General features: G+C 72.7%; 54 protein-coding genes and 2 tRNA genes. 26 read left to right on the top strand and 30 right to left on the bottom strand.

Going from position 1 to position 56228, the window contains the following annotated elements:
- Positions 1-144 precede the first annotated feature (144 nt).
- Positions 145-1410, top strand: a complete 1266-nt coding sequence (locus tag AB0M79_RS25225; protein ID WP_364217973.1) for an Ig-like domain-containing protein — start codon at positions 145-147, stop codon at positions 1408-1410.
- 50 nt (positions 1411-1460) lie between these two features.
- On the opposite strand, the gene AB0M79_RS25220 is transcribed toward AB0M79_RS25225, so the two are convergent.
- Together AB0M79_RS25220 and orn are read right to left on the bottom strand one after the other, a co-directional pair.
- Positions 1461-1536: transfer RNA gene (locus AB0M79_RS25220), tRNA-His, on the bottom strand.
- 238 nt (positions 1537-1774) lie between these two features.
- Positions 1775-2365, bottom strand: a complete 591-nt coding sequence (gene orn / locus AB0M79_RS25215; protein ID WP_357544229.1) for an oligoribonuclease — start codon at positions 2363-2365, stop codon at positions 1775-1777.
- Positions 2366-2525: 160 nt separating this feature from the next.
- Between orn and AB0M79_RS25210 the strand changes: the two genes are divergently transcribed.
- Positions 2526-3752, top strand: coding sequence for a glycosyltransferase 87 family protein (locus AB0M79_RS25210; protein ID WP_364218146.1), 1227 nt, complete (start codon positions 2526-2528; stop codon positions 3750-3752).
- A 173-nt stretch (positions 3753-3925) separates the two neighbouring features.
- Here the strand turns inward: AB0M79_RS25210 and AB0M79_RS25205 are convergent, their stop codons facing one another.
- Positions 3926-4678: a YcnI family protein gene (locus tag AB0M79_RS25205; RefSeq protein ID WP_364217970.1), complete on the bottom strand. Its 753-nt coding sequence runs from the start codon at positions 4676-4678 to the stop codon at positions 3926-3928.
- 13 nt (positions 4679-4691) lie between these two features.
- On the bottom strand, positions 4692-6395 hold the full coding sequence (locus AB0M79_RS25200) for a copper resistance protein CopC (protein WP_364217968.1): 1704 nt from the start codon (positions 6393-6395) through the stop codon (positions 4692-4694).
- A 297-nt stretch (positions 6396-6692) separates the two neighbouring features.
- On the opposite strand from AB0M79_RS25200, the gene AB0M79_RS25195 reads away from it, so the two are divergent.
- The 3 genes from AB0M79_RS25195 to AB0M79_RS25185 are packed head-to-tail and all read left to right on the top strand — an operon-like array spanning position 6693 to position 9120.
- Positions 6693-7208, top strand: coding sequence for a MauE/DoxX family redox-associated membrane protein (locus tag AB0M79_RS25195; RefSeq protein WP_364217966.1), 516 nt, complete (start codon positions 6693-6695; stop codon positions 7206-7208).
- Positions 7205-7918 carry a thioredoxin domain-containing protein gene (locus AB0M79_RS25190; RefSeq protein WP_364217964.1) on the top strand — a complete coding sequence of 238 codons (714 nt, stop codon included), beginning with the start codon at positions 7205-7207 and terminating at the stop codon, positions 7916-7918. Before AB0M79_RS25195 ends, AB0M79_RS25190 begins: the two co-directional genes overlap by 4 nt.
- Complete coding sequence (locus AB0M79_RS25185; protein WP_364217962.1) at positions 7915-9120, top strand: hypothetical protein; 1206 nt, start codon at positions 7915-7917, stop codon at positions 9118-9120. Before AB0M79_RS25190 ends, AB0M79_RS25185 begins: the two co-directional genes overlap by 4 nt.
- Here AB0M79_RS25185 and AB0M79_RS25180 read toward each other — a convergent pair.
- From AB0M79_RS25180 to AB0M79_RS25165, 4 genes are read right to left on the bottom strand one after another with little or no spacing between them, the layout of a single operon-like run.
- On the bottom strand, positions 9102-9917 hold the full coding sequence (locus AB0M79_RS25180) for an ABC transporter ATP-binding protein (RefSeq protein ID WP_364217960.1): 816 nt from the start codon (positions 9915-9917) through the stop codon (positions 9102-9104). The genes AB0M79_RS25185 and AB0M79_RS25180 overlap by 19 nt on opposite strands.
- Positions 9914-10678, bottom strand: coding sequence for a cobalt ECF transporter T component CbiQ (gene cbiQ, locus AB0M79_RS25175; RefSeq protein WP_364217958.1), 765 nt, complete (start codon positions 10676-10678; stop codon positions 9914-9916). Before cbiQ ends, AB0M79_RS25180 begins: the two co-directional genes overlap by 4 nt.
- 17 nt (positions 10679-10695) lie before the next feature.
- Positions 10696-11043: a PDGLE domain-containing protein gene (locus tag AB0M79_RS25170; RefSeq protein WP_364217956.1), complete on the bottom strand. Its 348-nt coding sequence runs from the start codon at positions 11041-11043 to the stop codon at positions 10696-10698.
- Positions 11040-11747 (bottom strand): energy-coupling factor ABC transporter permease, encoded by a 708-nt coding sequence (locus tag AB0M79_RS25165; protein ID WP_364217954.1) that lies wholly within the window; start codon positions 11745-11747, stop codon positions 11040-11042. The genes AB0M79_RS25170 and AB0M79_RS25165 overlap by 4 nt, the downstream gene beginning before the upstream one ends.
- 176 nt (positions 11748-11923) lie before the next feature.
- On the opposite strand from AB0M79_RS25165, the gene bcp reads away from it, so the two are divergent.
- The 4 genes from bcp (at position 11924) to AB0M79_RS25145 (ending at position 13999) form a co-directional block, all read left to right on the top strand.
- Positions 11924-12400 carry a thioredoxin-dependent thiol peroxidase gene (bcp, locus tag AB0M79_RS25160; RefSeq protein WP_364217952.1) on the top strand — a complete coding sequence of 159 codons (477 nt, stop codon included), beginning with the start codon at positions 11924-11926 and terminating at the stop codon, positions 12398-12400.
- Positions 12401-12666: 266 nt separating this feature from the next.
- Positions 12667-13347 carry a helix-turn-helix domain-containing protein gene (locus AB0M79_RS25155; RefSeq protein ID WP_364217950.1) on the top strand — a complete coding sequence of 227 codons (681 nt, stop codon included), beginning with the start codon at positions 12667-12669 and terminating at the stop codon, positions 13345-13347.
- Positions 13333-13418: transfer RNA gene (locus tag AB0M79_RS25150), tRNA-Leu, on the top strand. Before AB0M79_RS25155 ends, AB0M79_RS25150 begins: the two co-directional genes overlap by 15 nt.
- Positions 13419-13480: 62 nt before the next feature.
- Positions 13481-13999, top strand: coding sequence for a GNAT family N-acetyltransferase (locus AB0M79_RS25145; protein ID WP_364217948.1), 519 nt, complete (start codon positions 13481-13483; stop codon positions 13997-13999).
- A gap of 300 nt (positions 14000-14299) precedes the next feature.
- On the opposite strand, the gene AB0M79_RS25140 is transcribed toward AB0M79_RS25145, so the two are convergent.
- From AB0M79_RS25140 to AB0M79_RS25130, 3 genes are read right to left on the bottom strand one after another with little or no spacing between them, the layout of a single operon-like run.
- Positions 14300-15226, bottom strand: a complete 927-nt coding sequence (locus AB0M79_RS25140) for an expansin EXLX1 family cellulose-binding protein (RefSeq protein ID WP_364217946.1) — start codon at positions 15224-15226, stop codon at positions 14300-14302.
- 43 nt (positions 15227-15269) lie between these two features.
- The gene (locus tag AB0M79_RS25135) at positions 15270-16091 is read right to left on the bottom strand and encodes an MOSC N-terminal beta barrel domain-containing protein (RefSeq protein ID WP_364217944.1); all 822 of its coding nucleotides are present in this window, start codon (positions 16089-16091) and stop codon (positions 15270-15272) included.
- A gap of 45 nt (positions 16092-16136) precedes the next feature.
- Positions 16137-16970: a class I SAM-dependent methyltransferase gene (locus AB0M79_RS25130; RefSeq protein WP_364217942.1), complete on the bottom strand. Its 834-nt coding sequence runs from the start codon at positions 16968-16970 to the stop codon at positions 16137-16139.
- 68 nt (positions 16971-17038) lie between these two features.
- On the opposite strand from AB0M79_RS25130, the gene AB0M79_RS25125 reads away from it, so the two are divergent.
- From AB0M79_RS25125 to hutH, 6 genes are read left to right on the top strand one after another with little or no spacing between them, the layout of a single operon-like run.
- Positions 17039-17899 (top strand): MurR/RpiR family transcriptional regulator, encoded by an 861-nt coding sequence (locus AB0M79_RS25125; RefSeq protein WP_364217940.1) that lies wholly within the window; start codon positions 17039-17041, stop codon positions 17897-17899.
- A 55-nt stretch (positions 17900-17954) separates the two neighbouring features.
- Complete coding sequence (hutU, locus tag AB0M79_RS25120) at positions 17955-19604, top strand: urocanate hydratase (RefSeq protein WP_364217938.1); 1650 nt, start codon at positions 17955-17957, stop codon at positions 19602-19604.
- Positions 19601-20791 carry an allantoate amidohydrolase gene (locus AB0M79_RS25115; RefSeq protein ID WP_364217936.1) on the top strand — a complete coding sequence of 397 codons (1191 nt, stop codon included), beginning with the start codon at positions 19601-19603 and terminating at the stop codon, positions 20789-20791. The genes hutU and AB0M79_RS25115 overlap by 4 nt, the downstream gene beginning before the upstream one ends.
- Positions 20788-22125: a formimidoylglutamate deiminase gene (locus tag AB0M79_RS25110; protein ID WP_364218144.1), complete on the top strand. Its 1338-nt coding sequence runs from the start codon at positions 20788-20790 to the stop codon at positions 22123-22125. Before AB0M79_RS25115 ends, AB0M79_RS25110 begins: the two co-directional genes overlap by 4 nt.
- Positions 22122-23291, top strand: a complete 1170-nt coding sequence (hutI, locus tag AB0M79_RS25105; RefSeq protein WP_364217934.1) for an imidazolonepropionase — start codon at positions 22122-22124, stop codon at positions 23289-23291. The genes AB0M79_RS25110 and hutI overlap by 4 nt, the downstream gene beginning before the upstream one ends.
- A complete protein-coding gene (hutH, locus tag AB0M79_RS25100; protein WP_364217932.1) occupies positions 23279-24817 on the top strand; it encodes a histidine ammonia-lyase in 1539 nt (512 codons plus the stop codon). Before hutI ends, hutH begins: the two co-directional genes overlap by 13 nt.
- Before the next feature lie 692 nt (positions 24818-25509).
- Here hutH and rdgB read toward each other — a convergent pair.
- Genes rdgB through AB0M79_RS25085 form a run of 3 tightly spaced genes read right to left on the bottom strand, consistent with a single transcriptional unit; the run spans position 25510 to position 27639 of the window.
- The gene (rdgB, locus tag AB0M79_RS25095; RefSeq protein ID WP_364217930.1) at positions 25510-26124 is read right to left on the bottom strand and encodes an RdgB/HAM1 family non-canonical purine NTP pyrophosphatase; all 615 of its coding nucleotides are present in this window, start codon (positions 26122-26124) and stop codon (positions 25510-25512) included.
- Positions 26121-26849, bottom strand: coding sequence for a ribonuclease PH (gene rph / locus AB0M79_RS25090; protein WP_364217928.1), 729 nt, complete (start codon positions 26847-26849; stop codon positions 26121-26123). Before rph ends, rdgB begins: the two co-directional genes overlap by 4 nt.
- A 43-nt stretch (positions 26850-26892) precedes the next feature.
- On the bottom strand, positions 26893-27639 hold the full coding sequence (locus AB0M79_RS25085; protein WP_364217926.1) for an MBL fold metallo-hydrolase: 747 nt from the start codon (positions 27637-27639) through the stop codon (positions 26893-26895).
- Between the two features lie 276 nt (positions 27640-27915).
- Between AB0M79_RS25085 and AB0M79_RS25080 the strand changes: the two genes are divergently transcribed.
- Positions 27916-28548: a hypothetical protein gene (locus AB0M79_RS25080; RefSeq protein WP_364217924.1), complete on the top strand. Its 633-nt coding sequence runs from the start codon at positions 27916-27918 to the stop codon at positions 28546-28548.
- Positions 28549-28629: 81 nt separating this feature from the next.
- Here AB0M79_RS25080 and AB0M79_RS25075 read toward each other — a convergent pair whose 3' ends face one another.
- The 7 genes from AB0M79_RS25075 to AB0M79_RS25045 all read right to left on the bottom strand — a co-directional run bounded on the left by AB0M79_RS25075 (position 28630) and on the right by AB0M79_RS25045 (position 33223).
- Entirely contained in the window at positions 28630-29595 is a 966-nt protein-coding gene (locus AB0M79_RS25075) for a pyridoxal-phosphate dependent enzyme (protein WP_357533494.1), read from the bottom strand.
- 12 nt (positions 29596-29607) lie between these two features.
- Positions 29608-29943 carry a MoaD/ThiS family protein gene (locus tag AB0M79_RS25070; RefSeq protein WP_364217921.1) on the bottom strand — a complete coding sequence of 112 codons (336 nt, stop codon included), beginning with the start codon at positions 29941-29943 and terminating at the stop codon, positions 29608-29610.
- Between the two features lie 66 nt (positions 29944-30009).
- Complete coding sequence (locus AB0M79_RS25065) at positions 30010-30498, bottom strand: M67 family metallopeptidase (protein WP_357533498.1); 489 nt, start codon at positions 30496-30498, stop codon at positions 30010-30012.
- Between the two features lie 113 nt (positions 30499-30611).
- On the bottom strand, positions 30612-31106 hold the full coding sequence (locus AB0M79_RS25060) for a DUF2017 domain-containing protein (RefSeq protein WP_364218142.1): 495 nt from the start codon (positions 31104-31106) through the stop codon (positions 30612-30614).
- A 2-nt stretch (positions 31107-31108) separates the two neighbouring features.
- Positions 31109-31330 (bottom strand): hypothetical protein, encoded by a 222-nt coding sequence (locus AB0M79_RS25055; protein WP_364217919.1) that lies wholly within the window; start codon positions 31328-31330, stop codon positions 31109-31111.
- A complete protein-coding gene (clpS, locus tag AB0M79_RS25050; RefSeq protein WP_357533500.1) occupies positions 31327-31617 on the bottom strand; it encodes an ATP-dependent Clp protease adapter ClpS in 291 nt (96 codons plus the stop codon). Before clpS ends, AB0M79_RS25055 begins: the two co-directional genes overlap by 4 nt.
- Before the next feature lie 124 nt (positions 31618-31741).
- Entirely contained in the window at positions 31742-33223 is a 1482-nt protein-coding gene (locus tag AB0M79_RS25045; protein ID WP_364217916.1) for a hypothetical protein, read from the bottom strand.
- 425 nt (positions 33224-33648) lie between these two features.
- On the opposite strand from AB0M79_RS25045, the gene AB0M79_RS25040 reads away from it, so the two are divergent.
- From AB0M79_RS25040 to AB0M79_RS25030, 3 genes are all read left to right on the top strand, one after another.
- Complete coding sequence (locus AB0M79_RS25040; protein ID WP_364217914.1) at positions 33649-34935, top strand: nicotinate phosphoribosyltransferase; 1287 nt, start codon at positions 33649-33651, stop codon at positions 34933-34935.
- Between the two features lie 14 nt (positions 34936-34949).
- On the top strand, positions 34950-35525 hold the full coding sequence (locus AB0M79_RS25035; RefSeq protein ID WP_364217912.1) for an isochorismatase family protein: 576 nt from the start codon (positions 34950-34952) through the stop codon (positions 35523-35525).
- A 204-nt stretch (positions 35526-35729) separates the two neighbouring features.
- Positions 35730-36944: an MFS transporter gene (locus AB0M79_RS25030; protein ID WP_364217910.1), complete on the top strand. Its 1215-nt coding sequence runs from the start codon at positions 35730-35732 to the stop codon at positions 36942-36944.
- A gap of 287 nt (positions 36945-37231) precedes the next feature.
- Here AB0M79_RS25030 and ctaD read toward each other — a convergent pair whose 3' ends face one another.
- From ctaD to eda, 4 genes are all read right to left on the bottom strand, one after another.
- Positions 37232-38992, bottom strand: a complete 1761-nt coding sequence (gene ctaD / locus AB0M79_RS25025; protein WP_364217908.1) for a cytochrome c oxidase subunit I — start codon at positions 38990-38992, stop codon at positions 37232-37234.
- Between the two features lie 142 nt (positions 38993-39134).
- The gene (locus AB0M79_RS25020; RefSeq protein WP_364217906.1) at positions 39135-40241 is read right to left on the bottom strand and encodes an FAD-dependent monooxygenase; all 1107 of its coding nucleotides are present in this window, start codon (positions 40239-40241) and stop codon (positions 39135-39137) included.
- Between the two features lie 89 nt (positions 40242-40330).
- Positions 40331-41428 carry a sugar kinase gene (locus tag AB0M79_RS25015; RefSeq protein WP_364217904.1) on the bottom strand — a complete coding sequence of 366 codons (1098 nt, stop codon included), beginning with the start codon at positions 41426-41428 and terminating at the stop codon, positions 40331-40333.
- A gap of 2 nt (positions 41429-41430) precedes the next feature.
- Complete coding sequence (gene eda, locus AB0M79_RS25010; RefSeq protein ID WP_364217902.1) at positions 41431-42060, bottom strand: bifunctional 4-hydroxy-2-oxoglutarate aldolase/2-dehydro-3-deoxy-phosphogluconate aldolase; 630 nt, start codon at positions 42058-42060, stop codon at positions 41431-41433.
- Positions 42061-42153: 93 nt separating this feature from the next.
- Between eda and AB0M79_RS25005 the strand changes: the two genes are divergently transcribed.
- Together AB0M79_RS25005 and AB0M79_RS25000 are read left to right on the top strand one after the other, a co-directional pair.
- Positions 42154-42927 carry an IclR family transcriptional regulator gene (locus AB0M79_RS25005; RefSeq protein ID WP_364217900.1) on the top strand — a complete coding sequence of 258 codons (774 nt, stop codon included), beginning with the start codon at positions 42154-42156 and terminating at the stop codon, positions 42925-42927.
- 88 nt (positions 42928-43015) lie between these two features.
- On the top strand, positions 43016-43846 hold the full coding sequence (locus AB0M79_RS25000; RefSeq protein WP_364217898.1) for a MerR family transcriptional regulator: 831 nt from the start codon (positions 43016-43018) through the stop codon (positions 43844-43846).
- Between the two features lie 8 nt (positions 43847-43854).
- Here the strand turns inward: AB0M79_RS25000 and AB0M79_RS24995 are convergent, their stop codons facing one another.
- Together AB0M79_RS24995 and AB0M79_RS24990 are read right to left on the bottom strand one after the other, a co-directional pair.
- Entirely contained in the window at positions 43855-44628 is a 774-nt protein-coding gene (locus AB0M79_RS24995) for an aldo/keto reductase (RefSeq protein ID WP_364217896.1), read from the bottom strand.
- A gap of 62 nt (positions 44629-44690) precedes the next feature.
- Entirely contained in the window at positions 44691-45287 is a 597-nt protein-coding gene (locus tag AB0M79_RS24990) for an AAA family ATPase (RefSeq protein WP_364217894.1), read from the bottom strand.
- Between the two features lie 83 nt (positions 45288-45370).
- On the opposite strand from AB0M79_RS24990, the gene AB0M79_RS24985 reads away from it, so the two are divergent.
- A complete protein-coding gene (locus tag AB0M79_RS24985; RefSeq protein ID WP_364217892.1) occupies positions 45371-46564 on the top strand; it encodes a threonine synthase in 1194 nt (397 codons plus the stop codon).
- A 177-nt stretch (positions 46565-46741) separates the two neighbouring features.
- Positions 46742-48133 carry a hypothetical protein gene (locus AB0M79_RS24980; protein WP_364217890.1) on the top strand — a complete coding sequence of 464 codons (1392 nt, stop codon included), beginning with the start codon at positions 46742-46744 and terminating at the stop codon, positions 48131-48133.
- Between the two features lie 168 nt (positions 48134-48301).
- Here the strand turns inward: AB0M79_RS24980 and AB0M79_RS24975 are convergent, their stop codons facing one another.
- On the bottom strand, positions 48302-49516 hold the full coding sequence (locus AB0M79_RS24975) for a nucleotide disphospho-sugar-binding domain-containing protein (RefSeq protein WP_364217888.1): 1215 nt from the start codon (positions 49514-49516) through the stop codon (positions 48302-48304).
- Positions 49517-49520: 4 nt separating this feature from the next.
- Positions 49521-51680, bottom strand: a complete 2160-nt coding sequence (locus AB0M79_RS24970) for an HAD-IIIC family phosphatase (RefSeq protein ID WP_364217886.1) — start codon at positions 51678-51680, stop codon at positions 49521-49523.
- A gap of 102 nt (positions 51681-51782) precedes the next feature.
- Between AB0M79_RS24970 and AB0M79_RS24965 the strand changes: the two genes are divergently transcribed.
- Positions 51783-52571 carry an SDR family NAD(P)-dependent oxidoreductase gene (locus AB0M79_RS24965; RefSeq protein WP_364217884.1) on the top strand — a complete coding sequence of 263 codons (789 nt, stop codon included), beginning with the start codon at positions 51783-51785 and terminating at the stop codon, positions 52569-52571.
- A gap of 40 nt (positions 52572-52611) precedes the next feature.
- Here the strand turns inward: AB0M79_RS24965 and AB0M79_RS24960 are convergent, their stop codons facing one another.
- Positions 52612-53004, bottom strand: a complete 393-nt coding sequence (locus tag AB0M79_RS24960) for a cupin domain-containing protein (protein WP_357533539.1) — start codon at positions 53002-53004, stop codon at positions 52612-52614.
- A 612-nt stretch (positions 53005-53616) separates the two neighbouring features.
- On the opposite strand from AB0M79_RS24960, the gene AB0M79_RS24955 reads away from it, so the two are divergent.
- On the top strand, positions 53617-54243 hold the full coding sequence (locus AB0M79_RS24955; RefSeq protein WP_357533541.1) for a hypothetical protein: 627 nt from the start codon (positions 53617-53619) through the stop codon (positions 54241-54243).
- 146 nt (positions 54244-54389) lie between these two features.
- A partial coding sequence (locus AB0M79_RS24950; protein WP_364217881.1) for an Hsp70 family protein occupies positions 54390-56228 on the top strand: 1839 nt, incomplete at its 3' end.

The raw sequence follows: 56228 nt of genomic DNA, 5'->3' as shown, positions 1-56228 counted from the left end.
CAAAGCGATCGACCGGTAAATCGGGTTTTGTCCCGATTTGCCGGTCGACTTTTTGGTGCTTCTCGTCTCGGCATGAAACCGGGACTTGCCGCTTTCCGTCTCTGAGAGACGATGGTTGTCGAGAGCGACTTTTGTGAGGGAGCCATGCGACCGAACCGAATGCAGCGGACACAGCACGCCCGTCGGGCGCTGGCGGCGGCCGTACTCGTCGGGGCGGTGGCACTGACGTCGGCCTGCTCCGGCGGCGGCAACGGCCCCTCGTGGCAGGGCGGCGGGCAGCAGCAGGAGCAGGGACCCAAGGCGACCGCCGCGATCACCGTGCCGGCCGCCGACGCCACGGACGTGCCGGCGTCGACCGAGATCACCTTCACCACCGAGGGCGCCACCCAGAGCACGGTCGAGCTGAAGGACGCCGCCGGCGAGGTCGTGGAGGGCGCGCTGACCGCGGACGGCAAGAGCTGGCTGCCGTCGGGGCAACTGGAGTACGGGACCGCCTACACGGCGACGGTGACGGCCACCGGCGACGACGGCAGGCCGGTGACGGCCAGCCACTCGTTCACCACCATGGCCAAGCCGGCCAACCAGGTGCGGGTGACCAGCTTCATGGGTGACGACCAGGTGGTCGGGATCGCGATGCCACTGATCCTGCGGTTCAGCCGGGCGATCCCGGAGGACTACCGCGACGACGTGCAGCGGCGGCTGACGGTGCGCACCGAGCCGGCGCAGGAGGGCATCTGGAACTGGGCCAGCCCGACCGAGGTCCGGTTCCGCCCGAAGGAATACTGGCAGGCGAACACCAAGCTGTTCTACAAGGCGCAGACCGGTGGCCTGCCGATGGGCGACGGCTGGTACGGCCGGGCCGATCTGACCATCGACGCCAAGGTGGGTGCGGCGGTGGAGATGGTCGTCGACAACGCGTCGAAGAAGATGACGGTGACCAAGGACGGCGCCGTGATCAAGACGATCCCGATCAGTCTGGGCAAGCAGAGCACCCCGTCGTCGAGCGGCACGATGGTCGTGATGGAGAAGCTCAAGGAGACGGTCTTCGACACCTTCGACGAGCTGGGCCCGGAGGAGGGCTACCGCACCGACATCGAATACGCGCAGCGGCTGACGTGGGGTGGCGAGTTCATCCACGCGGCGCCGTGGTCGGTGGCCGACCAGGGTCGGCGCAACGTCTCGCACGGCTGCGTCAACATGTCGAACGAGAACGCGAGCTGGCTGTTCAACCAGACCCGGGTCGGTGACCCGGTGACGGTCAAGGGCACCGAGCGCAAGCTCCAGCTCGGCAACGGCTGGACCGACTGGAACGTTAGCTGGGACGAGTACGTCAAGGGCAGCGCGCTGCCGTACGAGCCGGCGACCGACACCCCGGCGACGCCGGACGCGAGCGCCACGCCGGGCAACTGAGCGAAGCGAAAGGGCCGGTCAGGAGATCCTGACCGGCCCTTTCGACCTACTGGGGTGACCGAGGGGACTTGAACCCCCGACATCCGGGACCACAACCCGGCGCTCTACCTGCTGAGCTACGGCCACCATGCAACCGGTTCCGTGAGCGGGGCTCGCGGGACGGTGCCGCACAATGATAGCCACACCGGTACCCCCGCCGTCGAGTGGGTTCCGGCGCGCCGCGCCGGCCCGTCCCCGCCGGGCAACCGGGACCCTGCCGGGCCGGGACCGGACCCCGCCAGTCCGGGACCGGACCCGGCCGAGCACGGCCGGACCGGGCCGAGAAACGCCCGGCCACGGCTGAGAAACGACCAGCCCGGACCCCTCAGAGCTCGGCGGCGATGGCCTTGGCGGTCTCGACGTCGGGGCCGGGCAGCGGAACGAACAGGGTACGGCGGTAGTACTCCAGCTCGCGGATGCTCTCCCGGATGTCGGCGAGCGCCCGGTGGGCGAGGCCCTTCGGCGGCTGCCCGAAATAGACCCGGGGATACCAGCGCCGGCACAGCTCCTTGATCGACGACACGTCGATCATCCGGTAGTGCAGGTAGCCGTCGAGGCGGGGCATGTCGCGGGCCAGGAAGCCGCGGTCGGTGGCGATGGAGTTGCCGCACAGCGGCGCGGTCCGGGGCTCCTTGACGTACGTGCGGACGTAGTCGAGCACCATGTCCTCGGCCTCGGTGAGGCTCACCGCGGAGCGGCGTACCTCCTCGGTCAGGCCGGACTTCTCGTGCATCGTCCGGACGATGTCCGGCATCGCGTCGAGCACCGCGTCGTCGGCGTGGATCACCACGTCGACACCCTCGCCGAGGACCGTGAGGTCGGGGTCGGTCACCAACGCGGCGACCTCGATCAAAGCGTCCCCACCGAGATCGAGCCCGGTCATCTCACAGTCGATCCAGACAAGAAGATCACGCACTGGAACAGCCTACGCCCCGGCGTGGCCGGTGTGCCTCGACGTGGCGCTCCGCGCGGGGCCCGGCGGCGGACGCGGCCGGGCGACTGCCGGCACCGCGCCGTCCGGGTGCCGTTGATGGCCTAGGGTTGCCGACGTGGCAGCCGCACCACCCACCGCACGGATCCCGGTCGACGACACCGCCGGCGGCGGCCGGACAGTCCGCCGGATCGCCGCCGTCACCGCCGTCACGACAGCGGCCGCCACCTTCCTCGCCTGGTACGGCAACCGCCACGACTTCTTCGATCTGCGGATCTACATGTCGGCGATGCGGTGGTGGAACGAGGGGAACCCGCTCTACGACTACCGGCAGCCGGATCCGGTGCAGGGCGAGTTGTACTTCACGTACCCGCCGTTCACGGCGCTGTTGCTGCGGCCGTTCGCGTGGCTGCCGCTCGGCGCGACCTTCGCGATCTTCTCGCTGCTGACGCTGGTCGCGGTCGCGGTCACCACCTGGTGGCTGGTCGGGCCGGCGGCGGACCGGCGGGACCTGCCGCGCTGGTTCGTCGCCGGGCTCGCGGTGCCGCTGGTGCTGGTGATCGAGCCGAGCCGGGAGACGCTGGCGTTCGGCCAGATCAACATGCTGCTGATCGTGCTGATCCTGGCCGACCTGCTGTTCGCCGTACCGCGCGGTTCGCGGTGGGCCGGGGTCGGCGTCGGGCTGGCGACGGCGCTGAAGCTGTTTCCGGGGATCTTCATCGTCTTCCTGCTGGTGACCCGGCGGTGGCGGGCGGCGCTGGTGGCCAGCGTCACGGCGGCCGTGGCGACCCTGCTGTCGGCCGCGGTCACGCCCGGCGACTCGTGGCGGTTCTGGACGCACGAACTGTGGGCCACCGACCGGGTCGGCCGGCTCGACTACACCGCCAACCAGTCCCTGCTGGGCATGCTCAGCAGGTTCACCGCCCCCGAGGCGGCCAACCGGGTGCTCTGGATCGTCCTGGTGCTGGCGGTGACCGGGTTCGGGCTGTGGCGGGCGGCGCGGGCGGTGTCGGCGGGGGTGGACCCGATCGCCGGCCTGACGCTGGCCGGGCTGGTCGGCGCGCTGATCAGCCCGATCTCCTGGTCGCACCACCTGTTCTGGCTGGTGCCGGCGATGATCGTGCTGGTCGACGCCGCGCTGCCGGTACCCGGCGGCGGGGGTTCGCGGTGGCGGCCGGGTTACCTGGTGGCGGCCGGCGTCGTCTTCGCCGCGTCGGTGTACGGCGTCGTGTCGTTTCCGGTGTGGGGCAACGATCCGGTGCCGACGAGTTCGGTCGGCGAGTTCCTGCTGCGGAACCTGTTCGTCCTGGTCTCGCTGCTGCTGCTGGTCGGCCTGCCGGTGCGCCGGCACGGCGGGACGCTCGGCTGGTAGTCGGGCAGGAGAGCCCGCCCCTACCACCCGCCAGGCAAAACGGACAGATCTAGCTAGTCACACCTTTCGCCCGTAATATGGCGCTCAGGGGACGAACTTCTCTGCACCGCTCCCCCGGTGAGGGCGGCCCCGCGCGTCGGCAGCGCGCGGGGCCGCCCGCCGTACGGGCGCCGTCAGGCGGCCGGCGGCGCACCGACGCGCCGGGTACGCGCGTACGCGAGCCCGCCGAGAACCAGACCGGCGAGACCGGCGACGAGACCGGCGATGCCCCACGCGTTCGACCCGCCGCCGTCGCTGGTGCCCGACGCCGGGACCGCCGCGGCACTGACACCGGCCGACGGGGCACCTCCCGCCGGGGCGCCGTCCGCCGGCGCGGCCGCCAGCCGCAGCACGGGAGCGGGGCTGGCCGGTTCCTCACCGCCGGCCGCCGCCGGCGGGTCGATCCAGCGGACCACGTTGCCGTCGGAGTAGGTCTGGAGCGCCCGGAACACCATCTGGTCGACCTCCGGCAGCGGGCCGGCCGAGACCGGGAACTCCTGGAACTCGCCCGGCTTGACACCCGTGTCGTCCGACGACGCCGTCCAGGTGATCTTCGCAACCGCCTCGGTCACCTGGCTGCCGTGCACCTCCAGCGGCGGGTTGACGGCCCGCTTCTCCACCGCGACCGTCCACCCCGGCACCGGCATCGTCGTCACCGACGCCACCGGCGCGTCCTCGGGGAAGAACACCTCCACCTTGGTGGTGGCCGCCTCGTCGCTCTCGTTCGGCACCCGGAACGCCAGCCGGGCGTACCCGCCCTGGTTGGCCTCGTTCGGGTTGACGGTGATGTGCGCCGCCGCGGGTGCGGCGAACCCGAGCACGGCGCCGACGACCGCCCCCAGGGTGAGGACCGCCGCGGCGGTCACGGAACGACGAAGACGGGTCATGAACGGGACCTCTCTACGTGACGGGCACGGTGACCGTCACCGTGTCCTGGTCGATCTCGGATATCCGGACCGTGACGCGCATCTGCCAGTCACCGGCGGCCGGCAGGCGGATCTCACCGAAGGCGTGGTTGTCGGTCAGCTTCAGCAGCGCGATGTCGATCGGCTCCACCCCCTGGTCGGGCAGCGCGATCGTGGCCCGCCACTCCACCACCGGCAGCGGCCGGTTGTCGAGGGTGTAGGCGTACATGTGCAGCGAGTTGTTGCCCCGGGCGGCCGGGTCCATCTCGATCTGCAACGAGTAGATCGAACTCGTCGCGGTGGTCGTGAAGTACTCCACGCCGCCGTCCGCGCCGCCGGCGACCGCCGTACGGGCCGGCGTCGTCTGGACCAGCACCGCGCTGACCGCCAGGATGACCGCGGCGATGCCGAGTTCGAGCCACACCGCCTTACGCATCCGGCCCGGTTCCTCCGGCGCGGTCCGGCGTTGAACCAGCCTGCGGGCGAACGCCGCCACCGCGAGCACCACGGCGAACAGGACCACCTTGGCGATGATCAACTGCCCGTACCTGGTGCTGATCAGCGCCTTCGGGGTGCCGACCTCCAGCAGCGCCTGCACCACACCGGCGAGCAGCAGCGCGCAGACCGCGAACGTCGCCCACCGCGACCACACCGGCAGGATCGCGCCGAGTTCCCGGCCGTCGGCCTGCCGCAGCAGGAACGCCACCAGCATCACCAGCCCGCCCAGCCACACCGCCATCGCGGCCAGGTGCACGGCGTCGACCACCACCGACACCGCCGGCACCAGGGCGGCCGCCGCGTGCCCCGACAGCGGCCAGGTCAACAGCGCGGCACCGCCGAGAATGCCGAGCAGCACCTGGTCGCTGCGGGTCGCCCGGCCGTCGCCGTGCAGCAGCGGCCACAACAGGAACGCCGCCGCGAGCAGGATGCCGAGCCGGACCAGGTGGACCGTGCCGTACAGGCTGCCGAGCACGTCGCCGAGCGCGGCACCGCTGCCGTCGAAGATCCCGCCACCGTTGGTGTACGGCACCTGCAGCCAGATCGCCGCCAGCGCCGACACGGTGATCAGGCCGGCGCCGGTCCAGACCAGCCGGGCCGGCCCCGCCCGCGACAGCCGCTGCGGCCACAGCAGCATCAGCACCAGCACCGGGCCGACGACCAGCAGCAGGCCGGTGTATCCGACGTACTTGGCGACCGGGATCGCGGCCGCGACGACCGGGTCGGCCCGGTCGCTGCCGTCGTCGGTCGGCGGCTCCGAGGGGTTGCCGACCGAGTAGGTGAAGGCGCCGCTGACCGGATGGCTGTCGGCGGAGATCACCCGGTAGCTGACCAGGTAGGTGCCGCGCGCGCCGCCCTGGTCGACCGGGATCGTCACCACCGAGCCGTTGAACGCCGGCTCGCCACGGTCGACCCGCGCCCCGTCCGGGCCGATCACCCGGATCTTGTCGGTGACCTTGCGGACCGACTCGCTGAAGGTGAGCACCACCTCGGCCGGGGCGGTCGGCACCACCGTCTCGGCGACCGGGCTGGTGCTGCTGAGTACGGCGTGCGCGTACGCCGGGGTGGCCGGGACGAGCAGCGTGGCGAGGGCGGCGACCAGCACCGCCAGCAGGGCCGCGCACCGCCTCGGGGTCGCCGGGCGCGCCGGGGCCGACGACGTCGTGGGCGGCGACGGCAATCGATGATCTGCGGCAGTCATGTCGGACATGCTCGCCGACCGGGCCCGTTCGACGCGAGTCCGGACACCCATCACCTCCGAAGATCGACTGATCCGCGACCGGCGGATCAACGCGACATCAGCAGGTAGTCGGACGGCCACCCGGAATAGTTCCCCCGCACGCGGGAAACTTGCCCGCGTTCTGGCCGGGCTGGTGACCTTTGGCCCTACGGCCGGTAGTAGCCGCGGCCATACCGTCTGACGCGGCGGACGGGCGCGACGGAGATCACGCCCGCGAGCCCCGCCGTGGCCACCGGCGGACGACCGTCAGGACGGCAGGTGAGCGTGACCGTGAACACCGTGGGCGAGACCCGCCGATCCGCCGTCCTGCCGTGGATCGGCACCGCCGTACGGCTCGGGCTGGCCGCCGTGTGGCTGCTGGCCGGCGCCAGCAAGGTCGGCGACCTGGCCGCCTCCGGCCGCGCCGTCGCCGCGTACGAGGTCATGCCGTACGACGTGGCGAAGATCGTCGGCGCCGCACTGCCGTTCGTCGAGATCACGCTCGGCGTACTGCTGCTCCTCGGGGTGGCGACCCGGCTCGCCGCCGCGGTCTCCGCGGCCCTGCTGGTCGTCTTCGTCGCCGGCATCACCTCGGCCTGGGTCCGCGGCCTGACCATCGACTGCGGCTGCTTCGGCACCGGCGGCCAACTCCCCGCCGGGCAGACCCCCAGCTACGGCCCCGAACTCCTGCGCGACCTCGGCTTCCTCGCCCTCGCCGGGTTCCTGCTGGTCAGGCCACACACCCGGATCTCAGTCGACGCCATGGGCGCACCCCGCCCCGAGGAGGAGCAGTGAGCAGCAGAGCCGGACAGAAACGGGCGGCCAAGGTGGTCCGCCAGCAGATGGCCCGGGAACGGCGCCGCCAGCGCACCCTGTGGACGTCGGTCCTCGCCGTCGCCGCGCTGGTGATCGCCGGAATGATCGGCTGGGGCGTGTTCGCCAGCCAGCGGGCCGACGAATACCACGCCCCGGCCGGCGCCACCGCCGACGGCAGCGGCATCGCCGTCGGCACCGGCCCGGTCACCGTCGACATCTACGAGGACTTCCTCTGCCCCGCCTGCCGGCAGTTCGAGACCCAGGTCGGGCCGGTACTCGACCAACTCGTCGCCGACGGCCGCATCCGCGTCGTCCACCACCCCGTCGCCTACCTCGACCGCGCCTCCACCACCGGCTACTCGAGCCGGGCGTCGGCCGCGGCCGGCTGCGCCGCCGACGGCGGCAGGTACGGCGAATACTCGTCGGCACTGTTCGAACGGCAACCGGCCGAAGGCGGCGCGGGCCTCAGCACCGACGAACTGATCCGCATCGGCGGCGGCGTCGGCCTCGACGAGGACACGTTCGGCACCTGCATCCGCGACGGTAGGTTCAGGTCGTGGACGGAACACGTCACCGACCTCGCCAGCGAGCGCGGCATCCGCGGCACCCCGACGGTCTTCGTCGACGGCCAGCCGGTGCAGAACAGCGCCGACGCGATCCGGGCGGCCATCGACGCCACCGGACGGTGACCCGCCCGGCCGCCGGAACCGTTCCGGCGGCCGGCCACCGGCCCCGGGCGGCGGCCCTGCTGATCGCCGCCGTCACCGGACTGCTCGCGGCACTCGCCCTGGCCGGCCCGGCCCGCGCCCACGGCGCCGACACCCCCGACGGCACCGACTACCGGGTCCGGATCACCGGCGTCACCCCGGCCGTGCCGGGCCTGACCGTACGCACCATCGAGGCCGGCGCCCGGCTGGAACTGACCAACCACACCGGCCGCGTCGTCGAGATCCCCGGCTACGCCGACGAGCCGTACCTCGAGATACGGCCCGACGGGACGTACGAGAACCTCAACTCCCCCACCACCTACCGCACCCGCACCCTCGCCGGCGACACCCCGGTCCCGGCCGGCGTCGACCCGACCGCGCCACCCCGCTGGCAGCGCACCGGCACCGACCCGGTCGCCCGCTGGCACGACCAGCGCACCACCTGGCTCGCCGCCGACCCGCCCCCCGGCGTACGCGCCGACCCCACCCGCGAGCAGCGGGTCCGCGACTGGACGGTGCCGGTACGCCTCGCCGGCACCACCGTCACCGTCACCGGCACCCTCGACTGGGTGCCGCCACCCGACCCCTGGGCGTGGTGGGCCTGGATCCTGCTCGGCACCGTCACCATCGGCGCGCTCGGCATCCTGCCCGGCCGCCACGCCCCCGCCGCCACCGGCGTACTCGGCGCCCTCTGTGTCGTCGGCGGCGGCTGCGCCGTCGCCTTCGCCGTCGCCCGCGAACTCGACGCCGGCACGACCGGTGCCGGCGCGATCCTGATCGGCCTGCTCGCCAGGCACGGGCTGCCCCTCGCGGTCGGCCTGTTCGCCGTCGCCGTCGGCGGCCGCGTCCTGATCCGCCGGTCCGCCACCGACTTCGCACTCGTGCTCGCCGGCCTCTTCCTGGCGATCTTCCACGGGGCGGTCAACGCCGGCGTACTCGCCCGCGCCGTCGCCCCCGCCCCCTGGCCGGCGACCTGGGCCCGGCTCGTCATCGCCGTAGCGGTCGCCGTCGGCGCCGGGGTCGCCGCCGCCGGCCTGCTGCGGATGCACTCGGCGGCCCGCCGGGCGCCGCGCCGGGCCACCGAACCCGACGACGCCGGCAGCCCGTCGACCGGTGGGCCGACCGGCGGCGACACCCCGGCACCGGACATCCCCGCCGACGCCGGCTACGCCAACGCCTCCTGAGCCGACGCCGGCCCCGCGGGCGGCCGATCCCGGGCGGCGAGCTGCGCCGCCGCGAGCGCCGGATCGAAGCCGTACGGCAGCTCCAGCCGGTGCCGCGCCAGCAGCTCGGCATCGGCCAGCAGGTCCACAGTCGCCCCGTCGGCCACCACCCGCCCCGCGTCCAGGATCACCGACCGGGCGCACAACTCCATCGCGTACGGCAGATCATGGGTCACCATCAGCAGCGTCACCGGCAGCGCCCGCAGGATCACGGCCAGCTCCCGCCGGGACGCCGGATCAAGATTCGACGACGGCTCGTCCAGCACCAGGATCTCCGGCCGCATCGCCAGCACCGTCGCCACCGCCACCCGCCGCCGCTGCCCGTACGACAGATGGTGCGGGACGCGGTCCCGGTACGCCGACATCCCGACGGCGGCCAGCGCCTCGTCGACCCGGGCCGACAGCTCCGCCCCCCGCAGCCCCAGATTGGCCGGGCCGAACGCGACATCCTCGGCGACCGTCGGCAGGAACAACTGGTCGTCCGGATCCTGGAAGACGATGCCGACCCGGCGGCGGATCTCCGCCAGCGTGGCCCGGTCACGCCCGACGGCCAGGCCACCGACCGTGACCGTGCCCGCCCCGCCGTGCAGCACCCCGTTGAGATGCAGCACCAGGGTCGTCTTGCCGGCACCGTTCGGCCCCAGCAGCGCGACCCGCGCCCCACGCGGCACCCGCAGGTCGACGCCACGCAGGGCGACCTGCCCGTCCGGGTACGTGTAGTCGAGGCCACGCACCTCCAACGAAACCGGCCCGGTCATGACAGCAGCACCGCCGTGACACCGACACCCGCCGCGACGGCCGGCACCGTCGCCGCCAACAGCCACTGCCCCGCCGACGCCACACCCGCACCCGCCGGCGGCATCCGACCGGAGTAGCCGCGCGACAGCATCGCCAGATACACCCGCTCCCCGCGCTCCAAGGCCCGCAGGAACAGCGCGCCGATCCCGGCCGCGAAGCCCCGCAACTGCCACAGGAACCTCGGATCGTCGCCGCGCGAGATCCGGGCCACCCGCATCCGGCGGGCCTCGCCGACCAGCACGTCCAGGTAGCGGACCATGAACATCGCGATCTGGGTCACGATCCGCGGACACCGCAGCCGGTCCAGGCCGACGATCAGGTCCCGGCTCGTCGTGGTCGCCGCCAGAAGCAACGACACGAGTACGCCGAGCGTCCCCTTGACCAGGATGTTCCACCCGCCGAGCAGCCCCTCCACCGACAACCCCAGCCCCAGCCAGGTGACCCGCTCGCCGGCCCCGACGAACGGCAACACCAGCGCCAGCACCACGAACGGCGTCTCGACCAGGGCCCGGCGGCCCAGCCAACCGGCCGGCACCCGGCCCACCACCGCCAGCGCCGCGACCAGCACGGCGTATCCGCCGAAGGCCCAGAACACCTCGCGGGGCGTGGCCACCATGACCAGCGTCACCGCCACCGCCGCCGCGATCTTCACCTCGGGCGGGAGCCGGTGGAGCGGGCTGTCCCGGTCGAGGTGCAGGACGTCCGCGGACCCGCCGGCCATCCCCGCTCCCGCCCCGGCTACGCGCGATCCGCCGGACGCCGGCCGCGGACCAGCCAGAACAGCCCGCCGCCGACGACGAAGGTGAGCAACACCCCGGTCGCCCCGGCCACCGCCGTTGCCAGGAAGGGGTTGTCGACGCCCCGCAGCCCGTAGTCGGCCAGCGGGCTGCCGGCCCACTCGTGGTCCTTCGCGTTGGACGCCATGCAACTGCCGCCGGTGATCTCCTCGTCGGCGTTCAGGGTGCAGCCCTTCGTCGACGCCGAGTCCAGGCCGTCGGGCGAGCCCGAGGCGAAGTTGCTGACCACCCCGGCCAGCAGGAGGGCGACCAGCAGGCCACCGAGGACGAACCAGCTTCCCCGCCTCACGCCGCGCCTCCCACCGTCGAAGTCGTCGCCAGCCGGCCGCCGCGCAGGGCGTACACCAGATCCGGCCGGGTCTTCGCGACCGTGACCACCGTCGTCGCCGCGATGATCCCCTCACCGACACCGATCAGCAGATGGGTGCCGGTCATCGTCGCCGCGATCGCCCCGAGCCCGTAGTCCACCAGCTGCGTCGTGCCGCCGAGCGCGTACTGGAGCACGAAACTCGACGCCGCCGCGACCACGCTGACCACCGACGCCAGCAACGCCGTCGCCGCCAGCCCCGCCGCCGTACGCGGCAGCACCCGCAACAGCAGGACGATCAGCCCGTACGCCGCCGCCGTACCGACCAGCGCCATGTTGAAGATGTTCGGCCCCAGCGCGGTGATCCCGCCGTCGGCGAAGACGAGCGCCTGCACGACCAGCACCACGGCGACGCACAACGCACCCACCCACGGGCCGACCAGCAACGCTGCCAGCGCCCCGCCGAGCAGGTGCCCGCTCACCCCCGGCAACACCGGGAAGTTGAGCATCTGGACCGCGAAGATGAACGCCGCCACCAGGCCGGCCATCGGTGCCAGCCGGTCGTCGAGATCCTGCCGCCCCCGCATCACGCAGAAGACCAGTGCCACCACCGTGAGCACGGCGTAGGCGATCGAAACCGGTGCGTCGAGCACCCCGTTGCCGATGTGCAGAGCCAGACCGTCCATGGGCTCCTCCCGACCAGCGCGAAAGCCCGGTACGCGGTGCCGGTGCGCCGCGCGTACAGGCATCTCCCAGAGTATTTCGGAACATAGGCAGTTGCCAATACCTTGCAACTAGCCCGTTCGTGGATGCCCGGCCCGGCACCGCCAACCGGAACCGGACGGGCGATAGGGTTCGGGCCATGACCGCAACGGCACGCCTCGCTCCCGGCGATCCCGCACCCGAGTTCGAACTGCCGACCGACACCGGCGAGACGCTGTCCCTGAACGAGCTGCGCGGCCGCAAGGTGGTGCTCTACGTCTACCCTGCCGCGATGACCCCCGGCTGCACCAAGCAGGCCTGCGACTTCCGCGACTCGCTCGCGTCGCTCCAGGCCGCCGGCTACGAGGTCGTCGGCATCTCCCCCGACAAGCCGGCCAAGCTCGCCAAGTTCCGCGAGCGCGACGCGCTCACCTTCCCGCTAATGTCCGACCCCGACAAGGCGGTGCTGACCGCGTACGGCGCGTTCGGCGAGAAGCAGCTCTACGGCAAGACGGTCACCGGGGTGATCCGATCCACTTTCGTCATCGACGAGGACGGAAAGATCATCAAGGCGCTCTACAACGTCAAGGCCACCGGCCACGTCGCCAAGCTGCGCCGGGATCTCGGCCTCGACTGAACCTGCCGATTGGCGCTCGTGTTCCACTTCACCCTGCCGTCTAGCGTCGGGGACGTGGTGAAGTACACGAAGCAGGTACTCGCGGAGGCGGTGGCGGCGAGCCACAGCATGGCCGAGGTGCTGCGGCACCTCGGCCTCCCGCTCAACGGCGCTCCCACGCACATCTACGGCGTCGCATCGACGTCCTGGGCATCGACACCTCGCACTTCCTGGGCCGGGCGCACAACCGGGGCCGGCGGTCCCCGCGCCGACTGCGTCCCGAGGAGGTGCTGGTCCTGCGGGCCACCGACCGGCGACGGGCGCATCCCGAGGTCCTGCGGCGGGCACTCGTCGAATCCGGTGTCCCGCTCAAGTGCCAGGCGTGTGGCATCGGATCGGTGTGGAACGACCGCCCGCTGACCCTGCACGTCGACCACGTCAACGGCGAGTTCTGGGACTGCCGGCCGGACAATCTGCGGTTCCTGTGCCCCAACCGCCACAGCCAGACATCGACGTACGCCGGCCGAAACCGCCGGCCGTCCACCAGATCGGCCGCCTTCGCGACCCCGGACAGCGGCACCAGCGGCGATCGACCGGACGACGACGCCGTCCGGGACATCATCGACCGGGTAGATCACGGTGATCTGACGGTCGTGGCGGCGGCCCGACTGATCGGATGCCACCGCAACCACTTCTACCGGCTCCGACGGCGCTTGGCCGAAGCCGGCTCGCTGGTCACCAGGCGGGGCGGACCACGCTCGCGCACCGTCGCGCAGCGGGACCGGATCATCGCGCACGCGCTGGCCCACCCGGGTGACCGGCCGAAGGCGATCGCCCGCCGGTTACGCGCGCTCGATCCGGCCGGCGCCGTCAGCCACGGCACGGTATCCAGCATCCTGCGCGAGGTGGGCCTCAACACCGTCGCCGCCCGGCGCTCTAGACTCTTGGCGTCGGCGGGAGTGGCGTAACGGCAGCCGCGGCAGGTTTAGGTCCTGTTGTCCGAAAGGACGTAGGGGTTCGAATCCCCTCTCCCGCACCATCAACTCGGCCGTGGCCGACGACACGTCGGGGCCGTCGGTGCGGGGCGGCAGGATTGCGGGCATGGGCCTGCGCTTCGTACTCGACCCCCCGCTGACCGGCGTCCTGCGCGACAGGATCGTCGACCTGTGGTGCACGGTGACCAACACCGGCGGCGCGGTGGGATTCGTGGGGCAGGTCACTCCGGACGACGTGTGGCCGACGGCACGCGCCGAGTTCGCGGCGGTCGACGAGGGACGGGACCGGCTGCTGGCCGGCTTCGAGGGCGAGCGGCTGGTCGCGATGCTGTTCATGACCGACAACAACTTCGTCCTCAAGGACCATTGGCGGATTCTGAAGCGGGTGATGGTGCACCCGGACCGGCAGGGCCTCGGTTACGGTGCGGCGCTGGTCAGGGAGGCGGAGCGGGTCGGTCGGGAGATGGGGTTGGACGCGCTGCACCTGACGGTCCGGGACGGGGCCGGGGTGACGGAGTTCTACGCGCGGTGCGGTTACAAGGAGGTGGGCCGGTTGCCGGGCGCGTTGCGGGTGGCGACCGGCGACGACCGCGACGAGGTTCTGATGTGGTTGTCGCTGCGCTGAGTCGCCGCGTCCGATGTCCCGGCCGCTGTCCTGCGTCGGGGTCCCGTCGGCAGCCGTCATGATCGTCTGCGGTTTAAGCGTTCAGCGCCCGGCGTGTCGAGTGTCCCAACCGCAGACGATCAAGAGGCGATGGCCGGGTACCCGTCAGCGGCCGGGTACTGCTGTTGCGGGCCACAGCGAATTCGGCGTATTGACAGCGAATTCGCTGTGAGACGCGGCAGCGATCCGCCGCCTCCCCGGCTGACAACCCGTGGCCCTGGGGCACCTGGGCGCGGCTGACGCCGAGCACCGCGGTTCGAGTCAGTGGCAGGTGGCCGGTGTGGCTGAGCCGCTGGCGGCGGGCGCCGTCGGTACGTCCTCGCTGGCGGCCACCGCCGTCGGGGTGGGCTCGACCGTCGCGGTGGGCTCAACCGTCGGGGAGGGCTCGGCGGTGGGGGTCGGCGGACGCGACGGGCTGGCGGCGGTGGGGCGGGCCGGTGCGCCGTACATGGAGATGTTGGTCTGCTGGGTCTGTTCGGGCGCCATCCGGATTCCTTCGGCCACGGCCTGCCGGCCCCGGTCGTCGGTGACCCGGATCGTGTACGGGCCGGGGCCGAGCCCGCCCTCGATGATCCAGTAGTTGTAGTCCTGCCGTACGGCGGATTTCCAGCCGCCGCCGGGTGGTCTGGCCTCGACCTTGTTCAGCGGGTTGCCGTGGTTGGTGACGAGTACGGCGAACCACCACTGGGAGGCGCCGTCCTTGATGCGGAAGGCGAGCGGGCCGGGCAGGGCCGGGTCGACGACGCGCCGGTAGGTGACCGGAACCACTCCCTGGACCGGGTCGGCGATCTTCGCGAATGCCTGGCGGGAGAGGTCGATGTGGCCGGGCGGGCATTCCGGGCACTGGTCCATGACCATGACGCGGACCTTGCCCTTGGGGCCGGTCACGTCGAGGTAGCTGCCGCAGGCGGCCGCGTCGTCGTATTCGGTGGGGCCGAGGGCGACGTACATGCGGGTGGCGGGCGGGCCGACGTGGGAGCAGTTGCCACCGCCGCCGTTCGAGTCGTAGAAGGTGGCCTTTCCGTTCTGGGCGGTGGTCGGTACGGCGCACGCGGCCGGCACCCCGGTCTGCAGGAGGACGGCGAGGCCGGCGACGGCGGCGACGACGGTCAGGCCCCCGGCGGCGAGCCAGCGGGCGTACGGCCGGCGGGGCACGCGGCGGTGGCCCCTTATGGTTCGCTCGCTCACGGCGGCTGATGCTGCCCGAGTCGGGGCCGGCACCGCAAGCGGGTCAGATCACCTCGACGGGGTCGCCGACGGTGACCGGTCCGGTGTCGTCGGGGATCAGATTGACGCCGAAGAGCAGTTTCTGGTCGTGGTTGCGGTGCCGGGCGAGCAGCCGCAGCGGCTGCCGGCCCTTTTCGCCGGTCTCCTGGTCGATGGTGGTGACGAGGCAGCGGGCGCAGGGTTTGACGGCGCGCATGACGACGTTTCCGAACCGGAGGCGGCGGCCGATCCAGTCGTCTTCGGCCCAGGGTTCGGCGTCGCCGACGACGAGGTTGGCGCGGAAGCGGTTCATCGGTATCGGTGCTTCGACGTCGCCGGCTTCGAGCAGCAGGCTGTTGAGGGCGTCGAGGGAGGCGCTGTTGGTGACCAGCATCGGGTAGCGGTCGGCGAAGCTGACCCGGTCTTCGGGGCGGCTGAGTTCGGTGCCGATGGGTTGGTCGGCGGGGTTGGCGAGCCAGACGAGGCGTACCTTGCGGTCGAGCAGGGTGCTGAGCCAGTCGTCGGCGGCCGTGCCGGCGGGTGTGGCGGCGACCGGGGTGCGGTTGACGAAGATCTGTACGTCGAGCGCGTCGCCGGTCGGCGCCGGTTCGGGTACGTCGAGCGCGGGCCGCCCGGTGGCGTGCAGGGTGAGTCCGCCGCCGGGGCGTGGTGCGGGCCGGACGTGGACGAGTGCGGCGGTGTCGCGTTGGGTGACGCCGGTGCCGTGCTCGTCGACGATGAGCCAGCGGCGGTCGCCGGCGAGCCCCCACGGCTCGACGTGGACGGTGTCGTGGTCGAGCCGGTGGCAGCCCTTGACGGGGTGGGTGTGCAGGGACGCGAGCCGCATCCGGCCAGCCTGCCACAGGGCGGGCGGCGGGCTGCGGGGCCGGGTCTACCAGGCGATTCCGATGCCGTCGCCGGGGAACCAGTGCCGGGCCGGGTTCTCCCGGTAGGCGAGGAAGCGGCGGCCGGTGCGTTCGGCGTGTTCGGCGAGGACGTTGGTGACGGTGACGTTGTCGGTGAGCAGCCGGGCGCCGGGGGCGAGTCTGGGTTCGACGGCGTCGAATTCGCGGCGTTCGTGGGCGACGCTGTGGTCGCTGTCGTGCAGGAAGAGGTCGACGGGGCGGTCGAGGGCGCCGATGCTGGCGATGGAGTCGCCGATGACGAGGTCGACGACGTCGGACCAGGGGCGGGCCTGGGCGAGGTAGCCGGCTTCGGGGTTGATGTCGAGCGAGGTGACCCGGCCGGGATGGCCTTCGGCGGTGTTGCGTAGGAGGGCGGCGGCGAGCACGCAGGTGCCGAGCCCCTTGTCGACGCCGGTTTCGACGATGTGGGCGGGTCGGGTGGCGCGGACGATGGCGTACCAGCCGATGCGGCGGGCGTAGCGGACGTGGCGGTCGGCGAGGCCGCGCCGGGCGGAGGTGGCGGTGGTTTGTTCGATGTGCCGGCGCAGGGCGTCGTCGGTTTCGATCTCGGCGAGGTAGGTCCGGACCTGGGCGACGGGTAGGTCGCAGGTGACGCTGACGAACCAGGCGAGGTGTTCGCGGCTGAGCGGGGTCAGGTCGTAGGTGTAGTTGTGGTGTTCGCGGGAGGTGAACAGCCAGCGGGCGGAGACGCCGAGGACGCGGGCGTCGTGGCGGGCCACCCGGAGGAGCCGCTTGGGGAACGCGGCGACGGGTGCGAGCGGGGTGCGCGCGATGCGGCGCCGGAGGTTTGTACCGGTCACGCCCGAATATCTATCACAGTCCATGACAACCGTTGCGCTCTGAATATTTTCATGCATATCCTCGCCCCATGAATCGGAAGAGCCCCGAGGGACCCACCGCCGACCGGGTGCTCGACCTGTTCCAGGGGGTCCGCCTGACCCCGACCCAGCGCCGGATCGCGCACAGCCTGGTGCGGCACACCGCGTCGGCGGCGTACCTGTCGGCGGCCGAGGTCGCCGAACTGGCCGGGGTGAGCCAGCCGTCGGTGACCCGGTTCGCGATGGCGCTCGGCTACGACGGCTACCCGGCACTGCGCCGCCGGCTGCGGGAGTTCGCCGGTGCCGGGAACGGGACGGCCGCCGGCCCGGCGACCGGCAACGAGTTGCAGCGGGCGGTGCACGACGAGGTCGACAACCTGCACCGGCTCGCCGGACAGCTCGGTGACCGCGACCCGCTGACCGTCGCCGGGTCGCTGCTGGCGGCCAGCCGGCCGCTGCCGGTGCTCGGCCTGCGGTCGGCGGCGCCACTGGCCGCGTACTTCGCCTATTTCGCCGCGAAGGTGCTGCCGGACGTACGAGTCTTGGACTCCGGGGGGAGCCTGCTCGCCGACCGGCTCGACCAGGCCCGGGCCGCCGGGGCGACCGCGCTGCTGGCGATGGTGATGCCCCGCTACCCGCGGGAGGCGGTCGAGGCGGTACGCGAGGCGCGGGCCGCCGGGCTGTCGGTGGTGGCGATCACCGACTCGGCGGTCAGCCCGGTCGCCGAGCACGCCGACGTGGTGCTGCCGGCGGCGGTCGGCACGCAGCTCGTCTTCGACCTGCACACCGCGCCGATGACGATGGCGATGGTGCTGTTGCAGGCGATCTGCGACGTGGCGCCGGCCGACGCGCAGCGTCGCCTGGAGCAGTTCGAGCAGTCGGCGGCCAGCCGCAACGTGTTCGTGGCCTGAGCACGCCTGAGAACGCCCGAGCACGCCTGAGAAACGCCCCGAAGGAGGCAGACCGATGGACGGACCGGTTCGCGCGGCGCGCGGGGTGACCCGTACCGCGAAGGGGTGGCCGCAGGAGGCCGCGCTGCGGATGCTGATGAACAACCTGGACCCGGACGTGGCCGAGCGCCCCGACGACCTGGTGGTGTACGGCGGGACGGGCCGGGCGGCCCGGGACTGGCCGTCCTACCGGGCGCTGGTGCGGACGCTGACCGAGCTGGACGACGACGAGACGATGCTGGTGCAGTCGGGCCGGCCGGTCGGGGTGTTCCGCACCCACGAGTGGGCGCCGCGGGTGCTGCTGGCGAACTCGAACCTGGTCGGTGACTGGTCGACGTGGCCGGAGTTCCGCCGGCTGGAGAACCTGGGCCTGACCATGTACGGCCAGATGACCGCCGGCTCGTGGATCTACATCGGGACGCAGGGCATCCTCCAGGGCACGTACGAGACGTTCGCGGCGGTGGCGGCGAAACGGTTCGGCGGCACGCTGGCCGGCACGTTGACGCTGACCGGCGGCTGCGGCGGGATGGGTGGCGCGCAGCCCCTCGCGGTGACGATGAACGGCGGGGCGTGCCTGGTCGTCGACATCGACCGGGCCCGGCTGGACCGCCGGGTGGCGACCCGCTACCTGGACGTGGTCGCCGCCGACCTGGACGAGGCGGTGGCGCTGGCCACGGCCGCCCGCACCGGGCGGCGGGCGCTGTCGGTCGGGGTGGTCGGCAACGCGGCGACGGTCTTCCCCGAGTTGCTGCGCCGCGGCGTCGAGATCGACGTGGTGACCGACCAGACCAGTGCCCACGACCCGCTGTCGTACGTGCCGGAGGGGGTCGAGCCGGACCAGGCCGGCGACTACGCGCGGGCGAAGCCGGAGGAGTTCACCGCCCGGGCGCGGGCGTCGATGGCGAAGCACGTCGAGGCGATGGTCGGCTTCCTCGACGCGGGTGCCGAGGTGTTCGACTACGGCAACTCGATCCGGGGCGAGGCGCAGCTGCACGGCTACGAGCGGGCGTTCGACTTCCCGGGGTTCGTGCCGGCGTACATCCGGCCGTTGTTCTGCGAGGGCAAGGGGCCGTTCCGGTGGGCGGCGCTGTCCGGTGACCCGGCCGACATCGCGGCCACCGACCGGGCGGTGCTGGACCTGTTCCCGGAGAACGAGGCGCTGGCCCGGTGGATCCGGCTGGCCGGGGAACGGGTCGCGTTCCAGGGGCTGCCGGCCCGGATCTGCTGGCTCGGGTACGGCGAACGGGACAGGGCCGGGGTGCGGTTCAACGAGATGGTGGCCTCCGGTGAGCTGTCGGCCCCGGTGGTGATCGGCCGCGACCACCTGGACTGCGGCAGTGTCGCCAGCCCGTTCCGGGAGACCGAGGGGATGCGCGACGGCTCGGACGCGATCGCCGACTGGCCGCTGCTGAACGCCCTGGTGAACACGGCGAGTGGCGCCTCCTGGGTCTCCATCCACAATGGGGGCGGGGTGGGTATCGGGCGGTCGCTGCACGCCGGGCAGGTCTGCGTCGCCGACGGCACCGAACTGGCCGGGCGCAAGATCGAGCGGGTGCTGACCAACGACCCGGGGATGGGCGTGATCCGGCACGTCGACGCCGGCTACGAACTGGCCGCCGAGGTCGCCGGGGAGCACGGCGTCCAGATCCCGATGGCCCGCCCGTGACCGGCTTCCGGGAGCTGTGGGACGAACTCACCCCGGTGGGCCGGGACCCGGTCAGCGGCGGCTACCTGCGCTACGCGTTCACCGAGCCGGAGCGGTGGCTGCGGGACTGGTTCCGCCGGCAGGCGGCCGACCGCGACATGCCGGTCGAGGACGACGGCAACGGCAACCTCTTCGCCTGGTGGGGGCCGGCCGGCGCCGGTGACGCGGTGCTGACCGGCAGCCACTTCGACTCGGTGCCGCACGGCGGCGGCTACGACGGTCCACTGGGGATCGTCAGCGCGCTGCTGGCCGTCGACGCCCTGCGGGCACGCGGGGTCACCCCGTCCCGGCCGGTGTGCGTGGCGGCGTTCGCCGAGGAGGAGGGCGCCCGGTTCGGCGTACCGTGCCTGGGGTCGCGGCTGCTGACCGGCGCGATCGAGCCGGAGCGGGCGGCGGCGCTGACCGACCGGGACGGGATCACCTTCGGACAGGCGCTGGGCGGGCCACCGGCCGGCCCGGTGCCGGGCCTGCTGGCCCGGTTCGGCACGTTCGTCGAACTGCACGTCGAGCAGGGCCGGGCCCTGGTCGACGTGGACGCGCCGGTCGGGGTCGCCAGCGCGATCTGGCCGCACGGCCGGTGGCGGTTCGACTTCCACGGCGAGGCCAACCACGCCGGTACGACCCGGATGGCCGACCGCCGCGACCCGATGCTGACGTACGCGTTCACGGTGCTGGCGGCGAACAAGGAGGCCCGGCTGCGCGGCGCGCACGCCACGGTGGGCCGGGTCGCGGTCGAGCCGAACGCCACCAACGCGGTCCCGGCACTGGTCCGGGGCTGGCTGGACGCCCGGGCCGCCGATCCGGCCACACTGGACGGTCTGGTCGAGGCGGTCCGGGGCAAGGCGGTCGAGCGCGCCGGCCGCGACGGCACCACGGTCGCGGTGACCCGGGAGTCGTTCACCGGTGTGGTCGACTTCGACGGGCCGCTCGCCGGACGGCTCGCCGAACTGCTCGGCGGGGCGCCGGTGCTGCCGACCGGGGCCGGCCACGACGCCGGGGTGCTGGCCGCACACCTGCCGACCGCGATGCTGTTCGTCCGCAACCCGACCGGGGTGTCGCACTCACCGGCCGAGCACGCCACCGACGACGACTGCGTCGCCGGGGTGGCGGCGCTCGCCGACGTGATCGAGGAGCTGGCATGCCGGTGACCCGCTGGCACGCCGCGTACGCCTGGCTCGACGGGCGGACCGGGCCGGACCCGGACGTGCTGATCGAGGTGACCGACGGGCGGTTCACCACGATCGACGTCGGCGTGCCGGCCCCGCCGGACGCGACCCGGCTGGCCGGACTGGTGCTGCCCGGGCTCGCGAACACCCACTCGCACGCATTCCACCGGGCGCTGCGCGGCCGTACGCACACCGGGGGCGGCACGTTCTGGACGTGGCGGGAGCGGATGTACGACGTCGCCACCCGGCTCGACCCGGACTCCTACCTGGCGCTGGCCCGGGCGACGTACGCGGAGATGGCGCTGGCCGGGATCACCTGTGTCGGCGAGTTCCACTACCTGCACCACGCCCCGGACGGGCGGCCGTACGCCGACCCGAACGCGATGGGTGCCGCGCTGGTCGAGGCGGCCGCGCAGGCCGGCGTACGGCTCACCCTGCTCGACACCTGCTACCTGACGGCGACCGTCGACGGAAAGCCGCTGGCCGGCCCGCAGCTGCGGTTCGGCGACGGCGACGCGGCCGGCTGGGCGGCCCGGGTGGACGCGTTCCGGCCGGCCGGCGACCACGCCCGGCTCGGCGCCGCGATCCACTCGGTGCGGGCGGTGCCGGCCGCGCAGCTCGGCGACGTCGCCGGCTGGGCGGCGGCGCACGACGCACCGCTGCACGCGCACCTGTCGGAGCAGCCGGCCGAGAACGAGGCGTGCCTGGCGTACCACGGCACCACGCCGACCGGGCTGCTCGCCGGCGCGGGCGCGCTCGGGCCGCGCACGACGGCGGTCCACGCCACCCACATCACCCGGGCGGACCTGACCACCCTCGGCGGGTCCGGGACCGGGGTGTGCCTGTGCCCGACGACCGAACGCGACCTCGCCGACGGGATCGGGCCGGCGCGGGCGATAGCCGACGCCGGCAGCCCGCTCAGCCTCGGCAGCGACAGCCACGCCGTCATCGACCCGTTCGAGGAGGCGCGGGCGGTGGAGCTGGACGAGCGGCTGCGGACACGGCGGCGCGGGCACTTCGGTGCCGGGGAGCTGCTGCGGGCCGCCGGCCCCGCCGGCCACCGGGCGCTCGGCTGGACCGACGCCGGCCGGATCGCGGTCGGCGCCCGCGCCGACCTGGTCGCCGTACGCCTCGACAGCGTCCGGACGGCCGGGGTGGAGCCGGTCGGGGCGCTGTTCGCGGCGACCGCCGCCGACGTCGACCTGGTGCTGGTCGACGGCGCGGTGGTGGTCCGCGACGGCCGGCACGTGCGCGTGGACGTACCGGCCGAACTGGCCCGGTCGGTGGCGAACTCCTACGGGGAGGATGTGGCGTGAACCTGCTGGTCGACGACATCGGCGAACTGGTCACCAACGACCCGGCCCGCGAGGGCCTGCTCGGCATCGTCCACGACGCCGCCGTCCTGGTCGAGGACGGCCGGATCGCCTGGATCGGCCGGGCCGCCGACGCGCCCGCCGCCGACCGGCGGATCGACGCCGACGGCGCCGCGGTGCTGCCCGGCTTCGTCGACAGCCACGCGCACCTCGTCTTCGCCGGCGACCGGGCCGCCGAGTTCGCCGCCCGGATGACCGGCGAGCGCTACACCGGCGGCGGCATCCGCACCACCGTGTCCGCGACCCGCGCCGCCTCCGACGACGAACTGCGCGGCACCGTCCACCGCCTGCGCCGCGAGGCGCTGCGGCAGGGCACCACCACGATCGAGATCAAGAGCGGGTACGGCCTCAGTGTGCGTCACGAGGCCAGGTCCCTGCGGATCGCCCGCGAGGTCACCGACGAGACGACGTTCCTCGGCGCCCACGTGGTGCCGGCCGAGTACGCCGACCGCCCCGACGACTACGTCGGGCTGGTCTGCGGGCCGATGCTGCGGGCGGCGCTGCCGTACGCCCGCTGGATCGACGTGTTCTGCGAGCGGGGCGCGTTCGACGCCGACCACACCCGGGCGATCCTGACCGTCGGGCAGGCGGCCGGCCTCGGCGTACGGGTGCACGCCAACCAGCTCGGCCCCGGACCCGGGGTGCAGCTGGCGGTCGAACTGGGGGCGGCCAGCGCCGACCACTGCACCCACCTGTCGGACGCCGACGTCGACGCGCTCGCCGGCTCCGAGACCGTGGCCACCCTGCTGCCGGGAGCGGAGTTCTCCACCCGGTCGCCGTACCCGGACGCCCGGCGGCTGCTCGACGCCGGGGTGACGGTGGCGCTGGCCACCGACTGCAACCCCGGATCGTCGTACACGTCGTCGATGCCGTTCTGCGTCGCGCTCGCCGTACGCGAGATGGGGATGAGCCCGGCGGAGGCGGTGTGGGCGGCGACGGCCGGCGGGGCGCGGGCGCTGCGCCGCACCGACGTCGGCGTGCTGCGCCCGGGGGCCCGGGCCGACCTGACGGTCCTCGACGCGCCGTCGCACCTGCACCTGGCCTACCGGCCGGGGGTTCCACTGATCAGCGAAGTCCTGCACAACGGAGTGCCGCAATGCCTGACGTAGTCGTCCAGCCGACCGGGGTCTCCCCCGCCGACGTGCTCGCCGTGGCGCGCGGCACGGCCCGGGTCACCCTCGCGCCATCCACCGTGGACGCGATGGCGACCAGTCGATCCATCGTGGACAAGATCGAGCGCGACGGCCGGCCGGTCTACGGCGTCTCCACCGGATTCGGGGCGCTGGCGAACACGTTCGTCGCGCCCGAACGGCGGGCCGAACTGCAACACGCGCTGATCCGCTCACACGCCGCCGGGATCGGCGCCCCGGTGTCGCGCGAGGTGGTCCGGGCGATGATCCTGCTCCGGGTCCGCTCGCTGGCGCTCGGCCGCTCCGGCGTACGGCCCCTCGTCGCGCAGGCACTGGTCGACCTGCTCAACCACGACATCACCCCGTGGGTGCCGGAACACGGCTCGCTCGGCGCGTCCGGCGACCTCGCCCCACTCGCGCACTGCGCGCTGGTGCTGCTCGGCGAGGGCTGGGTACTCGCCCCCGACGGGCAACGCATCGACGGCGGCGAGGCGCTACGCCGGGCCGGCCTCGCCCCGGTCGAACTGTCGGCCAAGGAAGGGCTGGCGCTGATCAACGGCACCGACGGCATGCTCGGCATGCTGCTGCTCGCCATCGACGACGCCGCCCACCTGTTCACCATGGCCGACGTCACCGCCGCGCTGTCGACCGAGGCGATGCTCGGCTCCGACCGGCCGTTCCTGCCCGAACTGCACGCCATCCGGCCGCATCCCGGCCAGGCGGTGTCGGCCGCCAACATCCACCGGCTGCTCCAGGGCTCGGCGATCATGGACTCGCACCGCGACGACCTGGCCCACGCGGTGCAGGACGCCTACTCGATCCGGTGCGCCCCCCAGGTCGCCGGCGCCGCCCGCGACACCCTCGCCTTCGTCGAGACGACCGCCGCCCGCGAACTCGTCAGCGTCGTCGACAACCCGGTCGTACTCCCCGACGGGCGGGTCCTGTCGACCGGCAACTTCCACGGCGCCCCACTCGGCTTCGCCGCCGACTTCCTCGCCATCGCCGCCGCCGAGGTCGGCGCCATCGCCGAACGCCGCGTCGACCGGCTGCTCGACGTGACCCGGTCGCGTGACCTGCCGGCGTTCCTCTCCCCCGACCCCGGCGTCAACTCCGGGCTGATGATCGCCCAGTACACCGCCGCCGGAATCGTCGCCGAGAACAGGCGGCTGGCCGGGCCGGCATCGGTCGACTCGGTGCCGACCAGCGGCATGCAGGAGGACCACGTCTCGATGGGCTGGGCCGCCTGCCGCAAACTGCGTACGGTGCTGGACAACCTGACCAGCCTGCTCGCGGTGGAACTGCTGGCCGGCGTACGCGGGTTGCAGTTGCGTGCGCCGCTGACCCCGTCCCCGGCCGGGCAGGCCGCGGTGGCGGCGGTCGCCGGCTACGCGGGCGAACCCGGCCCGGACATCTACCTAGCCCCGGTCCTGGAGCAGGCGAGAGCGACGGTGTCCGGCAGGACACTACGCACCACCATCGAATCGACGACCGGCCCCCTGCACTGAACGCCCCCGCGCGGCGCCGCGCGTGCCGCCCCGCCGCGCCGCATGTGCCGCCCCGCCGCGCGTGCCGCCCCGCCGCGCGTGCGCCGCGTCGCGCGTGTCGCCGCGCTGCGCCGGCGCCGCGTCGCGCGTGTCGCCGCGCTGCGCCGTGCGTGCGCCGCGTCGATCAAGGACTAACCGTGCCCGTTCTGCCCCGATTCCCGCCACGACAACTCCTTGATCGTCGCGAGGGTGGGCAGGGAGCGGGCAGGGGCGGGGCGGCAGGCAGGGAGCGGGGCGGGGGCAGGGAGCGGGGCGGGGGCAGGAGCGGGGGCAGGGCGGGGATGGGAGTTGAGGGTGATCGTCTGCTGTTCCGCCGGTGTCCGTGCGGCGTGTCGGCCGGCTGAGCAGCAGACGATCATCGGTCACCCGTTGGACGTGGCGCGTGGGCGCCGGATGTGCCGTGGCGCCTCACAGCGAATTCGGCGTATCCACAGCGAATTTGCTGTGGACCACAACAGCAGTGTCCGCACCGCAGCCTGAACCACCTCGGGCCGTGACGAGACCGGCCGGCCTCGATCGTCTGCGGTTCACGCGCTCGCCACGCCGAGCCCGCAACGCCTCACCTGCAGACGATCAAGACCACGGTGGCCTACCTCGCCGGCTGGACAGGACGAGGCAGCCGGGCAGGGGCAGCGGGCCAGAACGGGACAGAGTCAGCCGGCCAGGGGGATTTTGGCGATCACCTTCGCCAGGGACCGGAACGCCTTGCCGCGGTGGCTGATCGCGTCCTTTTCAGCCGGCGACAGTTCGGCGTTCGTCCGGGTCTGCCCCTCGCCGAGGAAGATCGGGTCGTACCCGAATCCGCCGTCGCCGCGCGGCGCCCGCAGGATCAGGCCGGCCTGGCGTCCCTCGACCAGGTGCTCCTTGCCACCGGGGAGCACCAGCGCGGCGGCGCAGACGAACGCCCCGCCCCGGTGCTCGTCCGGCACGTCACCGATCTGGCCCAGCACCAGGTCGAGGTTGGCCTGGTCGTCGCCGTGCCGCCCGGACCAGCGGGCGCTGAAGACGCCCGGCATCCCGTTCAGCGCGTCGACGGCCAGCCCCGAGTCGTCGGCGACCGTCGGCAGCCCCGTGTTGCGGCATCCTTCCCGGGCCTTGAGCAGCGCGTTCTCGCCGAACGTCAGGCCGGATTCCGGGACCTCGTGATACTCCGGTACGTCGGACAGCCCGACCAGTTCGACGCGCCGCACACCCAGCGCCTCGTCGAGGATCCGCTGGAGTTCGACGAGCTTCTTGGCGTTACGGGTCGCCAGCAGCAGTTTCGTCATTGGCCCAGCGCCTTCCGCTGCGCCTGCGCCAGCTCGGCACAGCCGGCCACCCCGAGATCGAGCAACGCGTCCAACTGGTCGCGGGCGAACACGCCGGACTCGCCGGTCCCCTGCACCTCGACGAAGTCACCCTCACCGGTGCAGACGACGTTCATGTCGACCTCGGCGGCGACATCCTCCAGATAGCACAGATCCAGCCGCGGCTCGCCCTCGATGACGCCGACGCTGACGGCGGCCACCGACCGGTGCAGCACCTTCGCCGGCTTGCCGGCCAGCGCCTTGCGCTCGGCCAGCCAGTCGACCGCGTCGGACAGGGCCACGTACGCGCCGGTGATGGCCGCCGTACGGGTGCCGCCGTCGGCCTGGAGCACGTCACAGTCGAGCACGATCGAGTTCTCGCCGAGTGCCTTCAGGTCGATCGTCGCCCGCAGGCTGCGGCCGATCAGCCGGGAGATCTCGTGGGTGCGCCCGCCGACCCGGCCCTTCACGCTCTCCCGGTCCGACCGGGTCGTGGTCGCCCGGGGCAGCATCGAGTATTCGGCGGTCACCCAACCGAGCCCCGAACCCTTGCGCCAGCGGGGAACCCCCTCGGTGACACTGGCGGTGCACAACACCCGGGTGTCGCCGAACTCCACCAGCACCGAGCCCTCGGGGTGCATGCTCCACTGCCGGGTCAACGTCACCGGTCGGAGTTGGTCGGGCCGCCGCCCGTCAGGTCGCGCCATCCCGACACCCTATTGGTGGCCGGATCAAGCCTGCCGGCCGGGATCAGAGTTCGTAGCGGGCACCCGGCCGGACGATTTCCAGCGGGCCGTCGAACGCCGACTCGGCCTCCTCCAGGGTGGTCGCCTCGCTGCCCCAGGCGGTCACCAGGTGGGTGAGCAGCAGTTTGCCCACCCCCGCCTTCGTCGCGATCTCGCCGGCCTCCCGGCCGGTCAGGTGCAGGTCGGGCGGATTCTCGACCTCGTCGAGATAGCTCGCCTCGCACAGGAACAGGTCGGCGCCGTGCGCCAGCCGGATCAGCGCGTCGCAGGGCGCGGTGTCCGACGAGTAGGTGATCACCCGGTTCTGCCACTCCAGGCGCACCCCGTACGTCTCCACGGGGTGGTTGACCCGGTCGACGGTCACCGTGAACGGGCCGATCGGGAAGCTGCCCGGCTGGAGCCCGTAGAAGGTGTAGACGTCGTCGACCGAGTCCGGCTCGTTGCTGTACGCGGCCGCGATCCGGTCCGGGGCGCCGGCCGGGGCGTACACCGGCAGCGGGGGCAGCGGCCCCTGCGGGGCGTACCGGCGGACCACGATGTAGGTGCACGCGTCGAGCATGTGGTCGCCGTGCAGGTGGGTGAGCAGGATCGCGTCGACGGCGTAGAGCCCCGCGTAGCGCTGCAACGCGGACAGCGAACCGGAGCCGAAGTCGATCAGGAGGCGGAAGCCGTCGGCCTCCACCAGGTAGGCCGAGCAGGCCGAGTCGGGTCCCGGGAAACTGCCGGCGCAGCCCAGGACGGTCAGCCGCATCCGACTGTCCCGGAGGGGTCGCCGGCCACCGACAGCCCGCCGACCGTTGTGCTGAAGATCCGTACTGGCGAGTCCGTCACGGCACGCAGCCTACGCGGTGACCAGCATGGCGACGAAAGGTCTGATCCAACTTGTCATCAAGGCGACACCACCGGAGGGTACGCCGCCTGCGGGTTGCGACCGGCCGCACCGTTACGCGCCGTCACACAGATCCGTTGCACAGCGTGAAGGTCCACGGGTACGCGTGGACCGCGACAGATCGCAGGACGGTGACACGTGGCCCCGCAAGCTGACAGCCCATCGCTCGGCACCGGCACACTGCCCGCCGAGGTGGACCCGGAGGCGGCTACCGAACCGACTCCCACGCCGGCGGTTCCGGTAGCGCAGCGCCACGATCCGGACCTGTCGACGGCGGCTGCGCCGGACGCCACCGAGCCGGTGGAAGCGGCGCCGGAAAGCGGGTCCGGCACCGAACCGACGCCGCGCCGGAGCGGGAACGAGGCGCCCGACCGACCGTTCTGGGTGCAGCGGGCGGCGAGCGACACCACCGTACGGCTCGGCTCCCGCGACGAGGTCTTCCTTCCCCGGCGCGGGCTGGCAAGCCTGTTCCGGCTGCCCGGTGCCGGGGACCCGGCACCCGACGGCCGGCGGATGGTCGGGCTGTGCGCCTGGGCGACCGCGCTGGGCCTGGTCGGCATGGCCGTGGCGCTGCGCGGCCTGTACGCCATCCTGTCCGGCACCGACCCGTTCTGGTACGAGCCGGCGCTGATCATCGGCGGCCTGGCGGGAATCGCGCTGACCGTCGGCGGCTTCCTGTCGATCCAGCGGCGCCGGCTGCCCTGGCTGATGCTGGGCGGCGCGACGGTGCCGCTGCTGCTGAACCTGGTCCTGACGATCGTCGCCCTCTGACGCCCCGGCGCCCGCCGGAGAGACGTACGCCGGCCGCGGATGCCGCGGCCGGCGTCGTCGGGGTACAGGTGTGACAGAAACTCAGGCCCAGAGCTGGCCTTCGAGGGCGTCCTCGGCGTCGGAGAGGGTGCCGCCGTACGCGCCGGTCGACAGGTATTTCCAGCCGCCGTCGGCCACCACGAACGCGACATCGGCCCGGCGCCCCGCCTTGACCGCCTCGTGCGCGACCGCCAGGGCGGCGTGCAGGATGGCGCCGGTGGAGAACCCGGCGAAGATCCCCTCGACCTCGACGAGCTGCCGGGTACGCAGCACCGCGTCGCGGGTGCCGACGGAGAACCGTCGGGTCAGCACCGAGGCGTCGTAGAGCTCCGGCACGTAGCCCTCGTCGATGTTGCGCAGCCCGTAGACCAGCTCGCCGTATCGCGGCTCGGCGGCGATGATCTCGATGCCCTCGACCTTCTCCCGCAGGTAGCGCCCGGTGCCCATCAGGGTGCCGGTGGTGCCCAGCCCGGCGACGAAGTGGGTGATCGAGGGCAGGTCGTGCAGCAGCTCGGGGCCGGTCGACTCGTAGTGGGCGCGGGCGTTGGCCTCGTTGCCGTACTGGAAGAGCATCACCCAGTCCGGGTGCTCGGCCGCGATCTGCTTCGCGGTCGCGACCGCCTGGTTGGAGCCGCCCGCCGCCGCCGAGAAGATGATCTCGGCGCCGTACATGCGGAGCAGTTGCACCCGCTCGGCGGAGACGTTCTCCGGCATCACGCAGACCAGCCGGTAGCCGCGCAGCTTGGCGACCATGGCCAGCGAGATGCCGGTGTTGCCGCTCGTCGGCTCCAGGATCGTGTCGCCGGGGCGGAGCCGCCCGGCGCGTTCGGCCTCACGGACCATGAACAGCGCCGGACGGTCCTTGATGCTGCCGGTCGGGTTACGGTCCTCCAGCTTCGCCCACAGCCGCACCGGTGGTGCCCCGTCGGGCACCGTCGGCGAGAGTCGGGGCAGGCCCACGAGCGGCGTGCCACCGCAGGCGTCGAGCAGGCTGTCGTACCGTGCCATGCCGGCCCGGCCTCAGCGGGCGGCGACCGGCGCGCGGTGGCCGAGCATCGCGGCCGCGGCCGCGAACCCGAACGCACCACCGGCCACGGCCGGCAGGATGGTCACGCTGTCGCCGTCGGACAGCTTGGCGTCCAGCGCGCCGAGGAACCGTACGTCCTCGTCGTTGACGTAGACGTTGACGAAGCGGTGCAAAGTGCCCTCGTCGGTGACGAGCCGGCCGCGCAGGCCGGCGAACTTGGCGTCCAGGTCGGTCAGGAGTCCACCCAGGGTGTCTCCACTGCCCTCGACGACCTTCGCGCCACCGGTGTAGGTGCGCAGGATGGTGGGGATACGAACCTCGATAGCCATTGACGTGCTCCTAAGAAACGACGGTGATCGGGAGAAAGACTGCGGTGGGTCGGGCTGCTGCGGGAATCAGCGACCGGAACACTCGTAGTCGACCGTCGTCGGGCTCTGCCCGAACATGTAGGACTGGACCGCGTTCGGGTCCACGTTCGCATCGACGATCCGGACCGGCTCCTCGGTGATCACCCCGTCCACGATGCGGAACGAGCGGATCTCCTCGGTGTCGGGGTCACGGGTCGACACGAGCAGGTAGTGGGCGCCCGGTTCGCCGGCGAACGACACATCGGTGCGCGACGGATACGCCTCGGTGGCGGTGTGCGAGTGGTAGATCACGACCGGCTCCTCGTCGCGGTCGTCCATCTCGCGCCACACCCGCAACTGCTCCATCGAGTCGAACTCGTAGAAGGTCATCGAACGGGCGGCGTTGTCCATCGGGATGTGCCGGGTCGGCACGTCGGACCCGGCGGGACCGGCGACGACGCCACACGCCTCGTCGGGATGGTCCCGGCGGGCGTGAGCGACGATCGCGTCGATGATCGCCCGGTCGATGGTCAGCACGGGGGCCAGCCTACCGCCTCACCAGCGTTCGGTGCCGTTCCTGTCCACCACGTGGTCGGCGTCACCGCCCGGACGTCCCCGTCGGTGCCGCCGCCGGTCCCGGCCCGCGCGGTTCAGTCGACCAGCGCGTTGAGCAGCGACTCCTGCAGATAACCCAGGTAGGCGTAGACGGAGAGCTGGAAGACCCGCGACGAGGTCGGGTCCTGCAACACCGCGTCGTCGAGTTCCTCGCCGAGATCGGTGCCGTCCTTCAGGTCGAGGCGCACCCCCATCGCCAGCCGGGCGTCGTTCAGCGCCCGCAGCCACGCCTCGGCCGCCTCGCCGTCGAGGCGTACCTCGCCGCCGCTGGCGTCGGGAAGGGCGGCGAGGACCGCGCCCGCCTGGTCGATCTTGGCGGTCTTCAGGTCGCCCTCGGTGTAGAGGCGGAACTCGGCCGACTCGGTCGGCTCGTCGGGGTAGGCGTCCGGAAAGAGGCGGCCCACCACCGGGTCGTCGTGGTCGAACCCGTCGGTGAGCAGGCCCACCACCTCGCCGGCGACCTTGCGCAGCACCCGCACCTCGTCGGTGGCGAAGGTGGCGACACAGTACTCACCCTGACGCCGGAACATGCTCACGCCGCCCCCTCGCTCCGCTCGGGGTCGGCGTGCCAACCCCTGAACCCGACGGCTCCCTCGCTCCGCTCGCTCACGGCCCCCTCGCTCCGCTCGGGGTCGGCGTGCCAACCCCTGAACCCGACGGCTCCCTCGCTCCGCTCGCTCACGGCCCCCTCGCTCCGCTCGGGGTCGGCGCGCCAACCCCTGAACCCGACGGCTCCCTCGTTCCGCTCGCTCATGACTTGTCGACCGTCGCCCACAGACCGTACGCGTGCAGCCGTGAGGCGTCGTGCTCCATCCGCTCGCGGGCGCCGCTCGACACCACCGCCCGGCCCTTGTGGTGCACGTCGAGCATGAGCCGTTCGGCCTTCTCCTTGCTGTAGCCGAAGAGCTTCTGGAAGACCCACGTCACGTAGGACATGAGGTTGACCGGATCGTCCCAGACGATCGTCACCCACGGCCGGTCCTCGGCCGGCACCTCTTCGGTGATCGGGACCTCTGCCGGTGCAACCTGTGGAGCCGCCATGGCACCCATCGTGCCACCGATGCCGGGGAACCGATGAACCGGAACCGCCACAGATGTCCGGTCCGCTGTGCCGTTTTCCGGCGATCGGGCCGGCAATCGGGTGAGCAGGCCGGAAGTCCGGTGATCAGGCCAGCAGGATGCCGTGGTCGAGCGCCTCGGTGGTCACCAGCGTGAGCGAGCGGCCGGCGGCGCCGTACCGCCGGGAGGTTTCGGCCAGCAGTTCCAGTTCGACGGCGCGTACCGCACGCTGGAGCCAGGCCCGGGCCCGCGCCGGATCGGCGTTGGCCGGGTTGCGCCAGTGGCCGTAGCAGCCGGCGGACAGCGCCAGCCCGAAGGGCGGCAGCACCGCCGGTCCCGCCGGCGCCGGGTATGCCTGGAGTGCCGCCACCGCCGCCGGACCGGTGACCGTGGCGACCCCGGCGGTCGTGGTGACCAGGAGCACCCGCTCGAGACCGGACGCGGCCGGGTCGTCGGCGAGCCCGCGGCGTACCGCGACGGCCAGCCGGTGCCGGACGTCCCGGTCGGTGCGGTCGAAGAGGCGGCGGGCGGTCTCCTCGACGATCCGGGCCAGTTCCGCGTCCGCCGTGGCCGTGGCGAGCACGGACAGCGCGTGCAGTTCCCGGTCGAACCGGTCCGGCAGGCCGGCCGGCCCGGCACCGGCGACGATGTCGCGCAGGCAGCGCAGGTGGATGCCGGCGAGTTCGACGGCGAGCCGCTGCCGGGCCAGGTGCGCGGCCGAGCGGACCAGCCGGTCCAGCCACGCCGCCCAGTCCGCGTCGGGTACGTCGGCGACGACCCGTACGGCGCCGGTGGCCGGGGCCGGTGGCCGGTCGGCACCCCGGCGCAGGTCGGTCACGCCGGCCCACTCGACCAGGGCCCGGCGCAGGTCGGCCGGGTCGGCTCCGGCCGGGTCGACGGCGAACCACGGCGCCCCGGCGAGCGCCGGAACCGCCGCCAGCACGGCGGAACGCTGCGCGGCCGCCCCACCGTCGGGAGCCACGGCCGGGTCGGGAGCCGGCGTGACGACGAACAGCACCGGTACGCCCGCCCGGGCGGCCCCGGCCAGCAGGGCGATCTCCGGCCGGTCCGGTTGCCGGGCGGCGGGCAGCACGAAGAGCAGCGCACCCCGGGCGGCCACGTCGAGCAGCAGCCGTGTCCCGGCGGCGTCCAGGTCGTCGGTGTCCGGTGCGTCGACCAGGGTGAAGTGGCGCAGCAGCGGATCGGGCAGCGACACCTCGATCCGCCGGGGTGGGCGGGTCCGTAGGCCGTCCGGGGCGTATGGCTGTGGCTCCCGGCGCCCGGGCAGGTGGGCGACCACGGCCGGCTCGGCCGCGTGCCCGACGACCAGGAACGCGTCGCCGGACGGCCTCGACAGCGGCACCGCCCCGCCGAGCAGCGCGCCCAGCACGGCGCCGTGCCCGGATGGGCCGGCGACGACGACGGCCAGCGGCTCGTCGGGGACCGCGGCGGCCAGCGTGGTCCGCAGCCGTACCGGGCGGCGCCGGCGCGGAATCCGGACCGTCCCCGCCCCGGACCGCGGCGCCGGATGGCGCGCGTCTCCGGGACCGGGCGGATCCTGGGTGGGCAGCAGCGTGGCAGGCTCCATGGCGGTGGCCTCCTCGACGCCGGTGGACCGGCGGCGGAGCGGACGACCGGAACGCCGCACCGCCGGCCCCTCACGTCAGGGGTGGTGACGCTTCTCAACTGGTGACCGGGATCGCAACTGAGACTGCGGCCCGTCGACGGAACTCACGCACGGCATGGCGTGCCCTGCTCCGCGGACGGACCCGTGGCGCGGTGTCGGCCGCACGGAGGGGCTCCGCCTGCTGATCGCGGCGGCGACCGGCGGCAATGGTTGGGCCCATTCTCAGCGCGCCGGCCGGTGTTGGCAAGAGCCGTCCGGCCAAGCGTTTCCGCACCCCGGCGCCGTCGTGCGGCCGGTGTGACCGGCGGCACCCGGCCGACCCGGCCCGGCGGGACCGGCCCGGACCTCGGCGACGGCCCGCGGACACAGCACCTAGGCTCTCAGGAGTGACCACCTTGCACCCCACGCTGCTCACCGACCAATACGAACTGACGATGGTCAACGCCGCCCTGAAGGACGGCACGGCCGACCGGCGCTGCGTATTCGAGGTGTTCACCCGACGGCTGCCGACCGGCCGCCGCTACGGTGTGGTCGCCGGCACCGGCCGTCTCGTCGAGATGCTGCGCGACTTCCGCTTCGCCGACGACGACCTCGCCTACCTGCGGCGGGCCGGCATCGTCGACGCCGACACCGCCAAGTGGCTGGCCGACTACCGCTTCACCGGCGACATCGACGGCTATCCCGAGGGTGAACTCTTCTTCCCCGGCTCGCCGATCCTGACCGTGTCCGGCACCTTCGCCGAGTGCGTGGTGCTGGAGACGCTGGTGCTGTCGGTGCTCAACCACGACTGCGCGATCGCCGCCGCGTCCGCCCGGATGGTCACCGCCGCCCGGGGCCGCGCCGTCATCGAGATGGGCGCGCGACGCACCCACGAGCAGGCCGCGGTCGCCGCCGCCCGCGCCGCCTACCTCGCCGGTTTCGCCTACACCTCCAATCTGGCCGCCGGCCAGCGCTACGGCATCCCGACCGCCGGCACCGCCGCCCACGCGTTCACGCTGCTGCACGACGACGAGCCGGCCGCGTTCGCGTCGCAGGTCGCCGCGCTGGGCAAGAACACCACGCTGCTGGTCGACACGTACGACATCGCGCAGGGCATCCGCAACGCCATCGCCGTCGCCGGGCCGGACCTGCTGGCCGTACGGATCGACTCCGGCGACCTGTCGGTGCTGGCCCAGCACTCCCGGGAACTGCTCGACTCGCTCGGCGCGACCGAGACGAAGATCATCGTTTCGGGTGACCTCGACGAGTACGCCATCGCCGCGCTCGCCGCCGAGCCGGTCGACATGTACGGCGCCGGCACGTCGGTGGTGACCGGCTCCGGTGCCCCGACCGCCGGCCTGGTCTACAAGCTCGTCGAGGTCGACGGCCGGCCCGTGGTGAAGCGGTCGGAGAACAAGGCCACCGTCGGTGGGCGGAAAGTCGCCGTACGCCGGCACAAGCCGACCGGCACCGCCACCGAGGAGATCGTCGTCTCGCAGGGCGTACCCGATCACAAGCCGAACGACCGGCTGCTGCAGACGTCGTACGTCATCAGTGGCGAGCCGGCGGCCCAGCCGCCGCTGGCCGCCGCCCGCGACCATCTGCGTCAGTGCCTGATCTCGATACCGTGGGAAGGGCTCAAGCTCTCCGCCGGTGACCCCGCGATCCCGGTCACCGTCGTACCGACAAGCTGAAAGGTCTGCCCCCAATGGCCCGAGCCCTGATCATCGTGGACGTACAGAACGACTTCTGCGAGGGCGGTTCCCTCGCCGTCGACGGCGGTGCCGGGGTCGCCGAGGCGATCTCGCGGGTGCTGGCCGGCAACGACGGTGGCTGGGACCACGTCGTCGCGACCAAGGACCACCACATCGACCCGGGCGCCCACTTCGGCAACCCGCCGGACTTCGTGTCGTCGTGGCCGGCGCACTGCGTCGTCGGCACCGACGGCGTCGAGTTCCACCCCAAGCTGGCCACCGACCGGGTGGAGGCGGTGTTCCACAAGGGCGAGTACGCGGCGGCGTACTCGGGCTTCGAGGGACGGGCCGACGGCGACGTCGGCCTGGCCGACTGGCTGCGCGCCCGCGACGTCGACACGGTCGACGTGGTGGGGATCGCGACGGACCACTGCATACGCGCGACCGCGCTGGACGCGGCGCGGGAGGGCTTCGCCACGACGGTGCTGCTCGACCTGACCGCCGGCGTGTCCCGGGTCACGACCGACCTGGCGCTGAACGACCTGCGTTCCGCCGACGTCACCCTCACCGGCACCCCGTTCGTCCAGTAGCCCACCCGGCCCGCCGCGCGGGTCCCGCCCCGTGGGGCCCGCCCGTGGGATCGATCAAGGAGAAGTCGGGGGTGTTCCGCGGCTTTCGCGGCACGATCTGCCCTTGATCGACCGGGGCGGGCGGGTGGGCCGGCGCGGGGCCACGGGGTGGGCCGGGGCGGGGGTGGGAATCCGGTGGCGGGGGCGTCGTACCCAGGGGCGAGGATGTCCCCGGAGGTACGCACCGACATGAAGCTCACCCCTTACCGTCAGGCGCTCGGGCTGCCCGGCATCCGGCCGCTGCTGCTCATCGCCGTACTCGCCCGGGTGCCGGTGACCGCGGCCGGCATCACGTTGACCCTGCACGTCGTACTCGACCTCGAGCGCGGCTACGCGGCGGCCGGGCTCGTCGGCGGCGCCATGACGGTCGGCACGGCGATCGGCGCACCACTGCTCGGCCGGCTCGTCGACCGGCACGGCCTACGTCCCGTGATCGCCGTCACCACCGTCGCCGAGGCGATCTTCTGGGCGGTCGCCCAGGCGCTGCCGTATCCGGTGCTGCTGGTCGCCGCCTTCTTCGGCGGGCTGCTCACCCTGCCGGTCTTCTCCGTGGTCCGGCAGTCGATCGCGGCGCTCGCCCCCGAGGCGCACCGTCGTCCGGCGTACGCGCTCGACTCGATGTCGGTCGAACTGTCGTTCATGATCGGTCCGGCGCTCGCCGTGTTCCTGTCGACGGCGCTCTCGCCCCGGGTGACGATGCTCGCCGTCGGCAGCGGGATCGTCCTGTCCGGTATCACCTTGTTCCTGTTCAACCCGCCGGTCCGCACCGCCGCCGAACAGGCCACCGCGGCGGCCCCCGTACGGCGCCGGGAGTGGCTGACGCCGCGACTGGTGGGCGTACTCGCGGTCAGTGCCGCGGCGACCCTGGTCCTCGGCGGCACGGACGTGGCGGTGGTCGCCGTGCTGCGGGAGTCCGGCCAGGTGGCGTGGACCGGGCTGGTCCTCGCCGTCTGGGCCGCGTACTCGCTGGTGGGCGGGTTCGCGTACGGCTCCGCCTCGCGACCGGTGCCGCCGGTCGGGCTGATGGGCGCGCTCGCGCTCTGCACCATCCCGGTCGGGCTCGGCGGCGGCCAGTGGTGGCTGCTGGCGATCGCGCTGCTGCCGGCCGGGGCACTGTGCGCCCCGACGATCGCCGCGACCGCCGACGCGGTGAGCCGTCTGGCGCCGGCGTCCGCCCGGGGCGAGGCGATGGGCCTGCACGGCTCGGCGATGACGGTCGGGATCGCGCTGGGGGCACCCCTCGCCGGCGCCGTGATCGACGCCTCCAGCCCGGCCTGGGGCTTCGCCGCCACCGGCGCGGTCGGGGCGCTCGTGGCACTTCTCGCCCTGCCCGCCGAACTCCGGCGGCGCCGCGCTCCCCTGGTCCCCGTCGAGGTCTGACCGGGCGGCCGGCGCGACGACAGCACGCTGTCCCGGCAGCACGTCGCCGTGCCGGCCCCGGCAGCACGCCGGGGCCGCGCCGGCAGCACGCCGGGGCCGGCGCCGGCCCGAACAGGTGTTGATCTGAGCGGGAGAGACCTTATCGGCGGCCGGTAGGGTCTCTGCCGCTCAGATCGACATCGTTTCGCCCAGCGGGCGGTCGCGTCGCTGTCCGCCGGGCGGCAAGGGCACCACAGACGAAAGCGCCGGCCCCCGTACGGAGGCCGGCGCTTCGCGAGTGGTGCGGGTCAGCGGCGGTCGAGGTCGCTCGCCACGTCCTCGGTGTAGCTGGCGCCGCCGTCGGACTCGCTCGTCAGCGGCTTCGCGCCACCCTCGGGCGGCCCGGCCAGCGACTGGTGGCCGGCGGCCAGGTGCGGGAACTTCAGGTCGAACGCGGGCCGCTCGGAGCGGATCCGGGGCATCCGGTCGAAGTTGCGCAGCGGGGGCGGGCAGCTGGTCGCCCACTCCAGCGAGTTGCCGTGGCCCCACGGGTCGTCGACCTCGACGATGGGGCCGGTCTTGTACGACTTCCAGCAGTTCCAGATGAACGGCAGGGTCGAGATACCGGTGATGAACGACCCGATGGTGGAAATCGTGTTGAGCGTGGCCCAGTTGTCCATCGGCAGGTAGTCGGCGTAGCGACGGGGGAAGCCGTCGTTGCCGAGCCAGTGCTGCACGAGGAACGTGGTGTGGAAGCCGATGAGGGTCATCCAGAAGTGGATCTTGCCGAGGCGCTCGTCGAGCATCCGGCCGGTCATCTTCGGGAACCAGAAGTAGATGCCGGCGAACACCGCGAACACGATCGTGCCGAAGAGCACGTAGTGGAAGTGCGCGACGACGAAGTACGAGTCGGAGACGTGGAAGTCGATCGGCGGGCTGGCGAGCAGCACGCCGGACAGGCCGCCGAAGAGGAACGTCACCAGGAAGCCGATGGACCACAGCATCGGTGTCTCGAAGCTGATCTGGCCGCGCCACATGGTGCCGATCCAGTTGAAGAACTTCATACCGGTCGGTACGGCGATGAGGAAGCTCAGGAAGCTGAAGAACGGCAGCAGTACCTGGCCGGTGGCGAACATGTGGTGCGCCCACACGCTCATCGAGAGGGCCGCGATGGCGATGGTGGCGCCGACCAGGCCCTTGTAGCCGAAGATCGGCTTACGGGAGAAGACCGGGATGATCTCGCTGACGATGCCGAAGAACGGCAGCGCCACGATGTAGACCTCGGGATGGCCGAAGAACCAGAAGAGGTGCTGCCAGAGCAGTGGGCCGCCGGTCTCCGGGGCGTAGACGTGGGCACCGAGGATGCGGTCGGCGGCGAGCGCGAACAGCGCGGCGGCCAGCAGCGGGAAGACCATGATCACCAGGAGGCTGGTGACCAGGATGTTCCAGGTGAAGATCGGCATCCGGAACATCGTCATGCCGGGCGCGCGCAGCGTCAGGATCGTGGTGATCAGGTTGACGGCGCCGAGGATGGTGCCCAGACCGGAGATGGCCAGACCGACGATCCACATGTTGGCGCCGACGCCCGGCGAGTGCTCGACGCTGCTCAGCGGCGCGTACGCGAACCAGCCGAAGTCGGCCGCGCCACCCGGGGTGAGGAAGCCGGCCATCGCCAGCGTCCCGCCGAAGAGGTAGAGCCAGTACGCGAAGCTGTTCAGCCGGGGGAACGACACGTCGGGCGCGCCGATCTGGATCGGCACGATGTAGTTCGCGAACGCGAAGACGATCGGCGTCGCGAAGAACAGCAGCATGATCGTGCCGTGCATGGTGAAGAGCTGGTTGTACTGCTCCGGGGAGAGGAACTGCAGCCCGGGCTGGGCCAGCTCGGCCCGCATGATCAGCGCCATCAGGCCGCCGATCAGGAAGAACACGAAGGCGGTGATCATGTACATGATCCCGATCTGCTTCGCGTCCGTCGTACGCAGGATCCGCGCGATGGCCGAGCCCTTTACCGGCTGATGGACCGGCCAGGGCCGGGTCACGATCGGCTTCGGTCCGACGGTGGTCACGAGCGGCCTCCGGTTCTCGTTGGTCACACTCGGCACGCGCTCGTCGTTGACGCTCTGTCGTTGATCCGCGGGCGTACCTCGCAGCGAGGATAGTCCCCTCTACCGGCGGGTTTTGCGGCGGGTGGTGGTCCAGGGCCGATGGCTATATCGGATCGACCAGCAGACGATAGTGCTCGGCGAAGATCCGCCCGCCCCGCCCACGCAGCAGCGGGTCGCGCAACGCGGCCGGGACGTCACGCGTCCGCTCCCGGTCGCGGGTACGGTCCAACACCCACTTCGTACGCGGCCGGCGGCGGCTCTCGTACGTCTCCAGCGCCGCTTCGACGTCGTCACCGTGACGCAGCGTGTCGGCGAGCACGACCGCGTCCTCGAAGGCCATGGCGGCGCCCTGGGACAGGGTGGGTGAGGTGGCGTGGGCGGCGTCACCGACGAGGACCACCCGGCCACGGGACCAGCGCCCGAGTTCGACCTCGTCGGTCCGGGCCACCTGGATCCTGTCGATCGCCTCGATGATCTCCGGTACCGGGTCGCCGTAGTCGGCGAACAGTTCGGCGAGCCGGGCCCGGGGATCGTCGGGCGGGGTGTCGCCGGCCTCGTCGGCGTAGCAGTAGAGCCGGCCGGCCCCCATCGGCACGGCGATGAACCCGGACCGCCGGCCGAGCAGCCCGGTCCATTCGGTGATCTTGGGGCCGCCGGTGACGACGCTGCGGTAGACGATCTGACCGACCGGGCGGGCCGCGCCACCGAGCGCGGCGAGCGAGCGGACCGCGGAGCGGCGGCCGTCGGCGCCGACGACCAGGTCGAACTCGGCGCTGGTGCGGTCGTCGAAGCCGACCGTGACGGTTCGTGCGCCAACGTCGAGCCCGGTCACCCCGGTCTCGTGGTGTACGTCGCCACCTGCGGCGGTGAGCAGCACCCGGTGCAGTTCGGACCGGGGCAACGCCCGGCACTCGCCGACCCCGTCCCAGAGCCCGAGCAGGTCGACCTCGCACAGCGGGCGGCCGCGCTGGTCGAGGAAGTGCTGGCGGGTGATGACCTCGCCGAGGCGCTGGACCGGGCCGTCGACGTCGAGGGCGCGCAGCGCCCGGGCGGCGTTGCCGGGCAGGTAGATCCCCGCGCCGGGGACGGCCGACGCGGGGAGTTGCTCCACCACCCGGGGACGGAAGCCGGCCAGGCGCAGGGCCCGCGCGGTGGCCAGCCCGGCGATGCCCGCCCCCACGATGAGGACGCGCAGGGAGGATCCGCCCATTTGTGAACGCCTCCGAGGGGTTGGGCACGCGTTGAAGCCAAGAGACTACTTCGCGCGACGGCGCCGCGACAGACCCCTCCGGTGAAAGATCAGCGCTGGACCCGGGCTCCGCCTCCCTTGACCAGCGACTCAACCTCCTTGAGGCTCGCCATCGAAGTGTCGCCCGGGGTGGTCATCGCCAGCGCCCCGTGGGCCGCGCCGTACTCGATGGCTGTCGCGAGATCGCCCTTCTCCAGCAGGCCGTACGCGAGACCGGACGCGAAGCTGTCACCGCCGCCGACCCGGTCCATGATCTCCAGGCCGGGACGGTGGGTGGCCTCGACGAAGCCGCTCTCCGCCGACCAGGCGACCGCGCCCCAGTCGTTGACGGTCGCCGTACGCACCGTACGCAGGGTGGTGGCGACCACGGAGAAGTTGTCGTACTCCTTGGTGACCTCGCCGATCATCTTCTGGAAGTTGGCGACGTCGAGCTCGGACAGGTTCTCGTCGGTGTCGGGCACCTCGAAGCCGAGCGAGGCGGTGAAGTCCTCCTCGTTGCCGATCATCACGTCGACGTAGCGGGCCAGCCGGCGGTTGACCTCCTGGGCCCGGGCCTGCCCGCCGACCGCCTTCCAGAGGCTGGGCCGGTAGTTCAGGTCGTACGAGATGACCGTGCCGTGCCGGCGGGCGGCGGACATGGCTGCCTCGATGGTGTCCGGGGTGATCTCGGACAGGGCCGCGTAGATGCCGCCGGTGTGCAGCCAGCGCACGCCGAGGGTGCCGAAGAGGTGGTCCCAGTCGACGTCGTCGGGCCGCAGCTGGCTGGCGGCGGTGTGTCCCCGGTCGGAGGTGCCGACCGCGCCGCGTACGCCGAACCCGCGCTCGGTGAAGTTGAGGCCGTTGCGGACCGAGCGGCCGAGCCCGTCGTACGGCACCCACTTGACGAACGACGTGTCGACGCCGCCCTGCAGGACCAGGTCCTCCAGCAGCCGGCCGATCTCGTTGTCGGCGAACGCGGTGACCACCGCGGTGCGCAGCCCGAAGCAGCGGCGCAGCCCGCGGGCGACGTTGTATTCACCGCCGCCCTCCCAGGCCCGGAAGCTGCGGGCGGTGCGGACCCGTCCCTCGCCCGGGTCGAGCCGCAGCATGATCTCGCCGAGCGACACCAGGTCGTAGCGGCACTGGTCGGCGGGCCGGATCTGGAGCATCGTCACGCCTCCGGGGCGGGTCGGGCGGCGGCGACGGCCGCCGCGGTGAGGGCGGTGACCTCGTCCCACCGGCCGGCGCGCAGCAGGTCGGGGGCGACCATCCAGGTGCCGCCGACGGCGAACACGGACGGCACGGCGAGGTAGTCGGCGAGGTTGCCGGTGTTGACCCCGCCGGTGGGGATGAACCGGACCGAGCGGAACGGCGCGGCCAGCGCCTTGATCATCGGAATCCCGCCGAGCTGCGCGGCGGGGAAGAACTTGACGATCTCCAGCCCGGCGTCGAGCGCCATCTGGATCTCGGTGGCGGTGGCCACGCCGGGGAAGACCGGCAGGCCGAGTTCCTGGCAGCGCTTGACGACGCTCGGGCTGAAGCCGGGGCTGAGCACGAACTTCGCGCCGGCCTCGGCGGCCTGGTCGACCTGGGCCGGGGACAGCACGGTCCCGGCGCCGACGAGCAGGTCGGGGTTGGTGGACATGACGCGGATGGCGTCCGCGGCGGCGGCGGTACGGAAGGTCACCTCGACGCTGCGCAGGCCGCCGGCGACCAGGGCGTCGGCGAGCGGGGTGGCGGCGGCGGCGTCTTCGAGCACGACGACCGGCAGCATCCGGCCGGCGGCGATGGCGGCGGTCACATCGAGCGATTGCTGTTCAGAATCATGAACGTTGGTCACACTTGTGACCCTAGCCCGGTGGTCGAGGATGTCAACCCGGCTAGAGTGACCGCCATGACGACGGGCGACGCCTACCAACCGGTCAAATCCGCCGGCCGGACCCTGGACGTGCTGGAGGCGCTGGCGGCCTCGCCGGAACGGCGCTCACTGGTCGACCTCGCCCGCACCCTCGGCATCCCGAAGAGCAGCCTGCACGGCATCCTGCGGACCATGGTCCAGCGCGGCTGGGTGGAGGCCGACGGCACCGGCACCCGGTTCGGCCTCGGCGTACGCGCCCTCCAGGTCGGCGCCGCCTACCTGGAGACCGACGACGCCGTCGGCCTGCTCGGCGCCGTACTCGACGGGTTGTCCCGCGAGTTCGGCGAGACCGTGCACCTCGGCCGCCTCGACGGGGCCCACGTCGTCTACATGGCCAAACGCGAATCGGTCCACCCGCTGCGGCTCTACAGCGCGATCGGCCGCCGGCTGCCGGCGCACGCCACCGCGCTGGGCAAGGTGCTGCTCGCCGAACGCCCGCCGGAGTCCCTCGACAAGCTGCTGACCTGGCCGCTGGCCGCGCTGACCCCGGACACCGTCACCGACCCCGACGCCCTGCGCGCCGAACTCGACCTGGTCCGCGGCCGTGGATACGCCGTCGACCGCGGCGAGAACACCGAGGGCATCGTCTGCTTCGCGATGGCCGTGCCGCTGCACTCCCCGGCCACCGACGCGATCAGCCTGTCGGTGCCCGCCGGCCGGATCGGCCCGGACACCGAGGACCGCGTCGTGTCGGCGCTCGGCCGCGCGGTCGAGCAGGTACGCGCCGCCCGCCGCCTGATCTCCGCGTAGGAGCCGACGGGTCCGGCGCCGGCGCCGGAACGGGCCGCGCACCGACCTTGACTGTGACACCGTGTGAGGCCCCACGGTAGGACGTGCCATGTTCAGTATCGGAGACTTCGCCAGACTGGGCCGGGTGTCGGTCCGGATGCTGCGTCACTACGACGCCATCGGGCTGCTGACCCCGGCCACCGTCGACCCCGCCACCGGCTACCGCTTCTACCGGGCCGCCCAACTCGGGCGACTCAACCGGGTGATCGCCCTGAAGGACCTCGGTTTCACGCTGACCCAGGTCCAGGCGATCCTCGACGAGGACCTCGGCACCGACGCGCTGCGCGGCATGCTGCGCCTGCGCCGGGCCCAACTCGAGGCCCAGATCGAGGCGGACGCGGCCCGGCTCACCGGGATCGAGGCGAGGCTCCAGTTGATCGAGAAGGAGGGCGACATGCCCACCGAGGACGTCGTACTCAAGCCGGTCGGCCCGGTCCGCGTCGCGGAACTGACCGCCGTCTCCCCGACCTACGAGACCGTCGACATCGGCCCGGTCATCCAGCCGCTCTACGCCGAACTCCACCGGCGGCTCGCGGTGGCCGGGGTGAAGCAGACCGGTCCCGGCATCGCCTACTACACCCCCGCACCGGACGGCCCCGGCGAGGCGGTCGTCGTGCACGCCACCGCCCAGGTCGACGCCGGGCCGCACGACGGGTACGACTTCGAGATCGTGGAGGTGCCGGCGATCCCGACCGCGGCGACGATCATCCACCGCGGACCGATGGACAACGTCGAGCAGAGCATCCAGATCCTGGCCCGGTGGGTCGAGGACAACGGATACCGGACCGACGGGTACGTGCGCGAGGTCTACCTCGACTACTGCGCGGACGACCCCACCGAGGGCGTCACCGAACTCCAGCTGGCCGTCACCAAATCCTGAGTCGCGGCTCAGCGGGCGAGGGCGTCGATCCGGCGTGTCTCGTCGTCGTCGAGCCGGAAACCGAACAGGTCGAAGTTGTCCCGGATCCGCTCCGGGGTGACCGACTTCGGGATCACCACGATGCCGTGCTCCAGGTGCCACCGCAGCACCACCCGGGCCGGCGACACACCGTGCGCCTCGGCGATCCGGACCAGTTCCGGGTCGCCGAGGTCGGTGCTGCGGAACGGGCTGTAGCCCTCCAGCACCACACCGCGCTCCCGGTGCGCGGCCAGGACCTGAGGGTCGTACAGCGACGGGCTCCACCGGACCTGGTTGACCGCGGGCGCCACCCCGGTCGCCCCGACCAGTTCGTCGAGCTGGTCGACGTCGTAGTTGCTCACCCCGACCGCCCGGGCCAGCCCCTGCTCGCGTACGGCCAGGAACTCCCGCCACGTCGACGGCGACGCGGTGCCGGCCGGCGGCCAGTGGATCAGCCACAGGTCGACGTGGTCGAAGCCGAGTGCGGCCAGGCTCGCGTCGATCGCCGGGCGCGGCCGGTCGGCCTGCTCGGGCAGCAGCTTGGTGGTGACGAAGACCTCCTCGCGCGGCACCCCGCTGTCCCGCACCGCCCGGCCCACCTGGTCCTCGTTGCGGTACATGGTGGCGGTGTCGATGTGCCGGTAGCCGACGTCGAGCGCCTCCCGGACCGCCCGGTAACACTCCTCGCCGGTCGTCTTCCAGGTGCCGAAGCCGAGCAGGGGCATGGTCACGCCACCGGTCAGCGTGACGGACGGGGACGTCATACGGGCGTACCTCCGCGAACGACGGGACCTCTCCGTCGCACCCTACGCCGGCCGGCCGGCGGTCACCGCCCGTACGGCCGCCCGGCGGCCGCCGCCCGGAGCCGGTCGAACGCCGTCGGGCCGGGCGGCCGGGCGAGCAGGAAGTCCCTGATCCGCACCGCACAGTCGTACGGGGTGGTGGTCGTCGTGTCGCACTCGACGTCGTAGACGCCGTGCGCGTGCACCCGCTCGACCTGCGCCGCCGCCTGCCCGATCCGACGGTCGCCACGGACCCGTTCCCGCCGCGCCAACTCCTCGGCCGAACAGTGCACGCCGACCAGCACGACGTCGAGCCCCGCCATGACCTCCAGGCAGTCCCGCAGCCGCCACGGCTCGCTCAGCACATGGTCGGCGACCACGTCGTTGCCGGCCCGGGCCATGCCGGCGACCGCCCGGTGGAAGCCGGCGCGGGTCCGGGTGAGCACGTCGGTCACCTCGGCGGGCGACAGATCCGTGGTCCGTCGCGCGGCCCGCATCGCGCCGAACGCGTCGACCGACAGGTGAAAATAGGGCCGGCGGAAGCGCGGCCCGTCGAGCACGGTCAGCAACTGCCCGGCGAGGCTGGTCTTCCCGGCGCTGGACGTGCCGTTGAGCAGGACGATCTGGCCGGGCGGGGACACCTCCCGAGTCTCGCACGTTGGACCCGGCTGGCCGCACGGCGGACAGCGTGGATCATGGAAGGACCGCCGCCGGAGGGAGTGCCGTGTTCCTGACCCACCTCGACTGCCCCCGCTGCGGTACGCGGCATCCCGCCGACCGCCCGCAGAACCTGTGCGGATGCGGATCGCCGCTGCTGGCCCGCTACGACCTCGACGCGGTCCGCGCCGCGGTCTCCCCCGCCGACCTCACCGGCCGGGCCGCCGATCTCTGGCGCTACCGGGAACTGCTGCCGGTCGCCGACCCGGCCAACGCCGTCACCCTCGGCGAGGGCTGGACGCCGCTGCTGCCGGCCGCCCGCTACGGCGAGCACATCGGACTTCCCAATCTCCTGATCAAGGACGAGGGCCTGGTCCCCACCGGTTCGTTCAAGGCCCGTGGCGCCGCCGTCGGCGTGTCACGCGCCCGCGAACTCGGTGTCCGGCATGTCGCGATGCCGACCAACGGCAACGCCGGTGCGGCCTGGGCGACGTACGCGGCCCGCGCCGGGCTGCGGGCCACCATCGCGATGCCGCTGGGCGCTCCGGCCATCACCCGCAACGAGTGCCTGGCCGCCGGCGCCGACCTGCTTCTGGTCGACGGCCTCATCAACGACGCCGGGCGGCACGTCGCCGGCATCCTCGCCGGTTCGGGCGGCACGATCTTCGACGCCAGCACCCTGAAAGAGCCGTACCGGCTCGAAGGTAAGAAGACAATGGGCCTGGAAATAGTCGAACAGCTCGGCTGGCGGGTGCCCGACGTGATCATCTATCCGACCGGCGGCGGGGTCGGATTGATCGGAATTCACAAAGCACTCGGCGAACTGCGCGAGTTGGGTTGGATCGACGACCGCATGCCCCGGTTGGTGGCGGTCCAGTCCAGCGGCTGCGCCCCGATCGTACGGGCCTTCGAGGCCGGCGCGCGGCGGGCCGAGCCGTGGGTCGACGCCGCCACCGTCGCCTTCGGGATCACCGTGCCGGCGCCGCTGGGCGACGAGCTGATCCTCGACGCGGTCACCGGTACCGGCGGCACCGCGATCGCGGTCGACGATCCGGAGATCCTTGCCGACCTGCGGGAATTCGGTGCCCGTGAGGGTCTGCTGCTGTGCCCGGAGGGGGCGGCCGGCCTGACCGCGGCCCGGCGGTTGCGGGCCGACGGCTGGATCCGCGCGGACGAACAGGTGGTGGTGCTCAACACCGGCGCCGGCCTGAAGTATCCGGAAACCGTTGCGGTGGAGGGGTTCGGGCCGACTCGTCACTGAGCCGATCGTCAGTCACCGGATCCGTCGACATCCCGACAGAAGCAACCACTTGACGCTAGAGTGCGCCCATCCGGCCTGGCAACCTGAACGTCCGGTAACCAGAAAGCGATCTTCCGCGTAACGAGACATCGGTAAGGCCGCTCGTTAATAGGGCTCGGTAACGGGAAAGATGGCCGCGTGAATCGCTTGACCGCGGTTTCGCCCGCACCGCATCCTCTCTCCGAGGACGACGAGTCGCTTTGGCGGACCGCCACCGAGGTCCTTGACGCCAACTGGCGAACCGACCACACCGTTCCATCGGGCACCCTCTATCCACACCAGTGGAGCTGGGACGCCGCCTTCATCAGCATCGGCCTGGCGCACATCGCGCCCGACCGGGCCTGGCGGGACCTGCGCAGCCTCTTCGAGGCCCAGTGGCCGGACGGCCGGGTGCCGCACATCGTGTTCGATCTGGGGGTCGCCGAGCGCGACTACTTCCCCGGTCCCGATTTCTGGGACGTCCCTGCTATGGCGGGGCGACCGCCCCGCTTCTCCACCGGGCTGGTGCAGCCGCCGGCACACGCGCTCGCCGCGTGGGAGGTCTACCGCCGGGCACCCGGCGACGCCTCCGCCGAGGAACTGCGCCGGCTCTACCCGCGTCTGGTCGCGCTACAGGACTACCTGATCGGCTCACGCGGGGTCAGCGGCACCGGACTGGCCAGCATCGTGCACCCGTGGGAATCGGGGCTCGACAACAGCCCGTCCTGGGACATGGCGCTGGCGAACGTCACCGCCGACGAGGACCTCCTGCTCCGCTACGAGCGGCAGGACCTCAAGCGGGCGGCGGCGGACCACCGGCCGACCAACGACGACTACGCCCGCTACATCGCGATCGCCGCCACCTACCGCAACGGCGGCTACTCCGACGCCGACCTGGTCGACCGGCACCTGTTCGTCGTCGAGTGCCCGGCGTACAACTCGCTGCTGGGCGCGGCCGAACACGCGCTGGCCCGGATCGCGGCCGTCGTCGGCGCGGACCCCGCACCGCACCGGGACCGGGCGGCGACCATCACCCGCAGTATCGTCGAACGGCTCTACGATCCGGAGAGCGGCACCTTCCGCTCCCTGGACCTGAAGACCGGCAGACTCAGCACGCAGCGCTGTGTCAACGGCCTCTTCCCGCTGATCCTGGGCGACCTGCCCCGGGACATCGTGGCGCAGGTCGTGGCGGAGGCCGAGTCGGCCCGCTTCGGGATCAACGAGCTGATGCCGATCCCGAGTTCCGACCGGACGGCCGACAGTTTCGACGCCAACCGCTACTGGCGGGGCCCGGTCTGGATCAACGCGAACTGGCTGCTCGCCCGGGGCCTGGCGGCCCACGGGTACGCCGGGCACGCGGCGACGCTGCGGACCGCGATGCTGGACCTGGTACGCCGGTCCGGCTACTACGAGTATTTCCACCCGATCACCGGTGACGGCATCGGCGCCGGGGCGTTCAGCTGGACCGCCGCCCTGGTTCTCGACATGCTCGCCGAGGTCGGCCCACGGATCGGCGATCCCGGCACCACCCGGATGAGCCGTACCCGATAGTCAGACCGACAACCCACACCTGATCCGCGCGACGTCGTGGCGGCCCGTCCGTCATCTCCGACCACCACCAACCGGTGACGTCGCGCGGATCCGACCGATCCACGGCGGGTTCGACCAGCCACCCCCGGTCGGAGAACCCCGCCCGCCAGAACCGGTCCGGAACGTCCCTCACCGACCGGCCGGGACCGGCAGCACGGATTCGATGCTGGCGCAGGCGGCGGCCGCGGTGGCCGCGATGTCGACGGCGGCGCCGAAGCGGCGGCTGCGTTCGGCGTACCGGGGCTCGGCAAGCAACTCCACCAGCAGTTCCCCGGCCAGGTCCGGGTCCCACCGGGTCGACGGCAGCCAGCGCGCGACGCCGAGCCGCTGCAACCGGGCGCCGGTGTCCGGCTGGTCGAAGCTGTGCGCCAGCACGAGTTGCGGTACGCCGGAGACCAGGCAGCGGCCGAGGGTGCCGATCCCGCCGTGGTGGATCACCGCCGCCATGTGCGGTACCACCTCCCGGTACGGCAACCTAGGAAACCAGGTGACTTCGGGTGGCAGCGGGTCGGGCAGGCTCTCCGGGTGCGGGCTGACCAGCACCACCCGACGGCCGGCCCGACGGCACGCGGCCAGCGCCGCCGCGTAGAACGGCTCCCACAGCATCTGGCCGGAGCTGGCCGCCACCAGCACCGGCGGCTCACCGGCGGCGAGCAGGTCGGTCAGCACCGCGGGCGGTTCACCGGACTCGGCGGCGTCGTTGAGCAGGAACCCGACCCGGTCCACGCCGGCCGGGGTCGGCGGGCCGGCGGCGTCGAACCACTTCGGCCACAGCCCGATCTGCCGGTCCGCGCCCGACATCCACGCCGGCCAGTCGGTGACCGGCGGCAGGCCGAAGTCGGCCCGTACGGCGTCGACACCGGCGGCCAGTTCGGTGCGGTGCACGTGGGCCTGCACCGGCAGCAGCAGGTGCTGGGCCGGGGTCATGGCGACCCAGACGGCGGGCACCCCGAACGCCTCGGCGGCGATCAGCGCGGACAGCCCGGACGTGTGCCGGCCGACGACGACGGTCTCCCCCGGGCGGTGCCGCGCCGCGACCACCTCCACCTCACGCCGGATCTGCCCGAACAGGTTGTTGCGCTCGTAGTGGCCGCGCAGATCGGGCAGGCTCGCCGAGCCGACCCGGGCGTCCAGCATGTCGCGGGCGTCGGCGAGGTAGCGGACGTACTCCTGCTCGGTGTCGAGGGCGACGAACCCGATGCCGGCGGCGCGGGCGGTCGGGCCGTAGCGGGCGTGGGTGGCGATCGTGACGTCGTGCCCCCGGCCGGCCAGTGCCCGGCCGAGCTGGACGAACGACAGCACGTCCCCGTTCGTGCCGTGGGTGGTCAGTACGACGGTGGCCATCGGGTCAGCCGCTCTCGGCGGCGAGCAGGGCGGCCACCTCGTCGTCGGAGAGGGCTTCGACCTCGGCGAGCAGCCCGTCGAGGTCGGTGGCCGCCCGGCCGCCGGCGGCGTCGATCGACCCGGCCGCCTGCGCCACCGTGAACGCCGGGGTGAAGAGCAGCTCGACCGGCAGCTCGACGCCGAGGACGGCGCGTACCCGGGCCATGAACTGCACCACGTGCAGCGACTGGCCGCCCAGCGCGAAGAAGCTGTCGTGCACCGAGCGCGGCGGCACGCCGAGCACGTCGGTCCAGAGTTGGGCGACGGTGAGTTCGGTGCCGGTGGCGGAACCGAGCGGCAGCGGGCTCGCCGGCCGGGCGTGGACCGCGGCGTGCAGGGCGGCGGCGTCGCGCAGCTCGGTCGCGATCCGCTCGACCAGCCGCCAGGCGGCGGGCGGCGGGCCGGGGACCGCCCCGGCGGGGGCCGGGGGTGGCGGCGCGGTGGCGGCGGCAGGTGGCCGGAACCGCACCCCGGCGGCGGTCGCGGCGGGCAGCCGGAAGAGCTGCCGACCGTCGGCCTCGGCGACCGGTTCGCCGGCGACGTCGTGCACGAAGTCGCGGGCCGGCCGGTTCTTGGCCGACGCGACCACCGGCAGGGTGACGTCGGCGAGCCCCCGGGCCAGGGCCAGTTCGCCGAGCGCGGCCAGCACCCGGTGCTCGACACCACGGCCGAGGACCCGGCAGCTCAGCAGGAAGGTGTCGACGGCCAGGGCCGGCCCGGCGGTGGTGGACAGGACCAGACCCACGATCCCGTACGCCCCGAAGCGGTCGGTCACCTCGACCGCGTGGCACTCCAGTCCGCTCCCGACGAGTTCGGCGGCGGTCCGCCGTACCGTGGTGAGGTTGAACTGGTTGGTGCGCTGGGTGAGCTGGGCGAGCCGCTCGACCTGGTCGGGTGTCGCCGGCGCGACCGTGACGGTCAGCCGCAGCCCGGCGACGAACTCCGCGACGGTGCCGACCGAGCCGCGCAGCTCGCGCCGCTGGCGCTCACGCCGGTAGTGCTCGGTGCGCAGCCGGTCGTCGTCGGTGACCGCGAGCACGTCCAGCGGCCAGCAGTGCCGCAGCGTACGCAGCGCCCCGGCGGCGTCGGCGGGCAGTTGGACGGTCAGCACCTCGGGGCAGGCGGCGCGCATCTCGCCACACTCGACCGGGCTGTCGTCGAGGAAGACGAAGCTGTCCAGGCCGAGGTCGAGTTCGGCGGCGAGTTCGCGTACGGTGGCCGACTTCGGCCGCCAGTCGGCGCGCAGGGCGGTCAGGTGCGAAAGGCCGATGCCCATTTCCGGCCGCCCGGCGAACACCGCCCGTACGTCGGCCTCGGCGTTCTTGCTGCTGACGCAGGTCAACCGGCCGGCGCGCTGCTGGGCGACGAGCAGTTCGTGCAGCGCCCGCCGGTCGGGTCCGATGTGGATGCCGTCGACGCCGTCCTCGCCCACCACGCCGTCCCACAGCGTGTTGTCGGCGTCGACGACGAGCACCTTGGGCCGGGGCGTACGAAGCGCGTGCAGCCGGCGCATGACCGCGGTGCCGAGCACGGTGAAGAACTCGGGGGTGTAGGGCACGTGGCCGAGCCGGTCGGCGTACTCGTCGGCGTAACCGCACGGGCCGTACGCGTCGAGGGTGTCGGCGTCGGTGAGCAGGTGCACCCCGGCGACGGCGCCGAGGTCGTCGGCCAGCCGCCGGACGGTGGCCCGCAGGAAGGGTCCGTCGACGGGGTCGGCGAGCAGCGCCGGGGAGGCCGGGCAGAGGACGACGATCAGGCGGGGGGTCGTGCCGGCGGCGACCCGTACCGCCTCGACCAGGTCGTCGGCGGCGGACGCGACGGTCGCCCGACCGTCGGCGCCGAGCCCGGGGGCCGGATCGTCGGTGTCGGACCCGGCCGCGCCGCGCTCCGGGTCGCGGCCGGCGGCCGTGGCCCAGTCTTCGGGGCGGATCAGCGCGACGGTCGCCCCGGCGGCCGGCACCCCGAGCAACTGCTGGAAGACCTGCCCGTACGGGGCGAAGGTGACCTCCTGCGGCAGATCGAGTTCGGCCGACCACCAGGCGAGTGGGGTGGCCAGCGATTCGGCGACGAAGGTGGCCGTCACCACGACGGGAAAGTTGCTGACTGCGGTGTTGCCGGTCTGCACCGCCCCAACCTAGGAAGGCGTTGATCGAACTGTCAATACTCTTAACTATTGACCGGGTGGCCAACCGACCGGCTGATCCACCGGGGTGGATAGGGTCGGAGAATGGCTCTGATCATGATCACCGGGGCGTCCGACGGGCTGGGCCGGGCCCTCGCCCGGACCCTCGCCGCGCAGGGCCACCAGCTGGTCGTACACGGGCGCGACGAACGACGGCTCGCCGAGATCGCCGCGGCCACCGGGGCGCTGGCGGTCCGGGCCGACCTCTCCTCGCTCGCCGGGGTACGACAACTCGCCGCGCGGGTCGGCGCCGAGCACGACCGGCTGGACGTGCTGGTCAACAACGCCGGGGTCGGCTTCGGGCCGGCCGGTGAGCCACGGCGGCTCTCCCCCGACGGCCACGAACTGCGGCTGGCCGTCAACTACCTGGCGCCGTACCTGCTCAGCCGGCTGCTGCTGCCGCTGCTGCGGCGCGCCACCCCGGCCCGGATCGTCAACGTCGCCTCGATCGGCCAGGCGGACGTCGACCTCGACAACCTGATGCTGGAGCACGACTACGACCGGTTCGTGGCCTACCGGCGGGCGAAGCTGGCCCTGATCGCCGACACGTTCGACCTGGCCCACGACCTCGCCGGCAGCGGGGTGACCGTCAACGCGTTGCACCCGGCGACGCTGATGCCTACCACGATGGTCCGCGACGCCGGCATGGAGCGGGTCGAGTCGCTGGAGGACGGGCTGCGGGCCACCCTGCGGCTGGTAGTCGATCCGGCGCTGGCCGGGGTGACCGGCCGCTACTTCGACCGCGACCACGAGTCCCGGGCCCGGGAGCAGGCGTACGACCCCGCGTTCCGGGCCCGGCTCCGGTCGGTCACCGAGCGGCTGGTCGGCACGTGAACCATCGGCGTCGGGGCACCGCGCGCCCGGCCACCGGTGCTCACGATCCGGGCGGTTCGTCCTCGCCGGCCGCCTCGGCCGCGTCGCCCTCCTCCTTCGTCCGGTGCACCACCCCGTCGGCGTGCTCCGGCGGCCCGTACACCGTGTAGAGCACCAACGGGTTCGGGCCGGTGTTCACGAAGTTGTGCTTCTGGCCCGCCGGTACGACCACCAGGTCGCCCTGGTTCACCCGGCGGGTCTCGCCGTTGACGACGGCCTCGCCGACGCCGCTGACGAAGGTCAGGATCTGGTCGATCCCCTCGTGCACCTCTTCGCCGATCTCGCCGCCCGGCGGGATCGTCATGATGACCAACTGGGTCCGCTGCCCGGTCCACAGCACCCGACGGAAATCGGCGCTCTTCTCCGCCTCGGTGGCGATCGTGAAGTGTTCCATGTCCGGTTCCATACCCGATGCCCCGGCCGCGCACTCCACCGATCGGACGACGACACACTGCCCGCTCGCCGGGTTTGCGCCCGGCCGGTCCTGGGCATGCACGCACACAGACCGGGACGATGAGGTGCCGGTCGAGCCAGGTCCCCGCTGACGTACGGCCGGATGGCTGCGGCGGTGGGAGACGGCCAGAGCGCGGCGACGTTACGACAGCGGTCGGGCGGCGCCGCGCGCTCTTGTGTCCCGGTTCCCGCGGGGCTGTTCCCGCGCCTTGTGCTCCCCTGCCCCTGCGGCTCTCCCACCACGGGCCCTGTCCCTGCGGTCCTGCCGCCACGGGCCCTGTCGCCGCCGGGTGCGTCCGCGGTCGACACTACCCCGCCGGTCCCGCCGTTCCAACCGTGAGCTGCGCGGACTCGCCGGACCGTACGGTGCCGGGACACGCAATGGGCCAGAAGGTCGTACCCCCGTGGTCCACTCGTGGGGAGGACAGCCGGCGCCGGCAGCCCGTACGGTCGGCTGCAACGGCCGCCGATGCGGCCGGCCCGGTGGTCCATCGGGCCGGCGGTACCGCACCGGCGGGCCGACAACCGTCGCGACCTGGGGAGGACGACGCCGATGAGGGCGAAGCGTGTGAGCCTGCTCGATATCGGGTTGGATGCCTCGTTCGACGCGGCGATGACCTTCGTCCAGTCCACGCTGCAGAACATCAACGCCGGTTTCGAGGCGCCGATCGTCGACATCGACTTCGTCCGGTCCCGTGATCCGAGCACGGTGCTGTCGGCGTTCACCGCGTCGTGCGACGTGCTGCACGTGATGGCACACGGCGACCACAGCGTGACGCCGACGTTCAGCAGCAGCGACGGGCGCACCAGTGTGTCGCTGGAACAGCTCGGCGAGACCGCCGCCCAGCAGGGCAAGGGCATCTCGACCGGGGCGATCCTGGCCGACGGCTGCCGCACCGGCACCGGCGCCTGGCAGAAGGCGGTCCGTGACTGCCTGCACGGCGAGGTGACCTACATCGGCACGTCCGGGCAGATCGGCTGGCACGAGAGCGGGGTCTTCTGTTCGGCGTTCTACGGAGCGCTGTTCCGCAACCGGGGGCGGGGGATGACCGCGGCGGAGCAGGCCCAGGATGCCGCGGAGCGGGCCATCCACGCCTACACGATGTTGACCGACCGCAACTGTCCGTTCCGGGTGATGACCCTTACACCGAGCCGGTGGGCCCGGATGGCGCTGGCGTGACCGGCTTGTCCACCCGCTACGCGATCCGAGAATACCGACATAACACCCAGAGCTGCGCCGAGATCGTCTGATAGGGGGATGACGTGGACGGACGCCTGAGCACAGCGACTCAGTCGGCGCTACCCGGCCCGATCTAAACTCGCATCATGGTGGCGGGGCTGCGACTGGGGGTCGACCTTGGCACGTCCAACACCGTAGCGGTGCTGCGGTGGCCGGACGGCCGGTGCCGCCCCCTGCTCTTCGACGGCTCGCCGCAGATGCCGTCGGCCGTCTACGCCTCCCCCGAGGGGGACATGGTCGTCGGCCGCGACGCCGTCCAGCACTCCCGGGTCCACCCCGACCGCTTCGAGCGCAACCCCAAGCGCCGGGTCGACGACGGCACGGTACTCCTCGGCGAGGTCGAACTACCGGTCGTCGACCTCATGGCCGCCGTCCTGCGCCGGGTCCACGCCGAGGCGGCCCGCGTCGGCGGCCGGCAGATCACCGAGGCGGTGCTCACCCACCCCGTCGAGTGGGGCGCGCAGCGCCGGGCGATGCTGGCCAACGCCGCCGCCCGGGCCGGCCTGCACAACGCCCGGCTGGTCCCCGAGCCGGTCGCGGCCGCCAGCTACTTCATCGCCGTCCTGCGCCACCAGCTGCCGATCGGCCGCAACCTCGTCGTCTACGACTTCGGCGCCGGCACGTTCGACGCCACCGTCGTCCGCCGTACGCCGGACAACCTGCAGGTGCTGTCCACCGACGGCGTCGCCGACGCGGGCGGGCTGGACGTCGACGCGGCCGTGGTCGAATATCTCGGTGAGGTGTTCGCCGAACGCGACCCCGACGGCTGGAAGCGCCTGATCACCCCGAACACCTCGGCCGAACGCCGGATGAGCCAGCAGTTCTGGGAGGACGTCCGCGGCGCCAAGGAGATGCTGTCCCGGGCACCGTCGGCGATCGTGCACGTGCCGGTCGTCGACGTCGACGTGCCGGTCGGCCGCGAGCAGCTGGAGAAGTTCGCCCGGCCGGTGCTCGACCGGACGCTGTTGGCAACCCAGAACGCGATCCGCACCGCGTCGGTGCCCGCCGCCGGGATCGCCGGCGTGTTCCTGGTCGGCGGGTCGAGCCGGATCCCACTGGTCGCGACGCTGCTGCACCGTACGCTCCAGATCGCGCCGACCACGCTCGAACAGCCGGAGATGGTGGTCGCCGAGGGCAGCCTCTACGTGCCGGCCGCCGCGCTGGCCGTGATCGACCCGCGCACCTACGCCGCCCCGATCAGCGGGCCTCCGGGCGGCCCCGTCGCCCCGATGAGCGGACCGCCGGCCGGCCCGATCGCCCCGATGAGCGGTCCCCCCGCCGGCCCGATCGCCCCGATGAGCGGACCGCCGATGAGCGGACCGCCGTCGAGCGGACCGCCCTACCGCCCGATGCCGCCGCACGTCGGCCACCCACAGCACCGGCCGGCGATGCCGCAGCCGCACTTCCGCCCCGGCCCGCAGCAGCCACCCGTGCCGCATCCGCAGCACCGGCCGGTTCCACACCCGCAACAGGCGCCGGCGCCGCCCTACCGGCCGCCGCACGTGGCCCCGCCCCAGCACCCCGCCCCGCCGCACGGCCAGCCGCACCCGCAGCCGCAACACCACCCGCAGCCGCAGCGCCCCGTCGTGCCGCCACACGCCCAACCACCGCACCCCCAGCAGCACACCCCACCGCCACAGCACACCCAGCCGCCGCACCACCCTGCGCACCACCCGCAGCAGCGACCGGTGGTGCACCCACCGCCCCAGCACACCCAGCAGCAACGACCGGTCATGCCGCCACCGGTCCACCCGCAACACCAGCGCCCCGGCCCGGCCTACCCCCAACACCAGCAGCAGCAGCGACCGGTGGTGCAGCCACCGCCGCAACACACCCAGCAGCAACGACCGGTCATGCCGCCACCGGTCCACCCGCAACACCAGCGCCCCGGCCCGGCCTACCCCCAACACCAGCAGCAGCAGCGA

It is taken from the genome of Polymorphospora sp. NPDC051019 (assembly GCF_040683055.1).
In the GTDB taxonomy this organism is placed as follows: Bacteria; Actinomycetota; Actinomycetes; order Mycobacteriales; family Micromonosporaceae; genus Polymorphospora; species Polymorphospora lycopeni.
The sequence above is the reverse complement of the archived record's forward strand: the minus strand, read 5'-3'. Positions and strand labels throughout refer to the sequence as shown.

Excerpts from the sequence above, each read along its gene's own strand:
- AB0M79_RS25055 (WP_364217919.1), bottom strand. The coding sequence starts at position 31,330 with ATGAGCGAGCGGAACGAGGGAGCCGTCGGGTTCAGGGGTTGGCGCGCC.
- AB0M79_RS25020 (WP_364217906.1), bottom strand. The coding sequence starts at position 40,241 with ATGGGCGGATCCTCCCTGCGCGTCCTCATCGTGGGGGCGGGCATCGCC.
- bcp (WP_364217952.1), top strand. The coding sequence starts at position 11,924 with ATGACCGCAACGGCACGCCTCGCTCCCGGCGATCCCGCACCCGAGTTC.
- cbiQ (WP_364217958.1), bottom strand. The coding sequence starts at position 10,678 with ATGGCCGGCGGGTCCGCGGACGTCCTGCACCTCGACCGGGACAGCCCG.
- AB0M79_RS25015 (WP_364217904.1), bottom strand. The coding sequence starts at position 41,428 with ATGCTCCAGATCCGGCCCGCCGACCAGTGCCGCTACGACCTGGTGTCG.
- AB0M79_RS25180 (WP_364217960.1), bottom strand. The coding sequence starts at position 9,917 with ATGACCGGGCCGGTTTCGTTGGAGGTGCGTGGCCTCGACTACACGTAC.
- AB0M79_RS24975 (WP_364217888.1), bottom strand. The coding sequence starts at position 49,516 with ATGGCCACCGTCGTACTGACCACCCACGGCACGAACGGGGACGTGCTG.
- hutU (WP_364217938.1), top strand. The coding sequence starts at position 17,955 with ATGGACGGACCGGTTCGCGCGGCGCGCGGGGTGACCCGTACCGCGAAG.
- AB0M79_RS24995 (WP_364217896.1), bottom strand. The coding sequence starts at position 44,628 with ATGACGTCCCCGTCCGTCACGCTGACCGGTGGCGTGACCATGCCCCTG.
- AB0M79_RS25070 (WP_364217921.1), bottom strand. The coding sequence starts at position 29,943 with ATGGCTATCGAGGTTCGTATCCCCACCATCCTGCGCACCTACACCGGT.
- AB0M79_RS25045 (WP_364217916.1), bottom strand. The coding sequence starts at position 33,223 with ATGGAGCCTGCCACGCTGCTGCCCACCCAGGATCCGCCCGGTCCCGGA.
- hutH (WP_364217932.1), top strand. The coding sequence starts at position 23,279 with ATGCCTGACGTAGTCGTCCAGCCGACCGGGGTCTCCCCCGCCGACGTG.
- AB0M79_RS25085 (WP_364217926.1), bottom strand. The coding sequence starts at position 27,639 with ATGCGGCTGACCGTCCTGGGCTGCGCCGGCAGTTTCCCGGGACCCGAC.
- AB0M79_RS25005 (WP_364217900.1), top strand. The coding sequence starts at position 42,154 with ATGACGACGGGCGACGCCTACCAACCGGTCAAATCCGCCGGCCGGACC.
- AB0M79_RS25145 (WP_364217948.1), top strand. The coding sequence starts at position 13,481 with ATGGGCCTGCGCTTCGTACTCGACCCCCCGCTGACCGGCGTCCTGCGC.
- AB0M79_RS25035 (WP_364217912.1), top strand. The coding sequence starts at position 34,950 with ATGGCCCGAGCCCTGATCATCGTGGACGTACAGAACGACTTCTGCGAG.
- AB0M79_RS25205 (WP_364217970.1), bottom strand. The coding sequence starts at position 4,678 with ATGACCCGTCTTCGTCGTTCCGTGACCGCCGCGGCGGTCCTCACCCTG.
- AB0M79_RS25075 (WP_357533494.1), bottom strand. The coding sequence starts at position 29,595 with ATGGCACGGTACGACAGCCTGCTCGACGCCTGCGGTGGCACGCCGCTC.
- AB0M79_RS24955 (WP_357533541.1), top strand. The coding sequence starts at position 53,617 with ATGAGGGCGAAGCGTGTGAGCCTGCTCGATATCGGGTTGGATGCCTCG.
- AB0M79_RS25000 (WP_364217898.1), top strand. The coding sequence starts at position 43,016 with ATGTTCAGTATCGGAGACTTCGCCAGACTGGGCCGGGTGTCGGTCCGG.
- AB0M79_RS24960 (WP_357533539.1), bottom strand. The coding sequence starts at position 53,004 with ATGGAACACTTCACGATCGCCACCGAGGCGGAGAAGAGCGCCGATTTC.
- AB0M79_RS25165 (WP_364217954.1), bottom strand. The coding sequence starts at position 11,747 with ATGGACGGTCTGGCTCTGCACATCGGCAACGGGGTGCTCGACGCACCG.
- AB0M79_RS25060 (WP_364218142.1), bottom strand. The coding sequence starts at position 31,106 with ATGTTCCGGCGTCAGGGTGAGTACTGTGTCGCCACCTTCGCCACCGAC.
- AB0M79_RS25030 (WP_364217910.1), top strand. The coding sequence starts at position 35,730 with ATGTCCCCGGAGGTACGCACCGACATGAAGCTCACCCCTTACCGTCAG.
- rdgB (WP_364217930.1), bottom strand. The coding sequence starts at position 26,124 with ATGACGAAACTGCTGCTGGCGACCCGTAACGCCAAGAAGCTCGTCGAA.
- AB0M79_RS24965 (WP_364217884.1), top strand. The coding sequence starts at position 51,783 with ATGGCTCTGATCATGATCACCGGGGCGTCCGACGGGCTGGGCCGGGCC.
- clpS (WP_357533500.1), bottom strand. The coding sequence starts at position 31,617 with ATGGCGGCTCCACAGGTTGCACCGGCAGAGGTCCCGATCACCGAAGAG.
- AB0M79_RS25125 (WP_364217940.1), top strand. The coding sequence starts at position 17,039 with ATGAATCGGAAGAGCCCCGAGGGACCCACCGCCGACCGGGTGCTCGAC.
- AB0M79_RS25225 (WP_364217973.1), top strand. The coding sequence starts at position 145 with ATGCGACCGAACCGAATGCAGCGGACACAGCACGCCCGTCGGGCGCTG.
- rph (WP_364217928.1), bottom strand. The coding sequence starts at position 26,849 with ATGGCGCGACCTGACGGGCGGCGGCCCGACCAACTCCGACCGGTGACG.
- AB0M79_RS25200 (WP_364217968.1), bottom strand. The coding sequence starts at position 6,395 with ATGACTGCCGCAGATCATCGATTGCCGTCGCCGCCCACGACGTCGTCG.
- AB0M79_RS25135 (WP_364217944.1), bottom strand. The coding sequence starts at position 16,091 with ATGCGGCTCGCGTCCCTGCACACCCACCCCGTCAAGGGCTGCCACCGG.